At 67.5% G+C, this 45,632-nt stretch carries 37 protein-coding genes; 21 read left to right on the top strand and 16 right to left on the bottom strand.

The annotated features are described in order from the left end of the window. Positions 1 to 67: 67 nt before the first annotated feature. Both VN461_13785 and msrP read right to left on the bottom strand, forming a co-directional pair. Positions 68 to 694 carry a protein-methionine-sulfoxide reductase heme-binding subunit MsrQ gene (locus tag VN461_13785; GenBank protein ID HXB55854.1) on the bottom strand — a complete coding sequence of 209 codons (627 nt, stop codon included), beginning with the start codon at positions 692 to 694 and terminating at the stop codon, positions 68 to 70. 19 nt (positions 695 to 713) lie between these two features. After that, complete coding sequence (gene msrP / locus VN461_13790) at positions 714 to 1,643, bottom strand: protein-methionine-sulfoxide reductase catalytic subunit MsrP (GenBank protein ID HXB55855.1); 930 nt, start codon at positions 1,641 to 1,643, stop codon at positions 714 to 716. A gap of 129 nt (positions 1,644 to 1,772) precedes the next feature. On the opposite strand from msrP, the gene VN461_13795 reads away from it, so the two are divergent. Beyond that, the gene (locus VN461_13795) at positions 1,773 to 2,075 is read left to right on the top strand and encodes an antibiotic biosynthesis monooxygenase (GenBank protein ID HXB55856.1); all 303 of its coding nucleotides are present in this window, start codon (positions 1,773 to 1,775) and stop codon (positions 2,073 to 2,075) included. A gap of 148 nt (positions 2,076 to 2,223) precedes the next feature. Here the strand turns inward: VN461_13795 and VN461_13800 are convergent, their stop codons facing one another. From VN461_13800 to VN461_13810, 3 genes are read right to left on the bottom strand one after another with little or no spacing between them, the layout of a single operon-like run. After that, positions 2,224 to 2,748, bottom strand: a complete 525-nt coding sequence (locus tag VN461_13800; GenBank protein HXB55857.1) for a sigma-70 family RNA polymerase sigma factor — start codon at positions 2,746 to 2,748, stop codon at positions 2,224 to 2,226. Beyond that, positions 2,745 to 3,476, bottom strand: a complete 732-nt coding sequence (locus VN461_13805; GenBank protein ID HXB55858.1) for a zf-HC2 domain-containing protein — start codon at positions 3,474 to 3,476, stop codon at positions 2,745 to 2,747. The genes VN461_13800 and VN461_13805 overlap by 4 nt, the downstream gene beginning before the upstream one ends. After that, positions 3,473 to 3,964, bottom strand: a complete 492-nt coding sequence (locus VN461_13810) for a sigma-70 family RNA polymerase sigma factor (GenBank protein ID HXB55859.1) — start codon at positions 3,962 to 3,964, stop codon at positions 3,473 to 3,475. Before VN461_13810 ends, VN461_13805 begins: the two co-directional genes overlap by 4 nt. 843 nt (positions 3,965 to 4,807) lie before the next feature. On the opposite strand from VN461_13810, the gene VN461_13815 reads away from it, so the two are divergent. From VN461_13815 to VN461_13825, 3 genes are all read left to right on the top strand, one after another. Then, on the top strand, positions 4,808 to 6,088 hold the full coding sequence (locus VN461_13815) for a phosphatase PAP2 family protein (protein HXB55860.1): 1,281 nt from the start codon (positions 4,808 to 4,810) through the stop codon (positions 6,086 to 6,088). A 417-nt stretch (positions 6,089 to 6,505) separates the two neighbouring features. Beyond that, positions 6,506 to 6,928 (top strand): hypothetical protein, encoded by a 423-nt coding sequence (locus VN461_13820; protein ID HXB55861.1) that lies wholly within the window; start codon positions 6,506 to 6,508, stop codon positions 6,926 to 6,928. 52 nt (positions 6,929 to 6,980) lie between these two features. Beyond that, entirely contained in the window at positions 6,981 to 8,051 is a 1,071-nt protein-coding gene (locus VN461_13825) for a 3-oxoacyl-[acyl-carrier-protein] synthase III C-terminal domain-containing protein (protein HXB55862.1), read from the top strand. A gap of 142 nt (positions 8,052 to 8,193) precedes the next feature. Here VN461_13825 and VN461_13830 read toward each other — a convergent pair whose 3' ends face one another. Further along, a complete protein-coding gene (locus VN461_13830; protein HXB55863.1) occupies positions 8,194 to 9,102 on the bottom strand; it encodes a hydrogen peroxide-inducible genes activator in 909 nt (302 codons plus the stop codon). A 253-nt stretch (positions 9,103 to 9,355) separates the two neighbouring features. Here VN461_13830 and katG point away from each other — a divergent pair, with 253 nt between their 5' ends. The 3 genes from katG to VN461_13845 all read left to right on the top strand — a co-directional run bounded on the left by katG (position 9,356) and on the right by VN461_13845 (position 14,020). Next, positions 9,356 to 11,545 (top strand): catalase/peroxidase HPI, encoded by a 2,190-nt coding sequence (katG, locus tag VN461_13835; GenBank protein ID HXB55864.1) that lies wholly within the window; start codon positions 9,356 to 9,358, stop codon positions 11,543 to 11,545. Positions 11,546 to 11,751: 206 nt separating this feature from the next. Next, positions 11,752 to 12,774: an alcohol dehydrogenase gene (locus VN461_13840; GenBank protein ID HXB55865.1), complete on the top strand. Its 1,023-nt coding sequence runs from the start codon at positions 11,752 to 11,754 to the stop codon at positions 12,772 to 12,774. Positions 12,775 to 12,919: 145 nt separating this feature from the next. Then, the gene (locus VN461_13845; GenBank protein HXB55866.1) at positions 12,920 to 14,020 is read left to right on the top strand and encodes a hypothetical protein; all 1,101 of its coding nucleotides are present in this window, start codon (positions 12,920 to 12,922) and stop codon (positions 14,018 to 14,020) included. Here VN461_13845 and VN461_13850 read toward each other — a convergent pair. Then, positions 14,017 to 14,787 (bottom strand): hypothetical protein, encoded by a 771-nt coding sequence (locus VN461_13850; protein ID HXB55867.1) that lies wholly within the window; start codon positions 14,785 to 14,787, stop codon positions 14,017 to 14,019. The genes VN461_13845 and VN461_13850 overlap by 4 nt on opposite strands. Positions 14,788 to 14,917: 130 nt before the next feature. Between VN461_13850 and VN461_13855 the strand changes: the two genes are divergently transcribed. The 9 genes from VN461_13855 to VN461_13895 all read left to right on the top strand — a co-directional run bounded on the left by VN461_13855 (position 14,918) and on the right by VN461_13895 (position 24,416). Further along, positions 14,918 to 15,187 carry a hypothetical protein gene (locus tag VN461_13855; protein ID HXB55868.1) on the top strand — a complete coding sequence of 90 codons (270 nt, stop codon included), beginning with the start codon at positions 14,918 to 14,920 and terminating at the stop codon, positions 15,185 to 15,187. 92 nt (positions 15,188 to 15,279) lie between these two features. Beyond that, positions 15,280 to 16,596 (top strand): 30S ribosomal protein S12 methylthiotransferase RimO, encoded by a 1,317-nt coding sequence (rimO, locus tag VN461_13860; GenBank protein HXB55869.1) that lies wholly within the window; start codon positions 15,280 to 15,282, stop codon positions 16,594 to 16,596. A gap of 106 nt (positions 16,597 to 16,702) precedes the next feature. Beyond that, positions 16,703 to 17,176, top strand: coding sequence for a ribosome maturation factor RimP (gene rimP, locus VN461_13865; protein ID HXB55870.1), 474 nt, complete (start codon positions 16,703 to 16,705; stop codon positions 17,174 to 17,176). Between the two features lie 120 nt (positions 17,177 to 17,296). Beyond that, on the top strand, positions 17,297 to 18,832 hold the full coding sequence (gene nusA, locus VN461_13870; protein ID HXB55871.1) for a transcription termination factor NusA: 1,536 nt from the start codon (positions 17,297 to 17,299) through the stop codon (positions 18,830 to 18,832). After that, the gene (gene infB / locus VN461_13875; GenBank protein ID HXB55872.1) at positions 18,819 to 21,578 is read left to right on the top strand and encodes a translation initiation factor IF-2; all 2,760 of its coding nucleotides are present in this window, start codon (positions 18,819 to 18,821) and stop codon (positions 21,576 to 21,578) included. The genes nusA and infB overlap by 14 nt, the downstream gene beginning before the upstream one ends. Positions 21,579 to 21,649: 71 nt before the next feature. Beyond that, positions 21,650 to 21,952 carry a DUF503 domain-containing protein gene (locus VN461_13880; GenBank protein ID HXB55873.1) on the top strand — a complete coding sequence of 101 codons (303 nt, stop codon included), beginning with the start codon at positions 21,650 to 21,652 and terminating at the stop codon, positions 21,950 to 21,952. Further along, positions 21,949 to 22,311 (top strand): 30S ribosome-binding factor RbfA, encoded by a 363-nt coding sequence (gene rbfA, locus VN461_13885; GenBank protein HXB55874.1) that lies wholly within the window; start codon positions 21,949 to 21,951, stop codon positions 22,309 to 22,311. The genes VN461_13880 and rbfA overlap by 4 nt, the downstream gene beginning before the upstream one ends. Further along, positions 22,311 to 23,243: a tRNA pseudouridine(55) synthase TruB gene (gene truB / locus VN461_13890; protein HXB55875.1), complete on the top strand. Its 933-nt coding sequence runs from the start codon at positions 22,311 to 22,313 to the stop codon at positions 23,241 to 23,243. Before rbfA ends, truB begins: the two co-directional genes overlap by 1 nt. 282 nt (positions 23,244 to 23,525) lie before the next feature. Further along, a complete protein-coding gene (locus tag VN461_13895) occupies positions 23,526 to 24,416 on the top strand; it encodes a hypothetical protein (protein HXB55876.1) in 891 nt (296 codons plus the stop codon). A 33-nt stretch (positions 24,417 to 24,449) separates the two neighbouring features. Here VN461_13895 and VN461_13900 read toward each other — a convergent pair whose 3' ends face one another. Continuing rightward, positions 24,450 to 26,339 carry a hypothetical protein gene (locus tag VN461_13900; protein ID HXB55877.1) on the bottom strand — a complete coding sequence of 630 codons (1,890 nt, stop codon included), beginning with the start codon at positions 26,337 to 26,339 and terminating at the stop codon, positions 24,450 to 24,452. Between the two features lie 87 nt (positions 26,340 to 26,426). Here VN461_13900 and rpsO point away from each other — a divergent pair, with 87 nt between their 5' ends. From rpsO to VN461_13925, 5 genes are all read left to right on the top strand, one after another. Beyond that, complete coding sequence (rpsO, locus tag VN461_13905; GenBank protein HXB55878.1) at positions 26,427 to 26,696, top strand: 30S ribosomal protein S15; 270 nt, start codon at positions 26,427 to 26,429, stop codon at positions 26,694 to 26,696. A 234-nt stretch (positions 26,697 to 26,930) separates the two neighbouring features. Then, positions 26,931 to 29,210 carry a polyribonucleotide nucleotidyltransferase gene (gene pnp / locus VN461_13910; GenBank protein ID HXB55879.1) on the top strand — a complete coding sequence of 760 codons (2,280 nt, stop codon included), beginning with the start codon at positions 26,931 to 26,933 and terminating at the stop codon, positions 29,208 to 29,210. A 46-nt stretch (positions 29,211 to 29,256) separates the two neighbouring features. Then, on the top strand, positions 29,257 to 29,571 hold the full coding sequence (locus VN461_13915) for a cupredoxin domain-containing protein (GenBank protein HXB55880.1): 315 nt from the start codon (positions 29,257 to 29,259) through the stop codon (positions 29,569 to 29,571). 44 nt (positions 29,572 to 29,615) lie between these two features. Continuing rightward, complete coding sequence (locus VN461_13920) at positions 29,616 to 31,067, top strand: 4Fe-4S dicluster domain-containing protein (GenBank protein HXB55881.1); 1,452 nt, start codon at positions 29,616 to 29,618, stop codon at positions 31,065 to 31,067. Then, positions 31,064 to 33,835 carry a molybdopterin-dependent oxidoreductase gene (locus tag VN461_13925; GenBank protein HXB55882.1) on the top strand — a complete coding sequence of 924 codons (2,772 nt, stop codon included), beginning with the start codon at positions 31,064 to 31,066 and terminating at the stop codon, positions 33,833 to 33,835. Before VN461_13920 ends, VN461_13925 begins: the two co-directional genes overlap by 4 nt. Before the next feature lie 21 nt (positions 33,836 to 33,856). Here VN461_13925 and VN461_13930 read toward each other — a convergent pair whose 3' ends face one another. The 8 genes from VN461_13930 to VN461_13965 all read right to left on the bottom strand — a co-directional run. Further along, a complete protein-coding gene (locus VN461_13930; protein ID HXB55883.1) occupies positions 33,857 to 35,533 on the bottom strand; it encodes an ATP-binding protein in 1,677 nt (558 codons plus the stop codon). 1,760 nt (positions 35,534 to 37,293) lie between these two features. Further along, the gene (lon, locus tag VN461_13935) at positions 37,294 to 39,738 is read right to left on the bottom strand and encodes an endopeptidase La (protein ID HXB55884.1); all 2,445 of its coding nucleotides are present in this window, start codon (positions 39,736 to 39,738) and stop codon (positions 37,294 to 37,296) included. A 14-nt stretch (positions 39,739 to 39,752) separates the two neighbouring features. Then, on the bottom strand, positions 39,753 to 40,184 hold the full coding sequence (locus VN461_13940; protein HXB55885.1) for a TraR/DksA family transcriptional regulator: 432 nt from the start codon (positions 40,182 to 40,184) through the stop codon (positions 39,753 to 39,755). Positions 40,185 to 40,219: 35 nt separating this feature from the next. Then, positions 40,220 to 41,719, bottom strand: coding sequence for a DegQ family serine endoprotease (locus VN461_13945; protein ID HXB55886.1), 1,500 nt, complete (start codon positions 41,717 to 41,719; stop codon positions 40,220 to 40,222). A gap of 386 nt (positions 41,720 to 42,105) precedes the next feature. Further along, positions 42,106 to 43,734: a chaperonin GroEL gene (gene groL / locus VN461_13950; GenBank protein HXB55887.1), complete on the bottom strand. Its 1,629-nt coding sequence runs from the start codon at positions 43,732 to 43,734 to the stop codon at positions 42,106 to 42,108. Positions 43,735 to 43,828: 94 nt separating this feature from the next. Beyond that, complete coding sequence (locus VN461_13955; protein ID HXB55888.1) at positions 43,829 to 44,119, bottom strand: co-chaperone GroES; 291 nt, start codon at positions 44,117 to 44,119, stop codon at positions 43,829 to 43,831. 107 nt (positions 44,120 to 44,226) lie between these two features. Further along, complete coding sequence (locus VN461_13960; protein ID HXB55889.1) at positions 44,227 to 44,685, bottom strand: Hsp20/alpha crystallin family protein; 459 nt, start codon at positions 44,683 to 44,685, stop codon at positions 44,227 to 44,229. A gap of 58 nt (positions 44,686 to 44,743) precedes the next feature. Continuing rightward, the coding region (locus VN461_13965) for an Hsp70 family protein (protein ID HXB55890.1) at positions 44,744 to 45,632 on the bottom strand (889 nt) is incomplete at its 5' end.

Raw genomic sequence — 45,632 nt, forward strand, 5'->3', positions numbered from 1 at the left:
AGGAAGAGCAATATTCCGGGCCGCTCGGTGCGTGAACAGAGTGAAGGCAAGGCTTCCCGGCCGGCCGCTAGGGTCCTGCGGTCCCCTCGCTCAACGCGCCTCCCGCCGCGGCCCTTGATCGCGGTATTCGAGGCGAGAAAAGGCGCACCGCGAAGAGCCCGGCGAGCACGACGCCAAAGATCGTCGGCTGCAGAAGATCCGCCTTCACCCGCCACACGAAGTGAATCACGCCGCACACTGCCGCGAGGTATGACAATCGGTGCACACGTTTCCATCGCACGAACCCCAGGCGCCGCACCCAGCGGTCCGTGGACGTGATCGCGAGAGGCACCAGGAGGAGGAAGGCCAATAGGCCGATCGTGATGAACTTGCGCTTCACGATGTCCGCGGCGATGGCGGGCAAATCGAAGAATTGGTCGACGGCGACGTAGGTGGTCAAATGGAACGACGCGTAGAAGAACGCGAAGAGGCCGGCCATGCGCCGGAAGCGCACGGGTGAGGACCACCCGAAGAGCATCTTGAGTGGAGTAGCGGCCAGCGACAACAGGAGAAAAAACAGGGCCCAGAACCCGAGGCGATTCATGAGGTTGGCGATCGGGTTCGCGCCCAATCGACCGCCGAGGCCCTCAATCCCCATGAGGGCAAGGGGTAGACAGAAGCCCGCGAATACCGCCGAGCGCACGAGCCGGTTCATCGGCGGGCCAGGCTCGTCCTCAGTAGGACCTCCTCAAGTCCATCCCCTCGTAGAGACGCGCAACCTGGTCCGCGTAACCATTGAACGGCAGCGTCTTCCGCTTGAAGAATTCGCCGATACGGCGCTCCTTGGCCTGGCTCCAACGAGGATGATCTACCTCGGGATTGACGTTCGCGTAGAAGCCGTATTCGTTGGGGGCCATGCGGTTCCACGTCGTCGGAGGCTCTTTCTCGACGAACCGCACTTTCGTTATGGCCTTGATCCCCTTGAAGCCGTACTTCCACGGCACGACCAACCGCAGCGGGGCCCCATTCTGGTTAGGAAGGACGCGCCCGTACAACCCGACCGCCAAAAGCGTCAGCGGGTGCGTGGCCTCGTCGAGGCGCAGGCCCTCGACGTATGGCCAGTCCAGCACAGGCCGCCGCTGTCCCGGCATCATCGTGGGATCCAGCCGACTCGTGAAGGCGACGTACCTCGCACGCTGAGTCGGCTCGAGCTTGCGGATGATATCTCCGAGGGGGAGGCCTACCCAGGGGATGACCATGGACCAGGCTTCGACGCATCGCATGCGGTAGACTCGCTCCTCAAGAGGGAACCACTTCAGGAGCTCGTCGACCTCGACTGACTGGGGATTCTTGATCTCTCCCTCGAACGCGATCTTCCAAGGGCGGGTCGGGAACGCCGAGGCATTAGCCGCCGGATCGGTCTTGTCCGTGCCGAACTCGTAGTAGTTGTTGTAGTGCGTGATGTCTTCGAAGGAATTCTGACGCTCATCGGTGCTGAAGGGCCCCTTCTTAAGGTTGGGCAGCGGGGGCAGCGACGGTCCGCCGTCCGACCGCGCAGACCGCGCTAACGACAGCGACATCGCCGCTCCACCGACGACGCCCCCCGCTCCGAGGGCCAGGAACTCGCGACGCCGGAGGTACAACGGCAGAGGAGTGACTTTCATAGCTCCCACGCAAGGCAGGCTCTGAAGTGGGTCCTTTCGAGAATGGCAGGGGGTGAAGCCGCTCGACATCGCGCCCCCAACCTCCTACCATTATTTTCGACCCTATGTAGGTCGAAAGGAAGGTCCATCATGGTTCGTGTTGGCATTCTTGCGCAGCTGCAGGCCAAGCCTGGGAAAGAGGCCGAGGTGGCGAAGTTCCTCGCGGGCGCTCTTTCCCTTGCCAATGAAGAGCGCGGCACCACCGTGTGGTTCGCCATTCGCCTCGGGCCAGCCACCTTCGGCATCTTCGACGCGTTTCCGGACGAGGCCGGGCGCGAGGCCCACCTGAAGGGTCCGATCGCCGCGGCGCTCATGGCAAGAGCAGGCGAACTACTCGCCGCGCCGCCGAAGATCGAGAAGGTGGACGTCCTGGCCGCCAAAATCCCTGGCTGACGGGCTTTCGCCGCCGCGGGGAGTTCGCGGTCCATGGTCCCTGCGAAGCTGGGATTGCCTCGTGAACCCTTGTGAGGCCCCTGAAAACCGGACTTGAACCCAAGGCGATCCCAAGGCCTCGCGGCCTCGCCCCCCCTACAGCTGACGTTCATGGGAAGGACCTTAGCCTGTCGCGCAGCAAGTGCATGGCGGTGCGTATCCGCGTTTTGATTGTGCCCAAGGGCGCGCCGAGCTTCCGGGCGATCTCGGAGTGGCTCAGTCCTTCGTAATAGGCGAGCTCTAACGCTCTCCGCTGGTCCGGCGAGACCACGTCCAAGGCATTCCGCACCGCGATCTCTTCTTCGCTCCGGGGCCACTCGCCGATACCAAGAAGCGGATCCCCCAGTTCCTCGCGGCGCACCACGCGCCGTCTCAAGCGGTCGATGGCGCGGGTGCGGGCGATTGTGCACAGCCACGCCTGGGGCGATCCCCGCGAAGGATTGAAGCGCGCGGCCTGGCTCCAGACTTGGACGAACACGTCCTGGACCACGTCCTCGGCCTCGGAGCTGTCCCGGAGGATCCTCAGCGCCAGGCGCTTTACGACGCTCGCATAGCGGTCGTAGAGCTCGGCCAGGGCGTGACCGTCGCCGTCGGCCAACTGATGGAGAATCTCCTCGGCTCCGTCGGAGGTCAATGGCTGTCACCCGCAATCACCAGGGTCGCCATCCTGGTCGCGAAGAGCCGCTGGAACGTCTCCACTTGGGCCGGGTTCTCGCTGACCAGGGCCAGGGTCGAGTCATTCATGGTGAGCATGCCAACTCTGGTGCCGCGCGTCGTCGCGACAAAAGAGCCCTTGAGGCGGAGCCGGCGAGGAATCAAGAACACGGACAGCTGACCTTCCGCCGACGAGTAGTAGACGTGCGGCACAAGAGTGGCATCGGGAAACGGACAGTAGCGAGCACCGAGGAGTTGGAGTCCCCCAGCGCCCACCGGCAGTGGCGGCATCGCCGTGCCCTGTCTCTCAAACCATGCGCTCACGGTAGCGGGGTCGTTGCTCCACACCTGGGCCGGGAGCCTCTTCTGGCCGAAACAATGCGCGTGGTCGCGAGAGGCCTCCCAGGCCACCACGGTAGGGCTGCCTCGGCCGAGCAGCGCGAGGGCCGTGAGGCCCGCGGCCAAGGGCACGAGCCACAGCCCGCGTCGCCGCCGAGACGACCGAATGCGCTGCCGCACCTCGCCTTCTAAGGCTGGCCGCGGCTCTGGCGCCGGCAGGCCCTTGAGGCGCGCTCGTAACTCCCGCTCCGCTTCTGCCTGTTCACGGCACGCCGGACAGTCCGCGAGGTGCGCCTCCATGCGGGCGAGGTCAGCACCATAGAGGAACCGGTCGACGTAGGCGGTAACGCTCTCAGGGTCGCAAGTCACGCTTGTCTGCTTCCCAAGGCCTGCCGCAAGAGCGCTCGCCCGCGGTGGATCCGAGACATTACCGTGCCTATCGGCACCTCAAGGATCTGAGCAATCTCCTCATAAGAAAACTCGTCGATATCCCGCAGAAGGACCGCCACCCGAAAGGACTCGGGGAGCCGCGCCAGGGCCGGGGCGACGTCCTCACGCTCGCTGCCCAGGTCGTCCTGGGCCGGAGGAGCAGCGAGCGTGTCTTCGAGCAGTTCGACCGCCTCCGGCCTGCGGGCCAAACGGCGGACGGCATCGGTCCGCACTCGATGGAGGATCGTGTAGAGCCACGCGCGGATATTTGTGCCGGGCGTGTAGCGGTCGAATGACCGGTAGGCGCGCAGGTACGTCTCCTGCACGAGGTCCTCGGCGTCGTGAGCGTTACGCGTCATGCGGTAGGCGGTCCTGTAAAGAACCTTCAGGTGAGGGAGCGCCTCGGCCTCGAATCTCTCTTGACTCACTCGTGCGGGGCGGTCCCTGTAAGCTGAAACGCCGCCTACCGCCTCCTTATTCCCCGCCCCCCTTTGGGGACGCTGGATTTTGGCACAACTCTTTCTTGGGATTGGCGGCACGGGGACGCGCGTTAGCGGATACGGCGCCCAGCTGAAACGCGGTGGGTTGCCTTACGGGCAGGTGTCGCCAACTTGTTGATTCATCGGGAGCAGGTTGCTCCCACCCGCCTTCCAGTTGAGTGGGTACGAACGGGCCTTGTTTCATGAAATTCAGGGACGTGGAGCCCGTGGCAAGGCCGAGTTGCTGCCACCCCGAATGCGCCCGGGCGGAAAGACCTAAGAGTCATTGCAAGGGGCAAAGCCGGAAGGTCACCACAACCAGTCCAAGACTGCGCTCGTGGCGATAGCGGTCGTTGGCGAAGTCCAGCCGCCGTGCCGTCTTGTAGTTCGAGCCAGAGTGGCTGTAGCCGGCACGAATGGTTCGCTCCACCAGGAGGCGCGGACGAACTCCGAGTCGACCTGTCCTCGGTCCGGTCTGCCGCCCTTGAGAAGATCCAAGGAAGAGACCCCCGCGCGCTGGCGGCCGCAAGTCAACGCTCTGAACGATCCCCGAGCGCGACATTGTCTCGTCGCTCTCCTCACTGACACGACCGATGGCGCGGGTTGTCTATTCCCTACCGCATGGGGTGGCATTCGCCGCCCGGCCCTGCCATCAGGTTCGTGATCGCGGCGGCCCGGGAATATTCACTTCGGTTCCTCGGTCTGGATACGCAAGGGGCGCGGGTGACGAAACGGATCGTCACCAGACCAGCTCTGCAGCTGTCGCGCCATAAGGAGAGGGGATAGTCCTCGATGAGAAGGATGCTGGCCGTCCTTGGGTTCGCCGGTATCGCGGTCCTTGCCAACGAGTCCGCGGCGCAGTCGGTCAACCCCGTTCTACTTTGGAACGGAACGCTACTCATGATCGTCCGCACGCCGGGCGCACAGCCGGCAACGATTCACCCGACCCGCAGCCTTGCGATCATGCACGCCGCTATCTACGACGCGGTGAACGCCATCGACAAGGGACACCGCCCTTACGCGATTGAGCTGACGGGGGTTTCACGATTCGCTTCGCAGGATGCAGCCGTGGCTACGGCCGCGCATGAAGTCCTGGTCACCCTTTATCCGCAGCTCCAGGGGATGCTTGACCTCGAGCTTCAACAGTCGCTGGCAGCCATACCGGAAGACGAGCACAAGGCCGAGGGAATCAGCGTAGGCCAGACCGTTGCTGGCCGCATACTGAAGCTGCGGAGCCAGGACGGGTCCGGGGCTCGGCCGCGCCCGTACGTATTTGGCGACAAACCCGGCGATTACCAATCAACGCCTCCGAATTTTCCCCCGCAGCCTCAATTCACGCATTGGAGCGGCGTGACGCCGTTTGCGCTCGCGCGTGCCGATCAGTTTCGTCCCGGCCCTCCGCCCGCCCTCTCCAGCCACCAGTACAGCCGCGCGGTCAACGAGGTGCAGGTATTCGGGGTCGCCGCCAGCACCGCCGCTTCACCGGACCAGGCCCTGACGGGTCGCTTCTGGAATGGTGCCATCCAGAACTACTGGAACGAGATCGCACAGACCGCGAGCCTCGTACACGGACTCACGACTGCGCAGAACGCGCGCCTGTTTGCACAGCTAAACCTGACCTTCGCGGATGCCGTGATTGCCTTCTACGACGCGAAATACACCTACAACTTCTGGCGGCCGGTCACGGCGATCCGCGCTGGTTCGGACAACAACCCCGACACCATCGCCGATCCGAACTGGCTTCCGGAAGTCGTCAAGACGCCCCCGGATCCTTCTTACCCTGGCGCGCACGCGGTCATCAGCGCGGCCGGCGAAGTAGTACTGAATGAGTTCTTCGAGAAGGATCACTTCGACTTTGCCGTCACCTCTGAGGTTCTGCCGTCGGTCCAGCGCTCATTCGACAGCTTCGCCGCCGCCGCGAAAGAAGCCTCGTTCAGTCGTATCTTCGCGGGTGTTCATTTCCGCTTCGACCTCACCACCGGGCGACGGCTAGGCCGCGACGTCGCACACTTCGTCGTTCAGAACTTCCTGACGCCGCTGCGCCGCGACGACGACGGCGACGCTGACCGTTGAGCGTTGAGGGCAGGTCCGGCCCGATCGAAGAGGGTAAGCTCATCCGGCTCGCTCGAGGCTCCCTCTCAGAGTGGGTCGGTCGTTGCGGCGGTGGCGGCAGACCTCAACACATTCAAAAAGGCCTCCGAGCCTGGCGCACCATCGCCGTTGCCAGAGTCCGAGCGGGGGCGGCGATGGGCGCCATCACGGTGGTCGCGGGATGCGCCCTCGCCTCAACCCCCGGCCCTCGAGCCCACCCGATTGCTGACGTGGCCCAGGTGGACAGGGATTGCCGTTGCCTCGATCGGCGCGGCGGTGAACTCTGGCCGTCTGGAGGGGACGCTCGGCGGGGTCGTTGACCTCCCACATCCGTAAAGGGATGCGCAGTTCGCGGTCGCGGCAAGGCGAGCCGAACAACAAACAAGAAGGGAGACACGGATGCGTGGTTTTGTGATGGTTGGTGCGGTGGTCGCAGTCGGCCTGGGCATGTGGGGCTGCGGCGGGGGCTATTCCAGCGGAAGCAGCGGGAACCCGAACAGTCCGACGCCGTCGACCGCGGCCGGCGTCGTGACGGTCAACGTGGTCGCGGTCAACGGCGCACAGTCATTCTCACCGAATCCGGCGACGTTGCCGGCAGGTCAGATGATCGTGTGGCACAACGTCGACAACGTGACTCACCGCGTCTTGCTGAACGATGGCTCGGTGGACACGGGTGATCTCCTCCCCGGAGCCTCGAGTCGACCCATGCCAGTCGAAGGCGGTGGTGGCCCCTATCACTGCGCAATCCATCCCGTCATGGTCGGAAGCATCAATCAAAGCGCGGGTTTACAGCAGCCCTGCACGGGAGCGTATTGCCAGTGAACGTCGAGTTCGCGGCAGCCATTCGCCATATTCTCGGCCGCTCCTGAGGCTCATGACGACGCTCCTATCCATTGAACGGTTTCTACCGCCTTACCGCTACACCCAGGACGTCGTCACGCACTGGGTGCGCTCGTGGCTCGAGGAGAAGGACGACGCCAACGCCACCCGCCTGCTCTCGGTATACGCCTCGGCGGGGGTCAAGACCCGCGCCAGTGTCGTCCCCATCGAGGAGGTCTTCCGCCCCGGGGACTTCGAGACGCAGAACGACCGCTACAACGCAATCATCCGCGACACCGGGATCGAGCTCGCGCGGCGGGCCCTAGGCTCGGCGGGCCTCGGGCCGCGCGAGATCACTCTGGTCGTCACAGTCTCGTGCACCGGCTTCATGATCCCTGCCGTCGACGCCTACGTGGCCGACGCCCTGAGCATGGGGCCGCGCCTGGTGCGGTTGCCGATCACCGAGAGCGGTTGCGCTGGCGGCGTCGTCGCTTTGGCCCGCGCTGCCGACTACCTCACCGCGCATCCACGCGAAGCGGCGTTGGTCCTCGCCCTGGAGTTCTCGAGCCTCACCTTCCAGCGCTGGGACCGCTCGGCCACCAACGTCGTCTCGACGGCCATCTTCGGCGACGGGGGTGCGGCGGTGGTTCTGGTGGGTCCCGAGCACCCCCGGGCCCGCGGCGGAGCCCTGGCTCGTCTTACCGAGGCCGACAGCGTCTTCTTCCCGAAGACGACCCACTTGATGGGCTTCCACCTGCGCAACCAGGGATTCCAGATCATCCTCGACCGCGGCCTGGCGCCCTTCGTCCGCCGTGAGATCGTGCGGTCCGTCGAGGGGTTCCTCGCCCCACGGGGCCTGGGCCGTCGTGACATCGCGCGCTGGATCCTGCACCCGGGGGGGAGGCGCATCATCGAGGTCATGACCGAGCAGCTCGGCCTCGGCCCCGAGGACCTCTCGCCCACCGAGGCAGTCCTCTCGGAGCACGGGAATATGAGTTCGGTCACGGTGTTCTTCGTCCTCGAGGAGATCATGCGGCGGCACCGGCCCCGGGCGGGTGCCCGTGGCCTCCTGGGGGCCTTCGGTCCAGGATTTGGCGCGGAGCTCGCGCTGCTGGAGTTCTGCTGAACCGATGACCCCGCCGCGCGAGCTCGCGCGGGATCGCGACCTACAGCTGTGAATCGCCCACGTACAAGTCACTAACCGCTATCGCGCTGGGTACGTGAAGCCTGGGTAGTCGATCGTGGATCGGGCGGTCGGCCGTCACTCGTCACCCTCGTGGCGGCCGCCAGTGCTGAATGACGAAGTCGGCGAGGAGGTCCGCGTCCCGGCGGCGGGACGAGGTGTGCCGCGCGACCAGCGCGAGCGTGCGAGACGGCGCAGGCCGTGCGAACGGGCGCGCCACGAGCCGGGTGCCCTTGAGTATGCCCGCCTCCAGCGTGATCGCGGGGAGCAGCGTCACGCCCCATCCGCCTTCGATCATCTGGATCAGCGTGGTCAGACTTGTGGCCTCGACGCGGGGCTCCCACGTGCGGCGCGGCCCGCACGCGGCGATCGCGTGGTCGCGCAGGCAGTGCCCTTCCTCCAGCAGCAGCATGTCGCCGGTGTCGATCTCCCGCATCGCGACCTCCTTGTCGCGGGCGGCGGGCGAATCCTTGCGCGCCACGAACCAGAACTCGTCCTTGAAGACCTCGCGCACGTAGAGGTCGCCGGTGTCGAAAGGCAGCGCGATCAGCGCTACGTCGAGGCTGCCCGCGCGCAGCCGCTCGAGCAGGCGCTCCGTGAGATCTTCCCGAAGGTGCAGCTTCAGCTCCTTGTGCGCGCGCCGCAGGGCCGGAAGCACGCTCGGCAGCAGGAAGGGCGCGATGGTTGGAATCGCGCCGAGGCGAAGGAGGCCGGACAGGGGCCGCGCCGCGGAGCGGGCCGTCTCCGCCAGGTCGGTCGCGGCGGCCAGCAGGTCGCGCGCGCGCGCGGCGATTTCCCCACCCACCGCGGTCAACTGCACGTGGCGCTGGTCGCGCTCGACGAGCTGCACGCCCAGCAGCGTCTCGAGCTCCTTAAGTCCCGCCGACAGCGTGGACTGCGTGACGAACTGCGCTTCGGCAGCGACGCGGAAGTTCAGGCGGTGGGACAGCTCGACGAGGTAGGCGAGCTGGCGCAGGGTGGGCAACGCGGGCATCACGCGCTCCGCGCCCAGGAGAAAGCCCGAAGACGGAAGGCAGAAGGCATGGCCCGCTCCGCGGAACCCCTTTCAGTGGTCACATGGCACCCCTCGGGCGCGATCGACCAGCTCGATCATTGTAATCACAATTAGTCGTTGGATCGATCACGAGGCCTGCGTCACACTGGTGAGGTGGGAGACCAGTTAATCGGTCCCGATCTGTCCGCGGCGTAAGGCAAGTAGTCCCCTCAGAAAGTGGAAGGAGCTCACCATGACTAACGAGAAGAACGAAGCAAAGTGCCCGTTCAATCATGCCGCCGGCGGCGGCCCATCGAACCGTGACTGGTGGCCGAAGCAACTCCGGCTGAATATCCTGAGCCAACATTCCTCCCTCTCCAATCCAATGGGCGAGAGCTTCAACTACGTGACAGAGTTCAAGAGCCTCGATCTGAAGGCGGTGAAGAAGGACCTGCGCGCACTGATGACCGACTCGCAGGAATGGTGGCCGGCGGACTTCGGGCACTATGGGCCGTTGTTCATCCGCATGGCATGGCACAGCGCCGGCACGTATCGCACCGGTGACGGTCGCGGCGGCGCCGGAGCCGGTCAGCAGCGCTTCGCGCCCATCAACAGCTGGCCGGACAACGTCAGCCTCGACAAGGCGCGCCGGCTGCTCTGGCCGATCAAGCAGAAGTATGGCCGGAAGATCTCATGGGGCGACCTCATGATCCTTGCCGGCAACGTCGCCCTGGAATCGATGGGATTCAAGACGTTCGGCTTTGGCGGCGGGCGCGTGGACGCCTGGGAGCCGCAGGAGGACGTTTACTGGGGCTCAGAGAACAAGTGGCTGGACGACAAGCGCTACTCCGGAGACCGGGTTCTCGAGAATCCGCTGGCTGCGGTCCAGATGGGCCTGATCTATGTCAACCCGGAAGGCCCGAACGGGAAACCGGATCCGATCGCGGCGGCCAAGGACATCCGCGAGACTTTTGCTCGCATGGCGATGAACGACGAAGAGACGGTGGCGCTCATAGCTGGAGGTCACAGCTTCGGCAAGACCCACGGCGCCGGCCCTGCTTCTCATATGGGTCCCGAGCCGGAAGCGGCCCGCATCGAGGAGCAGGGCCTCGGCTGGAAGAGCAGCTATGGCACAGGCAAAGGCGGTGATGCGATCACCAGCGGCCTGGAAGTCACCTGGACCTCGACGCCGACGAAGTGGAGCAACGACTACTTCCGGAACCTGTTCGGCTATGAATGGGAGCTGACGAAGAGCCCGGCGGGTGCGCATCAGTGGAAGCCGAAAGGTGACGCGGGCGCCGGAACCGTGCCCCATGCCCACGACCCGTCGAAGCGTATCGGGCCTTCCATGCTGACCACGGACCTCTCGCTGCGCTTCGACCCGGCCTACGAAAAGATCTCGAGGCGCTTCTACGAGAATCCGGATCAGCTCGCGGACGCCTTCGCCCGTGCTTGGTTCAAGCTGACGCACCGCGACATGGGTCCTCGCGCACGTTATCTCGGCCCGGAGGTGCCTGCCGAAGAGCTAATCTGGCAGGACCCGATTCCCGCGGTCAATCACAAGTTGATCGATGAGAAGGACATTGCCTCCCTCAAGAACAAGATCCTGTCTTCAGGGTTTTCGGTCTCGCAACTAGTTTCGACCGCCTGGGCGTCGGCGTCCACCTTCCGTGGTTCCGACAAGCGCGGCGGCGCGAACGGCGCGCGCATTCGCCTCGCACCCCAGAAGGATTGGCCTGTCAACCGCCCGGCCGAACTGGCGAAAGTGCTCAAGATGCTGGAGGGTATCCAGAGCGAGTTCAACAAGGCGGCCTCTGGCGGGAAGAAGGTCTCGCTCGCCGACCTGATCGTTCTGGCTGGTTGCGTGGGGGTCGAGCAAGCGGTGAAGAAGGCTGGTCACGACGTGAAGGTTCTGTTCACGCCAGGACGCATGGACGCCTCGCAGGAGCTGACCGATGCGGACTCGTTCGCCGTGCTCGAACCTATCGCGGATGGCTTCCGCAACTTCCTCAGAAGCAAGTACACCGTGCCGGCGGAGGCTCTGCTGGTCGACCGGGCGCAGCTGCTGACGCTGACGGCGCCGGAGATGACGGTTCTCGTTGGCGGGATGCGCGTTCTGAATGCCAACTTCGGAGAGTCCCAGCACGGTGTCTTCACCAAGCGGCCGGAGGCGCTGACCAACGACTTCTTCGTCAACCTGCTCGACATGGACACGGAGTGGAAGGCGGTATCGGACGCCCAGGACGTGTTCGAAGGGCGCGATCGCAAGACGGGCGAACTGAAATGGACCGGCACGCGTGTCGATCTCATCTTCGGTTCCAACTCTCAGCTGCGGGCCCTGGCCGAGGTCTACGGAAGTTCGGACGCGCAGGCGAAGTTTGTCCAAGACTTTCTAGCCGCGTGGAACAAGGTGATGAACCTTGACCGTTTTGACGTCGCCTAGACTTGGGTGATTTGCTCGACAGCCATCGGGGCATGAACAGAGTCGCTTCGCCAATCGAATGCTGGACGCAGGCCGGGACCATGATACGGCGGTTGGCCGCCATGACCACATTACAGATAAGGAGAGAGGTGACCGCCATTTTGCTCGCCGGGGTGGACTTGTTCGGAGGCCTGCCAACTCGAGGATAATGGCCACAAGGGGGACTCATGCCGAAAATGCGCGCCGCCCGGGTCCGCGATGCGAAGGGACCGTTCGAGCTCATCGAGCGCGAGATTCCCGAGCCCGATGCCGGGCAGGTGAGGATGAAGGTCCAGGCTTCCGGCATTTGCCACAGCGATTCCTTGACCAAGGAGGGACTGTGGCCGGGCATTCAGTACCCGCGCGTGCCGGGACACGAGGTCGCCGGAGTCATCGACGCCGTCGGTCGTTCGGTCCCCGTGTGGAAGGTCGGCGACCGGGTAGGAGTGGGCTGGCACGGTGGGCACTGCGGCTACTGTGAGTCCTGCCGGCGTGGGGACTTCGTGACCTGCCGCGTGGCTCCCCAGATCCCCGGCATCACCTACGATGGAGGCCACGCGGACTACATGATCGCCCCTGCCGTCGCCCTGGCGCGGATTCCGGATGGCCTCTCGGCCGCTGACGCGGGGCCGCTGATGTGCGCGGGGATCACGACCTACAACTCGCTGCGCCATGCCGGCGCCCGCCCTGGCGATCTGGTGGGGGTCCTTGGGATCGGAGGCCTCGGCCATTTGGGCGTCCAGTTCGCGGCCAAGATGGGGTTTCGCACCGTCGCCATCGCCCGGGGGAAGGACAAGGAGGCTCTGGCGCGGAAGCTCGGGGCGCAGCACTACATCGACAGCCAGACCCAGGACCCGGCCCAGGAACTGACCCGGCTGGGCGGCGCCCGCGTCGTCCTCGCCACCGTGACCTCCGGCAAGGCCATGACCGCGGTTCTGGGAGGCCTCGGCATTGACGGCAAGCTCATCGTCCTGGGTGCCGCTCACGAGCCGCTTGAGGTCTCCGCCCTCCTGCTCCTTGGCGGGCGGCGGTCGATCGTGGGCTGGCCTTCGGGCACCGCCGCCGATTCGCAGGACACGATGGACTTCAGCGCGCTCGCCGGAGTGCGGTCCATGAACGAGGTGTTTCCGCTGGAGCGCGCGGCCGAGGCCTACGACCGGATGATGAGCGGCAAGGCCCGTTTCCGTGTCGTCCTTACGACCGGAAACTAGAGGTCGGGCTCCTCCGCGGAAGCAGTAGGCGAGGCAGTCTCGCCAACCGGAGAAAGGGTCCGGCGACCGGGTCTTGCCGGCGGTCCAAAAAAGCAGGCGGCCCCTGCTTTCTCCATCCTGTCTCCGGCCTCACAATCAAGCCGGCATGATCGTCGCTTACGTCTCGGGGCATGGCTTTGGGCATGCGACCAGGGTGGGGGAAGTGCTGCGGGAGGTGCGGCAGCACTCGCCCGGGATTCCCCTCGCCATCGTCACCTCCGGGCCGGAGGCGCTCTACCGGGAGGCGATCCCGGGCCCTTTCGAGTTCCGGGCGCGTGAATGCGACGTCGGCCTCGCTCAGCGGGGCGCCCTCGTGTTCGATACCGGGGCCACGGCGGCCCGATGGAGGCGGTTCGCCGCGAGCTATCCCGGCCGGGTGGAGGCCGAGGCGGCCTGGCTAGGTCGGGTTCGGGCCCAGTTGGTGCTGGGCGACATCCCGCCTCTGGCCTTCGACGCCGCGGCCGCGGCCGGGGTGCCTGGAGTGGGCCTCGCCAACTTCTCCTGGGATTGGGTCTACCGGCATCTCGCCCTTGATGAGCCCGAGCTAGGGGCCGCGGCGTCGGCGGCGGCGTCCGCTTACGGGCGCGCGCACTTGCTGCTCGAGCTCCCTTTCGCCGGCGATCTCTCCGCCTTTCCGCGCCGGGAGGCGATCCCGCTCGTGGCCCGGCGGCCCCGCGCGGATGGGGAGGAGACCCGCGAGCGGCTCGGTCTACCCGAGGGTCCGCTCGTGCTTCTGTCCTTCGGAGGCCTGGGCTTGCCCGGCTTCGACCCGGGAGTGCTGGGCGGGCTCAGCGGGATCCAGTTCCTCATGGAAGCAGGGCCGGGGACGTTCCCCGACAACGTAACCGCGCTGCGAGCGGAGCGCTGGCGAGGTCTCGGGCTGGGGTACCAGGACGTGGTGGCGTCGGCGGACGTGGTCGTGACCAAGCCCGGCTACGGCATCGTCACCGATGCCATCGCGGCCCGGACGCGGCTCGTGTACACGGAGAGGGGGGACTTCCCGGAATACCCCGTTCTGGTCGCGGAGATGCCACGCTACCTGCCCTGCGCGCACGTCAGCAACGCGGATCTGCTGGCCGGGCGCCTGGGGGAGCCGATCCGGTCCGTGCTGGGCCAGCCCTTCCCGGAGCCGCCCCTCTTGGACGGGGCACGGGTGGCGGCCCGCCGGCTATCTGAGTTGGCCTGCGGGCCGCGCGACGCAGGCTAGAGGCCCAGGAAAGCCAGTCCGCTCATCGCGTATTGCTTGATGTCCGCCTCGTACTTGCGGAAGAGGTCCATGTTGGCCTGGGGTACGGCAAGGCCTCCTGCATTCCCCGCGAGCTGCTTCATCACGTCGCCGGCCTGCTTCTGGTCCTCCGCGGAAGGCGCCGCGGGGAGCGAGACTCCGGCCTGCTGGGCCCTCTGCATTGCCTCCTGGGTGGCGTCGCCCGCCTGTTTCAAGGCTTGCTCCATCAGCTGCGCGGGCTGCTGGCCCGTCTCCTTCTGAATCTGAGAAGCCCAGGCCGTCTGGTACACGGCCTGCTGGAGGTAGCGGTACTCGCGGTCGCTCATGCCCGTCCCGGCCAACGCCTTGGCCTGGGCCAGCCGGATGTCGGAGGTGAGGCGGGCGAGCTTGCCGCCGAGTTCCATCACGTCCCCCAGGCCCGGCTGCTTACTGTCCTTCGGGCGGTGCTGGAGCTCGTCGATCTCAGCCTTGTGCTGCTCGTAGACGGCGTAGATCGCCTTGCGCACATCCAGGAACTTGAGCAGGCGGGGCTCGGCGATCACACCGTCCGGAGGGGGGCTGAAGGTGTTGCGGTTGGCCTCCTTCTCGTACTTAGCGATCTCCTGCGCTTTGGCCGTGATGTCGCCCGCGAACTGCTGGGCCTTGCCCTTCACCCAGTAGGCGCCGGCGCCCAGGCCAACGATAACGACCGCTCCGCCCACGAGCACGGCGATTCCACAGCCGATGGCGATCTTGGTTCCAGTGCCCACGTGTTCTCCTTCTTGAAACTGTCCGCGCGAGTATAGCGGTCCCCGCAAACGGTCGCAAAGGGGCGGGGAAAGAGCTATGATGGCCGGTCGCCCGGGAACGACACCTCGAGGACAGGGCGAGGAGGGAACCATGGAACCCACGTGGCATGACGGTCTCAGCCGGACGGCGCTCGTGGAGCTCGTTGAAGGCCTGCTCTTGGCCATGGACAAAGCCGTGCCCCGTCTGGATGCGGTGGCCCACCACCTTTCGCTCATCGCGCAGCAGGGAGAGGACTTCGAGGTCCTGGGTGGCATCAGCGACCAGGTTGCTGACATCGGGGATGAGCTGTACTCGGCCAGTGACCGTGACAAGCTGCGTGAGTGGGGGAACCAGATCGATTCCCCGGAGAAGGCCCACTGAGCCAACCCCGCGACCCCGCGAGCGGGGAGGGGAGCGAGCGCCCATCCGGGGGGGCCCCTGTTCCCGGGCTAGCGTCCGCCCGCGCCACCAAGGTGGGCCTGGTCAGCCTGGGCTGCCCCAAGAATCTGGTGGATGGGGAAGTCATGCTCGGCCGCCTGCGTGCCCGGGGCTACGAGTTGGTTCCGGACGCCCGGGAGGCGGAGGTGATCGTGGTCAACACCTGCGCCTTCATCGAGCGCGCCCGACAGGAATCGGTGGACGCAATCCTGGAAATGGCCCAGCTGAAGGAGAAGGGCAAGGCTCGGCGGCTGGTCGTCACCGGCTGCCTGGCCCAGCGCTACGACGAGGAGCTTCGCCGCGAGATTCCCGAGATCGATGCCACCCTGGGCACGGGGCAGGTGGACGACATCCTGCGCGCCGTGGAGGGCGTACCCACATCCCTAGCCGACGCCCCCGCGGGGTCGCCCGTCTGGATATACGACCACACCACTCCCCGCGTCCTCTCCACCCCCTCCTACCTGGCTTACGTGAAGATCAGCGAGGGGTGCGACTACAACTGCTCGTTCTGCATCATCCCCACCCTGCGCGGTCGGCACCGGAGCCGAACCGTGGAGGACATCGTGGCCGAGGTCCGGTCTCTGGCCGCGAGCGGGGTCAAAGAAGTCGTGCTCGTGGCCCAAGACTCCACCCGCTATGGTCTCGATCTCGGGGTGCGCGACGGTCTTGCCTACCTGCTCAGGCGCCTGGGTAGGATCGATGGCCTGCGCTGGATCCGCATCCTCTACGCTTATCCGGCGACCCTCTCCGACCCCATCCTGGACGCCATCGCTAGCGAGGAGAAGGTGGTCAAGTACGTGGACATCCCCCTGCAGCACGCGAGCGAACCGGTCCTGAAGCGAATGAAACGGCCCACCGGCCGCGGGAACCTGCTCGGCATGGTCGAGCGCATCCGCGCCCGGGTGCCCGGGGTGGCCATACGGACCTCCTTCATCGTGGGGTTCCCGGGGGAGACGGAGTCCGATTTCCAAGGGCTGCTCCGGTTTGTGGAGGAGGGGGAGTTCGAGAGCGTGGGCGTCTTCACCTTCTCCGACGAGGAGGGCACGACGTCTTTCGGCCTGCCCGACCGGGTCCCGCCGCGGGTCAAGGAGAGCCGGCGGCGCCGGCTGATGGCCCGGCAGAAGCGGATTTCGTCCCGGAGGAACCGGAGCCGGTTGGGGGAGCGACTCGAGGTGCTTGTGGAGGGCGTGCATCCCGAGACCGAGTTGCTCCTGCGGGGACGACTGGCCACCCAGGCCCCCGAGATCGACGGACAGGTGCTGATCAACGACGGCACCGCCGAGCCCGGCAACTTCGTGACCTGCGAGATCACCGCGACCCACGCCTACGACCTGGTGGGCCGCATCGTCTAGGGCTTGAATACTCTCTAGCTCTTGGTATAAAGTAAGTTCCAGCTCCGGGTGTTGCACCAGAGTGGGTTCGCCCCACTCTTTTTTTTGGGGCGTCGACGGGGGCGACCTGAGGCAGGAGGAGATGGTCGAGCGGGTCAGGGCGGTCGCCGAGCGGGTGACCGGGGGGCGTGGGTTCGAGCTCACGGAGGTCGAGGTCAAGCGCGACCGGGAGGGGCAGATCGTACGTCTCTACGTGGACAAGGAGGGCGGTATCGGCATCGCGGAACTGCAGTCCGTCTCCGAAGAGGTCTCCGCCATCCTGGATGCGGAGGACCCCATCGCTTCCTCCTACACCCTCGAGGTGTCTTCCCCCGGCCTGGATCGGCCCTTGAAGACGGAGGCCGACTACCGGCGGTTCGCGGGCCGGCTGGCTAGGCTCTCGAGCTACGAGCCGGTGGAGGGCCGGCGTCACTGGACGGGCCGTCTGCTGGCCATAGAGGAGGGCGTGGTGAGCTTGAGCCTGGAGAAGGAGGGCGCCATAGCCCGGATCCCCTTGGCCAAGATCTCCCATGCCCGACTGGAAGTGGAATTTCCGAGATGAGCCATGGCCACCGAGAGCGGCCGGCCACGGGCTGTGGGAGACGCGGGCTTCGTCCCCGGCGCGGACTCGGGGGGTCCGGGGGGTACGCCACCGCGTCCCCGGGCGTGAATTGAAGGTCCCATGGCAAATCAGCTGCGACAACAAATCGAGCAGATCAGCCGGGAGAAGAACATCAACCCGGACGTGATCATCGCCGCCATCGAAGACGCCATCCTCACCGCCTCCAAGAAGTACTACAAGAGCGCGGAGGACCTGCGCAGCCGCTTCAACAACGAGAGCGGCGTGATCGAGGTGTTCGCGGTCAAGCAGATCGTGGAAACGGTGGAGGAGCCCGATCTTCAGATCGGCCTGGAGGAAGCGCGGAAGCTGATCCCCGAGGCCGAGGTGGGGCAGGAGATCGAGTTTCCCAAGCCCACCGACATCCTGGGCCGCATCGCCGCCCAGACCGCCAAGCAGGTGATCTTCCAGAAGGTGCGGGAGGCGGAACGGGACAACGTGTTCGCCGAGTACTCGGGCCGTGTCGGCGAGGTCATCAACGGGATCATCAAGCGCCAGGAGATGGGTGACTTCATCGTGGACATGGGCCGGGCGGAGGCGGTGCTCCCCCGCAAGGAGCAGAGCCGGGCCGAGACCTACCAGACGGGGGACCGGGTGCGGGTGGCCATCGTCAAGGTCCTGAAGTCCGCCAAGGGTCCGCAGGTGGTGGTGAGCCGGACGGACCCCGCCCTCCTCATGAAGCTCTTCGAGATGGAGGTGCCGGAGATCTACGACGGCACCGTCCAGATCAAGGGCTGCGTCCGGGAAGCGGGGGAGCGGGCTAAGGTGGCGGTGATCTCCCGCGAGCGGGATGTTGACCCGGTGGGGGCCTGCGTGGGCATGAAGGGAACCCGCGTCCAGTCCATCATCCGGGAGCTGCGGGGCGAGAAGATCGACATCGTGGAGTGGAATGAGGATCCCACCACGTTCGTGATCAACGCCCTCTCGCCCGCCAAGGTGAGCCGGGTCTCCATCCTGGACGAAGAGCAGAAGATCATGGAGGTGGTGGTAGAGGACAAGCAGCTCTCCCTCGCCATCGGCAAGAAGGGTCAAAACGTTCGGCTGGCGGCCAAGATCGTGGGCTGGCGAATCGACATCAAGAGCGAGGAGGAAAAGCGCCAGGAAGTCGAGGCGGAGATGGCGCGCATGGCGCGCATCGTGGACGAGCTACGCAGCTTGGACGGGGTCGGAGAGAAGACCATTCAGAAGCTGATCGATTCGGGGGTGGCCGGCCTCAACCACCTCCTAGAGATGCCGGACGAGGAGCTCACCTCCATCGAAGGCATCGGGCCCAAGACGGCGGAGAAGATCCGCGAGTCCGCGGCGGCGGCCAAGGTCGTGTGGGACGAGCGCGACGCAGCCGCGGAGGCGGAGCGACAGGCGGCCCAGCAGGCGGCGGAGGAAGAGAGCCGTCGGCTGGCGGAAGAACAAGCGGCCCAGGAACAAGCCGCCCAGGAACTGGCGGCCAAGGAACAAGCGGCAGAGGAGCAGGCGGCCCAGGAGGCGGCGGCCGAAGAGCCGCCGGGCTCCGAGGCGGCGGCAACAGCCGCGCCGGAGCCGGAGGTCGCGCCCGCGGGTGAGAGGACGGGTCAGGGAGGGGAGTCGGATGGTCAACGTTAGGGTCTTCCATCTGGCGAGGGATCTGAACCTCTCCAGCCAGGAAGTCATCGAGCGCCTCAAACGCCTCGGGGTCGAGGTGAAGACCGCGTCTAGCTCCGTGGACGAAGACACCGCGGACAAGCTTAAGCGGGCCCTGAAGATCGACGCCCTGACCGCCCGCAAGAAGCGCATTTACGGCAGCGAGGAGGACGAGGCGGAGCGGGAGCTTGAGGAGCGCGAGCGGGCGGCTCGGATCGCCGCCGAACGCGCGGCCCGGGAGCAGGCAGCGGCGGAGGCCAGAGCGGCCGCGGAGGCGCGCAAGGCGGCCAAGGCGCGCGGCCACAAGGCCGAGAAGGAGACGGAGGCGGAGAAGAAGGCCAAAGGGGTGGTCGTGGAGGAGCCCCCGCCCGCCCTGCTCCACGCTCCTGGCGCGCCGCGCCTAGCCCCGAAAACCGCGGCGCCCCCTCTGCTGGAAGAGGAGGCCGAGCTCCCGGAAGCGGAGGAGGAAGCGCCGGTGAGCCCGGCCGCGCCGCCGCCGGCTCCCTCGGCGGCTGTTGCCCCCCCGCCTCCGCCCGTGCGTCCTCCGGTGGTGGCGCCGCGGGTGACCGGCCCCGTCCGCCCCATAGCACCCCCGGGGGCGCCCGCCCCACCCGCCGCCGCTCCCTTGGCGATGGGGGGGGCGGTGGCCACGCGTCCGTCGCCCGTCGGGCCCTTGACTCCCCGCCCGGTTCGCCCCATCGCGCCCCCGCGGCCCATCGGGCCCCATCCCACGAGCCCGCACAGTATCGCCGGCGCGTCGCCCCTCCCCCGCTCGCCCCACCCGGTCGCACCAGGGCGCCCGGGCGTCACCGTGCCCCTGCGGCCCATGTCGCCGATCCCGAGCCGTCCGGCCCCCGCTCCCGCCCCGCGTCCGGTGGGACGACCCGCGCCGAAGCGGCAGGATCGTGACCGCGCCAAGAGCCAGATCGCCCCTCCCGTCCGGGAGGAGCGTCCGGTCTACACGGGGCCGCCCCGGAAGATCACCCTGACCGAAGGGGTGACCGTCAAGGAACTGGGCGAGAAGATGGAGGACGTGAAGTCGCGGGACATCATCAAGACCCTGATCTCGCGCGGCATCATGGCCACCCTCAACCAGACCATCGAGCCCGCCCTGGCCATAGAGATCTGCAAGGAGTTCGGTTACGAGGCCTCCATCCAGTCCTTCGAGGACGAGGTCGTGCAGGTGCAGACGGTGGAGTCGAAGCCGGAGGACCTGGTCCCCCGCGCCCCCGTGATCACGGTCATGGGCCATGTCGACCACGGCAAGACGTCGCTCCTGGACGCCATCCGGGAGACCCGGGTGGCGGCGGGCGAGGCGGGGGGCATCACCCAGCACATCGGGGCCTACCACGTGGACGTGGGCACGCGAAAAGTGGTCTTCCTCGACACCCCCGGCCACGAGGCCTTCACCCTGATGCGGGCCCGCGGGGCCAAGGTCACCGACATAGTGGTGCTGGTGGTGGCCGCGGACGACGGGGTGATGCCGCAGACTGTGGAGGCTCTCGACCACGCCAAGGCGGCGGGTGTCCCCATCGTGGTGGCCGTCAACAAGATCGACAAACCCGAGGCCCAGCCCGACCGGGTGAAGCAGCAACTCTCCGACCGCGGCCTCATGCCCGAGGAGTGGGGGGGCACCACCGTCTTCGTGAACGTGTCCGCCAAGAAGCGACAAAACCTGGACCAGCTCCTGGAGATGCTGCTGCTGGTGGCCGATTTGCAGGAGCTGAAGGCCAACCCCAAGAAGCCGGCGGTGGGGACGGTGCTGGAAGCGCGCCTCGACAAGGGGCGCGGCCCCGTGGCCACCATCCTCGTTCAAGACGGGCACCTCGAGGTGGGGGACACGGTGGTGGCCGGGGCGGTGGCGGGCAAGGTGCGCGCCCTCGTGGACGACCACGGGGACCGGCTCAAGTCCGCGGGCCCGGCTACCCCCGTCGAGGTCCTGGGCCTGGCCGCGCTGCCCGAGCCGGGTGACCAATTCCTGGTGGTGACAGACAACCTGAAGGCGCAGTCCATCGTGGCCTTCCGGCAGCTCAAGCTCCGGGAGAAGGCCATGTCCGCCTCCTCCAAGATCAAGCTGGAGGACCTGGGCCGGGCCATCGCAGAGGGTCAGCTCAAGGAGCTGCCCCTGGTGGTCAAGGCCGACGTCCAGGGTTCGGTGGAGGCGGTCACCGACCAGCTCATGAAGATCCCGCAGGAGAAGATCAAGCTGCGGATCATCCGCTCCGGAGCGGGCGCGATCACGGAGGGCGACGTGCTTCTGGCCGCCGCCTCCAACGCGGTGGTCATTGGTTTCAGCGTGCGTCCGGAGCGCAAGGCCGCCGAAGCCGCGGAGCGGGACAAGGTCGAGGTGCGGCTGTACACCGTGATCTACGACGCGGTGGAGGACATGCGCAAGGCCTTGGAGGGCCTGTTGGAACCCACCCTCCGCGAGGTGCGCCTGGGCTCAGCCGAGGTCCGGGAGGCCTTCCGCATCTCCAAGGTCGGGACGGTGGCGGGCTGCTTCGTGGTGGACGGAAGGGTGAACCGCAACGCGCAGGTCCGCCTGCTGCGCGACAACGTCGTCATCCACACCGGCAAGGTCTCCTCCCTGAAGCGATTCAAGGACGACGCGGCCGAGGTGAAGGCCGGCCTCGAGTGCGGCATCGGGATCGCCAACTACAACGACATCAAACCCGGGGACGTGATCGAGTTCTTCACCACCGAGAAGGTGAAGGAGACCCTGGAGTAGTCCCGGGAAGGGAAGCGAGCGCAGAGGCCCGGAATGCCGCTTTTCGCTCTGCCCGTTCTTGCTGCTCCCCTTTGCCCTCCCTTGCCATGGCCATGGTCATCGGGCTGCTGACGCTGGAGCTGCACTTCCCGGGAGCGAGGTCCCTCAAGGACAAGCGCCAGGCCCTGCGCAGCCTGGAGACCCGCATCCGAAACCGGTTCAACGTCTCCGTGGCCGAGGTCGAGCATCAGGATCTCTGGCAGCGGGCCCGGCTGGCGGTGGTCTCCGTCAACACCGACCACAGCCATCTGGAGTCGACCCTCTCCAGCATCGCGGGGGAAGCGGGCAGGGCCCGCGACATCCTGCTCGTAGACTCCCAGACGGAGATTCTATGATCGGGCGCCGGAAGGAGCGGCTGGACGAGGAGATCCGGGAGGAGGTGGCGGTGATCATCGGCCGCGAGCTCAAGGACCCTAGGATCGGCTTCGTGACCGTGACCCGGGTCGATCTCACGGGCGACCTGCGGACGGCACGCATCCACGTGGGAATCCTCGGGGACGCGACCCAGCGGGAGAAGACGCTGGGGGGGCTGCGGCAGGCCTCGGGGTTCCTGCGCCGGGAGCTGGGGCGGCGGATCCGATTGCGCCACACCCCGGAACTGCAATTCCAATACGACGAGGGCCTGGACGCTACCGAGCGGGTGGCGGAGCTGCTCGATGAGAACCGCTCGCGGCCCGAGGAGCCGAAAGAGTAGTGGCCCTGGACGTCGACGCGCCCCACGGCGTCCTGGTGGTGGACAAGCCCGCGGGGCCGACCTCCCATGACATCGTCAACCGGGTGCGGGTGGCGCTTGGAACCCGGCGTGCGGGTCACACGGGGACCCTGGATCCCTTCGCCACCGGTGTCCTGGCCGTTTGCCTGGGCAAGGCCACCCGGCTGGTGCGCTTCCTCACCCAGGGGGACAAGGTCTACCGCGCCACGGTCCGCCTGGGCTTCGCAACCACGACCGACGATCTCATGGGAGAGCCCTTGGGCGCTCCCCGACTGGTCTCCTACCCGCCCGACGCGCTGGCCGACGCCGTGCGCGGCCTGACCGGCACCTTCGACCAAGTTGCCCCGTCCTTCTCGGCCAAGCGAGTCGAGGGACGGCGCCTCTACGAGCGAGCCCGGGAGGGGGAAGCGGTGCCGAGGACGGTGGCCCGAGTGACCGTTCACGCTCTCGAAGTTCTGTCCGCGGAGGAGGACTGCCTCGAGGTGGAGGTCGTTTGCTCGCCCGGGACCTACGTCCGGGCCCTGGCCCGGGATCTGGGCGAGGCCCTGGGCAGCGGAGCCCACCTCACCGCCCTCCGGCGCCTCCGCTCGGGGGCCTTCGGCCTGGAGCAGGCCGTGCCCGGGGACGGCCTGAGCGGCTCCGCGCGGGGGCGGGTGTTGCCCCTCTCCGCCCTCCTCACCGACTTCCCGGAGGTGCGGGTGGGCTCGGAGGGCCGGAACGCTCTCCGACATGGGCGCGACCTCAACCGTCGTCTGATCCTCTCGGGCTTTCCCGAGTCCCCCCCCGCCCGGCTCCGGGTGCTGGACGAGGAGGGAGGGCTCTTGGCTCTGGCCGTTCCGCGGGGGTTCGGTGTCGAGGTGGGTGGCCTGCCCGTCGAGCCCATCCTGCATCCGGATGTGGTGCTCTTCGGCTAGCGAAGGGCTACCACCGGCGGGGGATGCCTGTTTGAGCACCCCAAGGAAATGGTGGACAGCCGGCGCGCTTCACGCTAAAATGCCGCCGGTTTTGACAGCGGGATGTTCCCCCGGTCTCTTTCCGCCCCTGGGCGTTCACGGGACCTTGGCGCCGCGTGGGTGGTTGGCTTTGCTCGTCGCGTAGGTCAGAGGGAGGGGAAACGGAAGACGGCTCTTCCTGGGGGCGGGGCCGAGATGACTCGATGTGGACTCCCCGCAGGGCCGGGGGTCGGGAGGTAGACAGTGGGAAAAACCAGATCGCCCCAGGTTTCCAGAATTGCCGTGGCCGGGCTGGCCGCCTTCCTCGGGTCCTGCGGCGGCAACTCGCCCTCTAGGCCGGCTCCCGCCCCCACCCCCACGCCGCTGCCCGCGCCCACGCCGACGCCTGTGCCGACCACTCCGGCGTCCCTCAACAAGACTTGCGACCGCCTCGGGCCGGGAGCGCAGGCCTTCCGGTGTCCCTACGAGGTCCCCAGCTTCCTGAACGACATCGAGACCGCCATCGGTCAGGTGCGGCAGCAGAAGCCGGAGCTCTTCGACGGCGATCAGATCAAGAACATCGGCCCGTTCTACGTGCAGCTCCTGAAGAACCTCGACGCCGCGGGGCTCTGCGGGTACTACGACGGCTCGGAATTAGGGATCAAGAACGCGAACGACTTCAACGATCAGTACGCGGTCACCACCAGCCAGGCGAAACTCCGCCACGGTCTCCCGTCCTACCAGTCCACCTGCCACCCCGCCGCCATCCCCGTGGCCCCGCCTCCGCCTATCATCACTGCCGGTTGTCCGCTCGGCCCCAGCGACTGCATCGCCTGCGACGACCGCGCACAGTCCTACTTCAACGCCCAGGTCGACGCCGCCATCCAGAAGCTGCTCGACGAGCAAAAGCAGCTCTTCGACTTCACCGACGTGAAGCAGGACGGCTGGCCCCGGGTCGTGAACAAGGACGCCTATACCCAGGGCATTGTCCAGTACCTGAGCTCCCAGGGACTGTGCGCACGCTTCGACGGCAAGGAAATGGCGGTCAAGAACACCAACGACTTCAACGAGCAATGGGCTGTCTTCTACAGCGAGAACTGGGTGCGCCGGGGCACGGGCAGTTTCCGGGGGAGCTGCTATCCGTCGTGCTTCTGACCCTCGGGGGAGCGAGCGGTCAAGCCCGGGTCTTCAGGGCGCCTCTGGGTTGATGCGGTAGAGGCGGACCCCGGGTTCCTCGTAGAGCGGCTCGAGCATCGCCAGGGCCTCGAAGCGGATGCGGTCCCCCCCGTAGAGGCAGAGAAAGCGCGCGCCCAGACCACGGGCGATCTCCCGGGCCTCCGCACCGTCGGGCGTGCGGAAAAAACGGAAGACGGTCTCGTGGCGCGCCTCCAAGGCCTCGCGGCTCGCGAACTGCGTCAGATAGGGCGTGAAACGCTCGTAGGGAACCCGTCGCCCGATCAGGATCACGGGAGCGGGCGGATAGCGGGCCCCGGGGCGCTGGAGGACGACCTCGCCCGGCCGGCTCGAGCGCGCGAGCACGTTCATGGCTCGCACGGTGGCGGCGGGAAGCCGGTCGGGAGGCAGCCCCGCCTTCTTGACCACGAATTGGACGGTGGCGGGCAGGGCCAGGGCCGTGACCACGACGCCGACGAAGACCGCGCGGAGGCGGGACGCTCCGAGCCCGGCCAGGGTCAGAGAGGTGAAGATCCAGAGCAGCGGCCCGCCCTGCTCGATGAGATACGCGGCGTCGTTCACGACCTTCTGGCCCTCCAAAACCTCGGGGGCGGACACGCGGAAGAGCAAGCCCAGCGGCCAGGCGGCGAGGGCCATCGCCGAGAGAGCCACCGCGGGGGCCTGGTCCGACCGGAGGGCCCGGAACGCCGCGGGCAGACCCAAGAGGCGGAGGCCCAAGGAGCAGGCCACCCAGAACAGGCTGAAGAGGAGGAGGGAAGGGCCGGGGAGGGGGGCCAGCTCCAGGCTCTCGCGCGTGACGCGCACGAGGTCGAGGGGTTCGAGCACTACCGCCACCGTCTGTGCGCCCTGCCCCAGCACGAGGGCGGCGGTCCCCAGCGCGCAGGCCAGAGCGGTAGTGAGCAGCGGCCCCCGGCGGTGGCGGCGGTGGAGGACGGCGGCGGCTCCGAGGCCCAAGAGCAGGTGCGCGCCCAGGAAGACCTTGAAGAAAGGCACGGCCAAGGCCTGTACCGCGGCCAGGGCCAGCCACCCGCGGCCCTCGCCGGCTTGGTGCCGCCCGAGAGCGATCAGGGCGCCGAGGGCCAGGGCGAGGGCCGGCACCACGGGGTTGGCCAGGAAGAGCGAGATCAGCAGGTTCGCCCGCAGCAGGTCCGTCCACCAGTGGGCGGAGGGGTTCGCGGCAAAGACGAACGAGAAATCGGTGAGGAGCAGCGTCCAGGGGACGAGGGACACCGCCGCCGGGCTTCCGCGCAGGCAGAAGACGACGCCGCGGAGGGCCAGGACGAGGGCGAGGGCGCCGAGGGTGACGTCGAGCCGGGTGATGGAGTCATAGGGGTCGATCCCCGCCCAGCGCAGGGCCGCCGCCCGCACCAGGTCGATCCCGAGGTGGTAGCGGACGGGGAAGCCGGAGACGCCGGGAAGCTGGGGGGGGTAGCCGAGGGTGAGCTCGCGCGCCAAGCCCGCGTGGAAGCCGGTGTCGTAGGTGACGAGCGGGTCCATGAGGAACTCGCCCGTCGGTCCGATCCGGTTCCAAGGGTATTGGGTGAGGGCGAGTAAGGCGACGAGGACCAAGAAGGGGGCGACCGCCCCCCGGGCGGACGGCCCTTCGGCCAGGCGCCAGGGGCCACGGGGGAGGAGCATCAGGAGGTCGAGCGCGCCTACGCCGAGAGGGAAGATCCAAGGCTGCCCCAGGACCAGGCTCAGCCAGTAGAGGCCGGCGGCCAGCGCCGTGCCCAGGGGGAGGACCAGGGCGGGGTCCATCTTCAGCCGGAGGAGCCGGTGGAGGGCGATTCCGGGCCCGGCGATCGCCACGGCCGCGAAGGCCAGATAAGAGAACGCGGGTCCGGGCGTGCCGAGCTCGGTGAGGGCGAAGGGGCTCAAAGTCAAACCGGCCTTAGAGTTTACACGGTATGAGCGGGTGTGCTAGAGTAGCCGCTTGGATAAAGAGAAAGAGGAGATAGAGGAGGTCAGTCGGTGAGTTTCAGCAAGGCGCAGAAGGCGTCGGTCATCTCAGGCCATCAAACCCACCCTGCGGACACGGGATCACCCGAGGTGCAGGTGGCCATCCTGAGCGAGCGCATCAACTACCTGACGGTACATTTCAAGACCCACGCCAAGGACCATCATTCGAGGCGGGGCCTGATGATGCTCGTCGGACAGCGTCGGCGCCTGCTAGACTATCTGAAGAGCAAAGACCTCGCGCGGTACCGCGGCCTCATCGACAAGCTTGGCATCCGGAAGTAAATCGGACGACCCGCACCCTAATCCGAGGCCCCAACTCGGAAGGGCAGGGGCGGTTCTGCGTGTCCCAAGACCAGAGAGCGTGCTCCGCTGGGCCTTCCCCAGCCCCCGGCGTTTGCACCCAGCCCTCATCCGCCCTCATTTTTCTGCGGCGAGCGCCGCGGGCGGGATGGACGTACAGCGGCGCGCTCTCTCATTTGGGTCCCCGAGAGGGGCCCTTGGAGAGAAGCGGAGACCATGATGCAACGGCAACGAGTCGAGATGCCCCTCGGCCGCCACACCCTTTCCATCGAGACCGGGCACCTGGCCAAACAGGCGGACGGAGCGGTTCTGGTGCGCCTTGGTGACACGGTGGTCCTGGCCACGGCCTGTGCCCAGAGGGAGCCGCGGGCGGGGGTGGACTTCCTGCCCCTGACCGTGGACTACCGCGAGAACACCTACGCGGGGGGCAAGATCCCCGGCGGGTTCTTCAAACGGGAGGGACGACCGAACGAGAAGGAGATCCTCACCTCCCGCATGATCGACCGGCCCCTGCGCCCGCTCTTCCCCGAGGGGTACTCCTGCGAGACGCAGGTGATCGGCCTCCTTCTCTCCGCGGACATGGAGAACGACTCCGACACCCTGTCCATCATCGGCGCCTCCACCGCCCTCTGCATCTCCGACATCCCCTTTACCACCCCGATCGGGGCGGTGCGGGTGGGCTTCTGGGACGGAGAATGCGTGGTGAACCCCACCTCCAACGATCTGCGGACGAAGAGCCGGCTGAACCTGCTGGTGGCGGGAACGGAAGACGCCATCGTGATGGTGGAATCGGGGGCGGCGGAGATCTCCGAGGCCGAGATGGTGCGCGCCCTCAGCGAGGGGCACGCGGTCATCAAGCAGATCGTGGGGCTGCAGAAGCAGCTCCAGGGCAGCGTGGGCAAGCCGAAGAGGGTGGTGGTCAAGAAGGAAGTGGCTCCCGCCCTGGCCGCGGAGATCGAAGCCGCCCTCACCGCGCCCCTCCTTTCCGCCATGCGCACGCCGGGCAAGCTCGAGTCCTACGCGCGGATGAAGCAGGTGCGGGACGAGTACCTGGCCGGCATCCCCGAGGACCAGGCGGAGAGGCGGGCCGCGGTCGGCCCCGCGTACGACGGTCTCCGCGAGAAGCTGCTGCGGGGGGAGGTCCTGGGCCACAGCAAGCGGCTGGACGGACGACGCTTCGACGAGATCCGCGCGATCTCCAGCGAGGTGGGGGTGCTCCCCCGCACCCACGGCTCCGCCGTCTTCACGCGGGGCGAGACCCAGGCCCTGGTCACGGTCACCCTCGGGACCTCCGAGGACATGCAGATCATCGACACCGTGCAGGAGCCCGACCACAAGAAGCGCTTCATGCTCCACTACAACTTCCCCCCCTTCTCGGTGGGGGAGGTGAAGTTCCTGCGCGGTCCCGGACGACGCGAGATCGGGCACGGAGCGCTAGCGGAGCGGGCCCTGCGGGGGATGCTTCCCGACGAGGAGGGCTTCCCCTATACCATCCGCATCGTCTCCGACATCCTCGAGTCCAACGGCTCCTCTTCCATGGCTACCATCTGCGGGGGCACCCTCGCCCTCATGGACGCGGGCGTGCCCATCAAGAGCCCGGTGGCGGGGGTGGCCATGGGCCTTGTCAAGGAGGGGGAGCGGTGGGCGGTCCTCTCCGACATCGCGGGCGAGGAAGACCACTACGGCGACATGGACTTCAAGGTGGCGGGCACCCGCGAGGGCATCACCGCCCTCCAGATGGACATCAAGATCGGGGGCGTCACCCCCGAGATCATGACCGCGGCCCTGGAACAGGCCCGCCGGGGCCGCCTCCACATCCTGGACTGCATGGCGGCGGCCATCGGGCAGCCACGGCCCAGCATCAGCGCCTATGCCCCGCGGATCCTCACCATCAAGGTCCCGGTGGACAAGATCCGCGACATCATCGGGCCGGGGGGCAAGATGATCCGGTCCATCGTGGAGCGGACCGGCTGCAAGATCGACGTGGAGGATGACGGCCGGGTGTCCATCGCTTCCGTGGACGAGGCGGCGGCCCGCAAGGCCATCGCCATCATCGAGGAGCTGACCGCCACCGCCGAATTGAACAAGACGTACCTGGGCAAGGTGGTGCGGGTGGTCGATTTCGGGGCCTTCGTGGAGATCCTGCCCGGCACCGACGGCCTCTTGCACGTCTCGGAGATGGCCCACCACCGGGTGCAGGACGTGCGGAGCGAGGTCAAGGAGGGGGACCAGATCCTGGTCAAGGTGGTGAGCATCGACCCCTCGGGCAAGATCCGGCTCTCCCGCAAGGCCCTGCTCGAAGAAGCCCAGGGGGGGGCCCCGGGTCCGGACGGCGGGGGCTCCCACTCGGGCGGCCCGCCGCGGCACGACGAGCACCGTCCCCGCGGCGAGAACCGGGGGGGGCAGCGCGGAGAGTACCGGGGCGGGGAGCACCGCGGCGGGGAGCACCGCGGCGGGGCCGACCGGGGGCGCCGGGATCACGGTCGGCAGCGCTAGAGGAGGGAGCATCCGCGGTCTGCTTTGTCTGGCCGTCGGCGCGGGCGTGCTCACCGCGGGGGCGGAACCCGCGACGAGGGCCGCGGCCGGCAGTGATCAGGTGGAGCTGGTGGCCTCGCGGGAGGGGTTCCGACCCAAGACCCTGAACGCCCGCAAGGGAGAGACCCTGCGCCTCGTCCTGCGCACCGCGGACGTGGAGCACTGCTTCGCCCTCGACGCTCTCCGCATCGAGAAGCGTATCCTCCCTGGCCGGACCACCAGCGTCGACCTCACCCCCGACCGGGTGGGCAGCTTCCCCTTCCACTGCTGCCTGGAACCCGGGAACGAGGCGTTGCGCGGGCGGTTGGTCGTCTCCGAGTAGAAGCTCCACCGCGCGTCCCGCGGATCGGCTAGAATCCGCGATGTTTGAACTACGCCTTTCTCATCGATAACCGCCGCTGCATCGGCTGCCACGCCTGCTCCGTGGCCTGCAAGGCCGAGCACGAGGTCCCCCTGGGCGTGGCCCGCACCTGGGTCAAGTACGTCGAGAAGGGGGTGTTCCCGGAGACCCGGCGGACCTTCACCGTCACCCGCTGCAACCACTGCGAGGACGCGCCCTGCGTCGAGATCTGCCCGACGACCGCGCTCTTCACGCGGCGGGACGGAATTGTGGACTTCGACCCCCGCCGCTGCATCGGCTGCAAGGCCTGCATGCAGGGCTGTCCCTACGACGCGCTCTACATCGACCCCCGCACGGAGACCGCGGCCAAGTGCAACTTCTGCGCGCATAAGGTGGAGGTCGGCCTCGAGCCCCCCTGCGTCGTGGTCTGCCCCACCCAAGCCATCGTGGCTGGAGACCTCGACGCCCCCGATTCCACGATCGTGCGCCTGGTCGGCCGCGTTCCCACCCAGGTCCGCAAGCCCGAGAAAGGCACGCGGCCCAAGGTCTACTACATCGACGCCGATGCCTCGGCTCTGGTACCGGCCGCGGCCCCGCCCCTCTCCGATTACATGTGGTCGCAGGCCCCCCCCGCCCTCGCCCTGCCCCCCATGCCTCTGACCGAGGAGGCGGGCGCGCCTCGCAGGACCTACGGCGTGAAGGAGCAGCACCGGAACTCCTGGGGGGCGAAGGTCTCCGCGTACCTCTGGACGAAGTCGCTGGCCGCGGGCGCCTTTCTGGTTCCGGCCCTGCTCTCCTGGCTCGATCCTGCGGGGTTCCCCCTGCGCTCGCGGGCGGCCCTTCTCGCCCTCCTCTTCCTGGCCGTGACGGGCCTCCTGCTGATCTCCGACCTGCGCCAGCCGAAGCGCTTCCTCTGGACGCTGACCCGGCCGCAATGGCGTTCCTGGCTGACCCGGGGCTCCTACATCATCACCGCGTATGGAGGCCTGCTCGGCCTTCAGGTCCTCCTCGGCCTCGGCGTCCTCCGCCTGCCCCTGCCCGGGGCCCTGGTCGCGCTGACCGTCCTCCTGGCCGCAGCCACCGCCGTCTACACCGCCTTCCTCTTCGGCCAGTCGAAGGGGCGGGACCTCTGGCAGTCGGCCCTCCTCGCCCCCCACCTGATCGTGCAGGCCCTGGTGGCGGGCGCGGCCGTCTTCGCCCCCGCCTGGCTCATCGGGTTGTTGCCAGTGAGCGGCCTCCTGGTGGCGGGAGAGGTGTGGGGACACCACTCCACGGAGGACGCCCGGCGGGCGGCCCGCCTCATCCAAGAGGACCCCCGCTTCACCACCGTTGTCCTGGCCGGGGGCCATCTCCTGCCGCTCGCCCTCCTCTGGGCCTCCATAGCTAACCCCTTCCTGGTGGGGGGCCTCGCCCTCCTCGGCCTCCTCACCTGGGAACACCTCTACGTCCAGGCCCCCCAGCGGATACCCAACGCGTGACCATCGAGCGCCTTTCCCCCGGCTCCGGCCTGCAGGCCTACCCCCCGCCCGAGAAATGGGACGACTGGCGGGAGTACGACCCTAGGCAATGGCCGCGCCGCGTCGAGAGGCGCTACCAGCTGGTGCCGACTATCTGCTTCAACTGCGAGGCCGCGTGCGGTCTTCTGGCTTACGTGGACCAGGAAACGATGACGGTCCGCAAGTTCGAGGGCAACCCGCTGCACCCGGCGTCCCGGGGCCGCAACTGTGCCAAAGGCCCCGCCACCATCAACCAGATCCAGGACCCGGAGCGGATCCTCTACCCGCTGCGCAGGACGGGGAAGCGGGGGGAGGGGAAGTGGGCCCGGGTCACCTGGGAGGAGGCCCTGGACGAGATCGGGGGTCGGATCCAGAAGGCGTTCCGGGAGGGGCGACGGAACGAGGTGATGTACCACGTGGGTCGGGCCGGCTACGAGCGAACCATGGACCGCATCCTGCGGGCCTGGGGGATCGACGGCCACAACTCGCACACCAACGTGTGCTCCGCCTCCGCCCGCTTGGGCTACGCCCTTTGGTCCGGCTACGACCGGCCCAGCCCCGACCACGCAAACGCGCGGGTGATCCTGCTCCTCTCCTCGCACCTCGAGTCCGGCCACTACTTCAACCCCCACGCCCAGCGCATCATCGAGGGCAAGCTCAAGGGCGCCCGCCTCGTGGTCATGGACCCACGCCTTTCCAACACCGCCTCCATGGCCGACCATTGGCTGCCCACCCACCCCGGAAGCGAAGCGGCCGTGCTCCTGGCCATGGCCCGACTGATCCTGGAGGAGGGCGCGGCCGACCTCGCCTACCTGGAGCGCTGGACGAACTGGCGGGAGTACATGGCCGATCGGCTTCCCGGGGAGGAGCCGAGCTTCTCCTCTTTCCTGGCCGCCCTGAAGCACCTCTACCGGGAGTACACCCCCGAATTTGCGGAAGGAGAGAGCGGCGTCCCCCGCGAGAAGATCGTGGCCGTGGCGCGCCTCATCGGGGGGGCGAAGGGGGGTCTGGCCTCCCACGTCTGGCGTGGCTCCGCCAGCGGCAACCTCGGGGGCTGGCAGGTCGCGCGCGCCCTGCAGCTCTTGACCGTGCTCACGGGCAGCGTGGGCACCCCCGGCGGCACCTCCCCCCACGGATGGAACAAGTACAAGCCGGTCTTCTGGGAGGAGCCGCCGCCGGCGAAGGAGTGGAACGAGCTTCTCTTCCCGCGCGAGTGGCCGCTCAGCCACTACGAGATGTCGTTCCTGCTCCCGCATTTCCTGAAGGAGGGCCGGGGCCGGCTGGACGTCTACTTCACCCGCGTCTACAACCCGGTGTGGACCAACCCCGACGGCATGGCCTGGATGGAGGTCCTCCAGGACGAATCGCTCGTGGGCCTCCACGTTGCCCTGACCCCGATCTGGAACGAGACCGCGGGCTTCGCGGACTTCGTGCTCCCCATGGGCCACGCCGGGGAGCGCCACGACATCCAGAGCCAGGAGACGCAGTCGGGCCGCTGGGTGAGCTTTCGGCAACCGGTGCTGCGGGCGGCGCGCGAACGGCGGGGGGAGGTGTTCCGGGCCACCCACGAAGCGAACCCGGGCGAGGTCTGGGAGGAGGACGAGTTCTGGATCGACCTCTCCTGGCGGATCGACCCCGACGGGTCCATGGGCATCCGCCACTTCTTCGAGTCGCCCTACCGGGGGGGGGAGAAGCTCACCGTCCACGAGTACTACCGCTGGATCTTCGAGAACGCCGTGCCGGGACTGCCGGAGAGGGCGGCTAAGGAAGGGCTCGCCCCCCTCGACTACATGCGGCGCTACGGCGCCTTCCTCATTGAAGAGAACGTTCACGGCCTGGAAGAGAAGCCCCTCACCGTGCCCGCGGGCACGGGGCCCCTCCGTAAGGATGGGAAGGCGCTGGGGGTGGAGGTGGGGGGGAAGCGCCTCGCGGGGTTCCCGACCCCGTCCGGCAAGCTGGAAATCTATTCCCGCACCCTCGTGGAGTGGGGCTGGCCCGAAGAAGCGCTCCCCGGCTACATCCGCAGCCACGTCCACCGCCAGGCCCTGGACCCCGAAAAGGGGGAGATGGTCCTGCTTCCCACCTTCCGCCTCCCCACCCTCATCCACACCCGCAGCGGGAACGCCAAATACCTGAACGAGATCTCCCATCGGAATCCCCTCTGGGTGCACACCCGCGACGCGAAGAGGCTCGCCCTGGAGACGGGAGACCTGGTGCGCGTCACCACCGAGATCGGTCATTTCGTCAACCACGTCTGGGTCACGGAAGGCATCGCGCCCGGGGTGGTGGCCTGCTCGCACCACTTGGGTCGCTGGCGGCTCCACGAGGGGGAGGGGAGCCGCTGGTCGGCCGCCCGGGTGGCTCTGGAGCGGCGGGGCACGACCGTGCTCATGCGGCAGATCGAGGGCGTGGGCCCCTTCCCGAGCCCGGATCCCGACTCCAGCCGCATCTGGTGGAGCGACGGGGGCGTTCACCAGAACCTCGCCTTCCCCGTCCACCCCGACCCCGTTTCCGGGATGCACTGCTGGCACCAGAAAGTCGTGGTCTCGCGGGCCCGCGCGGAGGATCGCTACGGGGACGTGCTCGTGGACACCGCGCGCTCGGGGGCGGTCTACCGCGAGTGGCTGGCCAAGGCCCGTCCGGGGCCGGGCCCGGGCGGGCTGCGGCGGCCCCTATGGCTGGACCGGCCCCTCCGCCCGGCGGAGGAGATGTTCGTCATCCCCGCAGAGTCCCCCCCTAAAAACGAGTGACGGGCCCCCGGGTCGCGGGGGCTAGCCCGCGGAGGGCACGGGTAGGGTGATGCGGAAGGTCGTGCCCACATCGGGGGCGGTCGTGAAGTCGATGCGCCCCTTGTGGCGCTCGACGACCATGAGGACGTTGGAGAGGCCCAGACCCGTCCCCTTCCCCTCGGGCTTGGTGGTGACGAAGGGCTCGAACACGGTCTGGCGGATCGACTCCGGGATGCCCGGGCCCTCGTCCGAGATCGCGATCTCGACCCCGTCACCCTGCCGGGCCGACCGGACGGTGAGGCGGCCGCCCGTCCCCGCCATGGCGTGGAGGGCGTTGACGGTGAGGTTGATGAGGGCCATCTCGAGCTGGCTGGAAACCCCCATGACGGGGGGCAAGGAGGGGGCGAGGTCCTTCTCCAGCTGGACCCCGCTCTTGACGATCTGGTAGCGGCACATCTCCAGGCTGCGCTCGATTAGCTCGTTGGGGGAGAGGGGGGTCATCTCCTCCTGGGACGGCCGGCTGAAGGCGAGCAGGCTGTGGGCCAGGGTCTTGAGCCGGTCCGCTCCCCGTGCCACCGACGCGAGCATCTCGCTCTGGGGGGCGCTCAGGTTCTGGGCCTCCAGGAGCTCCACGTTGCCCATGATGTAGGTCAGAGGCGTGTTCAGCTCGTGGGCAATGCCCGCCGCCATTTGGCCGATGGTAGCCAGCTTCTCGGACTGCAGAAGCTGCTTCTGGGCCTCCTTCAGCTCCTCGATCGTGTGCTGCTCGCGCTCGAAGAGCTGGGCGTTCTCGATGGCGAGGGCGGCGTGACGGGCCAGGGCCTCCGCGGCTTTGAGACCGTCCGGGCTGAAGGGGACGGATGTCTCCTGGTTGTCGACGTAGAGGGCCCCCAGGGCCCGGGGATAGCCGCCGTTGCTGTCCGCCTCCGTCCGCGGGGAGCGCAAAGGGATGCAGACGATCGTGCGCAGGTCCATGGCGATCACGCTGGGGGCCGACCCCAGGTTGGGGTCGGCAAGCGCGTTTCCGGTGGCCACGATCTCGCCCGTGGCCAGGGCCTTCTTAACCACCGAGTTCGAGATGCCCCTGACCTCCGTGAGGGGGGCCTCGTCACCCTTGCCGCGCGCCACCCGCAGGCGAAGGCCGGCCACGGGTGGATAGCGCTCGGCGTCGGCGGAGTTGTCGGCCAGGAGCAGGAAGCCCCGCTCCGCGCGCGTGATGCGCATGACCGCGTCCAAGACCTGCTCCAGCACCTGGCTCAGGACGAGGGTGGAGTTGAGGGTCTGGACCAGGGAAAGCAAGAGCTGCTGCTGCTCGATCCAGGGGAATTCCGCGATCTGGGCGGTGGAGTGATCGGAGCCCAGGGAGGAGAACTTCAAGGTCAGGTTGCCGAGCTGCACCTGCGCTCCCGGCGTCAGCTCCGTCTTCTGCACCTTGGCCGCGTTCACGTAGACGCCGTGCAGGCTCCCCTGGTCCTCGACGAAGAACCGCTCTTTCTCGTACAGAATTCGCGCATGCACCTTGGAGATCGACGGCTCGTTCAGGCAGAGGTCATTTTGCCGGGCCCGCCCCAGGGTGTAGGAGCGACTGCGCAGGAAGTGGATCTTCTCGGCCACGTTGCCCCGAATCACCTCCAGAAGGGCCACGGCCAGGCTGCTGCCGCAATGCAGGCAGCGGACGGCGTCGGGGTGGTTCTCCTTCGAGCACTTCGGGCACCGCATGGGATCCCTGGGATCATGCCCGATCGTGCTTCCGGGCGTCAATCCGGGAGAGGAAGGCGGGCCCGAGGTAGGATTCCCGGGTGAGCGCGAAGCCGACCCCGGCCTGGGCCGCTCCCGCCGCCGCGTTGGCCTGGGGAGTCGGCCTCATCGCGCTCGCCCGCGTTCCCCCGATCGTGGAACGGCTGCCCTGCCTGGGCGTGCTCAACGGGCCTCTGGGCCCCGTGCTCATCGTCTTGGCCCTGGCCGTCGCCCTCGCGCCCAAGGTGGGGGGATGGGGACGCGGGTTGCGCCCCAGCCCCCCTTGGCTCTTCGCCGTCTCCGCGGGTCTACTCATTCTCGCCGGCCTCTCCTACACGACCCGCCTCAGCGCGTCCGGGGACGAGCCGCACTACCTGCTCATGGCCCAGAGCCTGTGGCGGGATCACGACCTCGACCTGGAGAAGGGCCTGGCCCGTGGGGACTGGCGGGAATACTCGGCGGGGCCCCTCACCCCGCACTACGGCAGCCCGCGACGCGACGGCCGGCCCTACCCCGCGCACAGCGTGGGTCTCCCCGTGCTGCTGGCCCCGCTCTACGCGGCGGGGGGGCGCTCGGCCTGCGTGGTGGTGATGGCCCTGCTCGGGGCCGCCCTGGCCCTCCAGGTGCGGCGCCTCGCGCTCGGCTTAACGGGGGACGAGGGGGCGGCGCTCTGGGCTTGGGCGGCCACGGTCGGGCCTCCGGTGGCTTTCTACTCCTTCCACCTCTACACGGAGGTGCCCTCCGCTCTTGCTCTCGCCTTGAGCCTCGGCCTGCTCCTGAGCGCCCCGGGCCCCGGGGGGGCGGCGGCGGCGGCGCTCCTGGCCGCCGCCTTGCCTTGGTTGCACGTGAAGATGATCCCGGCCGCGGGTGTCCTCGGCCTTTTGGGTCTTCTCCGTCTGCGGGGTCGTTCCCTCGTTGTCTTCCTGGGGATCGCGGGGGCCATGGCCGCGGTCTACCTGGCCTACTTTCAGCACATCTACGGCCATCCCAACCCCCTGGCCATCTATGGGGGGGCCGCCCCCGCGGAGCCGGGCGGATCGCCGCTGCGCGCGGCTCTCGGCCTCCTGCTGGACCGCTCCTTCGGCCTCCTGCCCTGCGCGCCCGTGTTCCTGCTCGCCCTGGCCGGGATCGGCCTGTTCGCGCGACGGCCCTGGGCAGAGACTCTCCCCGCGGCTCTCCTCGCGGTTTCGGTGTTGGCTCCGGTCCTTGGATGGCGGATGTGGTGGGGAGGGCAATGCCCTCCGGGTCGTCTGCTCGTGCCCCTCATGCCGTTCCTGGGCCTCGCGCTCGCCTTCCGCGCGGCGGGTCCTGCCCGCGGCCTCATGCGCTGGCGATGGCCCCTTATCTCGTCGGGGCTCGCGCTGGCCGCATTCATGATCGCGGAGCCGACACGGCTCCTCCTCCTCAACCGGGGGAATCGCCCCACGCGGGTGTGGGCCGCGCTCTCCGGGGCGTGGCCGGTCGGCCGCTACCTCCCTTCCCTCACCGCCCCCGATCCGGCGGAGACGCGGGTCGCTCTCCTCTGGGTGGTGGCGGTAGGAGGTGTCATCATCCTCGATCAGCTGGCCCGGCGGAGTGATGCCATCGACCGCCTCTTCCGCGGCCTGGGGCTGCCCCTGCTGCTGGCCCTGACGGCGGGAGGGCTGGTGGATGGGTGGGCGCGTGCGGGATCGGCGCCGGTCAAAGACGGGGCCTCCCTCCTCCCCGAAGGAAGGGAAGGCGTGGAGGGAGACCCCGCGGGGTCAGTTCGAGAGGCGCAGCTGCCAGCGGTCCTTGTCGCGGTTGGACTCGAAGGAGCCGGGCGTGAGGGCCCGCTCCAGGACCTCCTCGATCGACGAGACGAGCGTCACTTTGAGATCGGTGCGGACGTTCTCGGGGATGTCCTCCTTCACCGCCTTCTCGTTGCGCTTGGGGAGGAGGACTTCTTTGACTCCCAGGCGGTGCGCGGCCAGGACCTTCTCCTTGATTCCTCCCACCGGGAGCACGCGCCCGGAGAGCGTCATCTCTCCGGTCATGGCCACCCGGGGCCTCACGGGGCGGCCGGTGAGCAGGGAGACGATGGCAGTGACGAGGGTGATGCCGGCGGACGGGCCGTCCTTGGGAATCGCCCCCTCCGGCACGTGGAGGTGCAGGTCGACCCGCTCGAAGAAGGAGTCCTCGATCCCGAGTTGGCGGGCGTGGGCCCGCACCCAGGAAAGGGCGGCCTGGGCGCTCTCCTTCATGACGTCGCCCAGCTGCCCGGTCAGGGTGAGGCCTTTCTTCCCGAACATCTGGCTGGCTTCGATGTAGAGCACCTCGCCCCCGGCCGCGGTCCAGGAGAGGCCTAGGGCCACCCCCGGAATGAGCGTGCGCTCATCCATCTCCTCGCGCATGAAGTAGGGCGCGCCTAAGAACTCTTCCACTCTCTCGGGGGTGACGGCCACTGTCTCCGGAGATCCTTCCGCCTTCTTGCGCGCCACCTTGCGGATGATGCTCGCGATCTCCCGCTCCAGGTTCCGGAGGCCGGCCTCCCGGGTGTACTCCCGGATGAGTTTGGTCAGGGCCTCGTCACCGAAGGCCACCGTCTCCGCGGTCATCCCGTGGTTCTCGAGCTGACGGGGGATGATGTGGCGTCGGGCGATGTGCAGCTTCTCCTCCTCGATGTAGCCGGCGAGGCGGATTACCTCCATGCGGTCTTTCAGGGCAGGGGGCACGGTGTCGAGGATGTTGGCGGTGGTGATGAACAGCACCTCCGAGAGGTCGAAGGGCAAATCGATGTAGTGGTCCTTGAAGGTGTTGTTCTGCTCGGGGTCCAAGACCTCGAGGAGGGCGGCCGAGGGATCACCCCGGAAGTCCAGCCCGATCTTGTCCACCTCGTCCAGGATGAAGACGGGGTTCTTGCTGTCCGCCCGGCGTAGGCCCTGGATGATCTGCCCAGGCAGGGCTCCGATGTATGTCCGCCGATGGCCGCGGATCTCCGCCTCGTCCCGCATGCCGCCCAGGCTGATGCGCACGAACTTGCGACCGAGCGCGCTGGCGATGGACTTGCCGAGGCTGGTCTTGCCCACCCCCGGGGGTCCCACGAAGCAGAGGATGGGCCCCTTGAGGTCCGGCTTCATCTTGCGCACGGCCAGGTACTCGAGGATCCGATCCTTGACCTTCTCCAGGTCGTAGTGGTCGTTGTCCAGGACCTCCTTGGCCTTGGCGAGGTCGATTTCGACCTCCGTGCGCCGGCTCCAGGGCAGGGCCACCAGCCAGTCCAGGTAGGTGCGGGCCACCGTGTACTCGGCGGCGGCGGGGGACATCTTGGTAAGGCGGTCCAGCTCGCGCACGGCTTCCTTCTTGATCTCCTCCGGCATCCCCGCCTTCTCGACCTTCTCCCGTAGCTCGTTGTACTCGCGCTGCTGGTCGTCCCCGTCCCCCAGCTCCTTCTGGATGGCCTTCATCTGCTCGCGCAGGTAGTACTCGCGCTGGTTCTTCTGGAGTTCGCTCTTGACCTGGCTCTGGATCTTGCTGCCGACCTCCAGCACCTCCAGATCCTTGACCAGCACCTTGTTGATACGGTCCAGCCGCGCCCGCACGTCGAGGATCTCCAGGAACTCCTGCTTCTGAGCGGTGTTCAGGGAGGGGATGCTGCCGGCGATGAAATCGGCCAGGCGCGCCGGATCCTGGATGTTGGCGGCCAAGGTCTGCAGCTCGTCGGACAGGGTGGGGGAGAGCTCCACCACCCGCTGGAAGAGTCCTTGCACGCTCTGGGCCAGGGCCCGTACCTCGACCTCCTGGGCGGCGGGCACCACGTCCTTAAGCAGCTCCAGGCCGGCCTTGATGAACGGCCGGTACTGGTTCACCCCCAGGAGGGAGAAGCGCTGGATGCCCTGCACGACCAGGCGCAGGGATCCATCCGGGAACTTGAACATCTTGTGGATATGGGTGAGGGTGCCCACGCGGTAGAGGTCGCTCTCTACGGGGTCATCGATGGTGGGGTCCCGCTGGGTCACCACCCCGATGACCTTGCGGTCGCGGACCGCCTCATGCACGAGGGCCACCGAGCTCTCCCGCGCCACGGCCAGGGGCAGGATGGCGTGGGGAAACAGGATGGTGTCGCGCAGGGGCAGGATGGCCAGCTCCCGCGGCACGTCCGATAGGTTCACTTCGTGGACGCCTCCGGACTCGAAGTCCGGCGTACGGTCGTCCTTGGTCTCGCTCATTCGGTCTCTCCCGGTTAGCGGACGGCCACCGAGAACTCCTTCTGGAAGCGCGCGAAGGCGCGGGCCTCGCGCTCGGCCTCGGTCTTCATCTCCTCCTGCTCCTGGCAGCTCCGGCAAAGAGCGGCGAAGGGCAGGGCCTTGAGGCGGGCTTCCGCGATCTCGGAGCTGCACTCCGCGCACGATCCGTAGGTGCCGGTCTCCAGGCGCTGGATGGCTTCGTCGATCTTGCTCAGGGTCTCCGACTTCATCTGCATGAGAGCAAAGTCCACTTCCTGCACGAAGTCATCGACGCTCTGCTCCTCGGCGTCCTTGACCTCGGTGACCTCGGCGGGCAGGGTCTCCCGGAGAGAGCGGAGCTTCTGCTGAATCTCGTTCCGCCGCTCTTCGAGCATGCCCTTCAGCACCTCGTAACGCTCGCGATCCACGACGCCTTTCTTCCTTGCCATCGGATGCCTCCCTTCTTGGTGAGGTTCCTTCTCCTTCACGATACCTTCAGGACCACGAACCGGAACCCGTTGGAATCACGCACGCGCAGGCGCGCGACTCCTTCCTTGCGGGCCGCTTCGATCGCCTGCTCGAATTCGTCGACGCCACCCACCGGGCTGCCGTTGACGCTGACGATCACGTCCCCTCTCTTGAGGCCGGCCTGTTCCGCGGTCTCGCCCGCTTCGACATCCCGGACCACCACCCCCTTGGTCGCCCGCGGCAGCTCCAGCCGCTCGGCCAGGGTGGGGTTCAGGTCCTGGAGGGTCATGCCCAGCTTGCCCTTGCGGGCCTCTCCGCCCTCCGCTTCCGCGGGCTCGTCCGGGAAGGTTCCGAGGGTCACGGAGAGCGCTTTCTCCTCCCCGCTCCGCAACAGGTTGAGGTGCACGGTGGTCCCCGGTGGCTTGGATGCGATGTAGCGGGAGAGGTCGCCGTTGTCCTGGATCTTCCGGGCGTCTGCGGTGAGGATCACGTCCTCGGCCTTGAGCCCGGCCTTCTCCGCCGGACCTCCCGGCGTGAGCTGGTTGATGATGGCTCCCTTGGCCTCCTTCATCTTCAGGCTCTTGGCCATGTCCTCGTCCACGGACTGGATCTGGATCCCGAGCCAGCCGCGCGTGACCTTACCCTTGTCGCGAAGCTGGGGAAGGATGTCCCGGGCCACGTTTATGGGCACGGAAAAGCCCACCCCCGACGACTGGTGCTCGCCCCCGGTGATGATCAGGGTGTTGATGCCCACCACCTGCCCGCGCGTGTTCAGAAGCGGGCCCCCGGAGTTGCCGGGGTTGATGGCGGCGTCGGTCTGGATCATGTCCACGGTGGTGCCTTGCACGCCCAGCGCGAGGGCCCGCCCCTTGAAGGAGATCACGCCCACCGTCACGCTGTTGCCCCCGAGGCCGAACGGGTTCCCGACCGCCATCACCCACTCGCCGACATCGATCTGGTCCGAGTCGCCGAGCTCCAGGGTGGTCAGCGCCTCCTTGGGCTCGATCTTGAGCAGGGCCACGTCTGTCCGGGCATCCTTCCCCACCAGCTTCGCCTCGTAGGTCTTCCCGCTACTGAGGGTGACCGAGATCTGGTCGGCGCCCTCCACGACGTGGCGGTTGGTGAGGATGCGCCCCTCCTTGTCGATGATGAAGCCCGAGCCCAGGCTGGTCTGGGTCTGGCGCTCGGTCCCGCTGCCCCCCCGGGGGAGGAAGCGGTCCATCATGTCGTCCCCGAAGAAGTCCCGGAAGGGATCCTGGAAGCGCTGCCGTTTAACGACTTTCCGGGTGTTGATGTTCACGACCCCCGGCGTCTCCCGGCGCGCGATGTCCCGGAAGGTGTCGAGGGTGAGCGCACCGGAGGCCCGGGCGGGGAGGTCGGAGGACACCGCGGCCTCGGGGGGCTTGGCCATGGCCGTCTCCGGCCTCTGGATCTGGGTCGTGACCAGGGCGCCGAGCAGCATGGCGGCCATGGCCACGGAGAAAAATGAAGCGATCGCCTTGCCGCGCGTATTCATCGAAGCTCTTGTCTCCCTCCCCTCTGCGGGGAGCTACGAAGGGTCCGGCCCGCGGCGCCCCTACCGACCTCTATCGGCTTTCGATCGGGAAAATTCCCGAGCCCGCGGATGAAACCCTTCAAAATGCAAGCAAAAACCGTACCGAGCCTGAGAACTGGGAAGATGTCCCGAACGACCCTTAACCGGTCGACCCGGGCCCAGGCCGCCCGGGATGTACGCCCCTTCCACCTAAGTTACGTTGGGAGCGAGTAAAAAGTTGTACCCAACGCCCGGCTCGGGACCCCCGGACTGTCCGTTCTGGCGTCCGGGGCGTCCTCTGCCAATGTCACTCCCCTGGCCGGCAGGGGGCCCTGGAGAGGCAATTTTCCGGGCCCCCGGCCGGGTCATCAGTAGTCGTCCATGCCTCCGGCCGGCATCGGCGGCTCCTTCTTCTTCTCCGGGATCTCCGCCACCACGACCTCGGTGGTCAGCATCAGGGCGGCAATCGAGGAGGCGTTCTGGATGGCGCAGCGCACCACCTTCGTGGGGTCGATGACGCCGGCGTCAATCAGGTTCTCGAACTTGTTGTTCTGGGCGTTGAACCCCATCTCCGAGTCCATGCCCCGCACCTTGCCCACCACGATGTTGCCCTCGTGGCCCGCGTTGTTGGCGATCCAGCGCAACGGCTCTTCCAGCGCCCGCCGCACCGTCTCCATGCCCACCCGCACGTCGTGGCCGAGGCTTTGGTCCTGAAGCGCCTTGTCCAGAGCGGGCACGGAGCGGAGCAGGGCCACGCCGCCGCCGGGCACGATGCCTTCCTCGACGGCGGCTTTGGTGGCGTGCATGGCGTCCTCCACCCGGGCTTTCTTCTCCTTCATCTCCGTCTCCGTGGCCGCTCCCACCTTGATCACAGCCACCCCGCCCACCAGCTTGGCCAGACGCTCCTGCAGCTTCTCGCGGTCGTAGTCGGAGGTGGTCTCCTCGATTTGGGTCCGGAGCTGCTTCACCCGGCCCTCGATGTCCCGGGGCTTGCCCGCACCCTCGATGATGGTGGTGTTCTCCTTGTCGATGACCACCTTCTTGGCCCGGCCCAGATCCTCGATTTTCATGCTTTCGAGCTTGATCCCGAGGTCTTCGGTGATGGCCTTGCCCCCGGTGAGGGTAGCGATGTCCTCCAGCATGGCCTTGCGGCGGTCCCCATAGCCGGGGGCCTTCACGGCCGCGGCCTTGAGGGTGCCCCGGAGCTTGTTGACCACCAGGGTGGCCAGGGCTTCGCCCTCCACCTCCTCGGCCACGATCAGGAGGGGCTTGCCCTGCTGGGCGATCTTCTCCAGCACGGGCAGCAGGTCCTTCATGCTCGAGATCTTCTTCTCGTAGATGAGCAGATAGGGCTCCTCGAGCACGACTTCCATCCGCTCGGCATCGGTCACGAAGTAGGGGGAGAGATAGCCGCGGTCGAAACGCATCCCCTCCACCACCTCCAGGACCGTTTCCATGGTCTTGGACTCCTCGACCGTGATCACGCCGTCCTTGCCCACCTTCTCCATGGCCTCGGCAATGATGCCGCCGATGGTCTCGTCGCTGTTGGCGGAGATGGTGCCCACCTGCGCGATCATCTTGCCCTTGACGGGCTTGCTCAGCTTCTTGAGCTCTTCCACGACCAGGGCTACCGCCTTCTCGATCCCTTTCTTCAACTCCATGGGGTTGACGCCGGCGGTCACGTTTTTGATTCCCTCGCGGAAGAGGCACTGGGCGAGCACGGTGGCGGTGGTGGTCCCATCCCCGGCCACGTCGCTCGTCTTGCTGGCCACCTCACGGACCATGCGGGCCCCCAGGTTCTCCATGGGGTCCTTGAGGTCCACCTCCTTGGCCACGGTGACTCCGTCCTTGGTGATGGTGGGGGAGCCGAACTTCCTGTCCAGGATGACATTCCGCCCCTTGGGCCCGAGCGTCACCTTAACGGCATCGGCCAGGGCATTGACGCCCTTCAGGACCGCGCCCCGCGCGGCCTCGCGGTAAACGATGTCTTTCGCCATTCCCAGTTCCTCCGAGAGAGTGTCTGAGCCTAGGAGCCGCTGCCCGCTTCACCCGGACGGGCCGCGTCACGGGCGTGCGCCGGGCACCGCTTGCTCACTGAAGAATCCCGAGGACCTCGTCCTCCTTGAGAATCAGGTACTCCTCACCGCCGATCTTGACGTCCGTCCCCGACCATTTGCCGACCAGCACCTTGTCTCCTGGCTTGAGGGTGAGGGGGACGCGGCTGCCGTCCTGCAGGATCCTCCCCGAGCCCACCCCCATCACCTCGGCCTTCTGGGGCTTCTCCTTGGCGCTGTCGGGGATGATGATCCCGCCGACCTTCTGTTCCGCTTCCTCCAGCCGGCGCAGCAAGACCCGGTCCCGCAGGGGTCTCACGTTTGGCATCGCTTTGCCTCCCGAGTGATGAGCACGCGCGGGAGCCGGCCGGGCGGGGGCGGCGGACCGCCCCTTCGCCTTCGGCCGGGTCCCGCTTTTCTTCGGTTTTGGCCGCTTCACTTGGCCACGTTGATGGAGATCTGCTTCGGCTTGGCCTCGTCCTTCTTGGGGAGGGTCATCCTCAGCAGGCCATCCTTGTACTCGGCCTTGATCTTCTCGGTGTCCACGACGTTGGGCAACGTGAAGGACCGGGTGAAGCTCCCGTAGGCCCGCTCCACGCGGTGGTAGTTCTCGCGCTTCACCTCGTTCTCGAGCTTGCGCTCCCCGCGCAGGGTCAGGATGTTGTTCTCCACCCGCACGTCCACGTCCTTGGGATCGATTCCAGGCAGCTCGGCCTTGAGGACGATGTTGCCGTTCTGTTCGTAGATGTCCACGGCGGGGGCCCAGGAGCCTCCCACCCAGTCTTCCTCACCGCCCGTACGGTTGATCCCCCGGAACGACTCGTCAAACAGCCGATTCATCCGCTCCTGCAAGCCGATCAGGTCGCGGAACGGCTCCCAGCGAACAATAGCCATACTCACTTCCTCCTTCCTCAGGCCCGTCCCTCGGCGGGACGGGCCTCTTGATCTTTTCTCAGTTCTTCACCGTGTACTCTGCGTCCACGACGTCGCCTTGGGGCTTGTCGTGCCCCGCCGCCGGTGACGGCCCCTCGCCTCCGGGACCGCCCGGGGTCTTCTTGTAAAGCGTCTCCGCCACCTTGTGGCTGAGACCGGTGAGGCGCTCCAGCGCGGCCCGCATGGCGCCGACGTCCTCGCCCTCCGCGGCCTTGCGCGCCTCCGCCACCGCTTCCTCGATCTTTCCCGCCTCGGGCTCCCCGATCTGGCTACGGTTGTCCTTCAGTAGCTTCTCCAGGTTGTAGGCCATGCCGTCAAGCTGGTTCCGGACATCGATCGACTCCCGGCGGTGCTTGTCATCCTCCGCGTGGGCCTGGGCGTCCTTCACCATCCGCTCCACCTCCTCCTTGGCCAGACCCGAGGAGGCGGTGATGGTGATGGCCTGGGTCTTGCCCGTGGCCAGGTCCTTGGCGGAGACGTTCAGGATGCCGTTGGCGTCTATGTCGAACGTCACCTCCACCTGGGGCACGCCCCGTGGGGCGGAGGGGATCCCCACCAGCTGGAACTTGCCGAGCGTCCGGTTGTCCCGCGCCATCTCGCGCTCTCCCTGGAGGACGTGGATCTCCACCGAGGGCTGGTTGTCGGCGGCGGTGGAGAAGACCTCCGTCTTCTTGGTGGGAATCGTGGTGTTGCGCTCGATGAGCCGGGTCATCACGCCCCCCAGGGTCTCGACGCCCAGGGAGAGGGGAGTGACATCCAGGAGGAGGACGTCCTTCACGTCCCCGGCCAGGATCCCGGCCTGGATGGCGGCCCCCACCGCGACCACCTCGTCGGGGTTCACGCCCTTGTGGGGCTCCTTGCCGAAGGTGTCCCGGACTAGCTTCTGGATCCGCGGCATGCGGGTCATG

This window comes from Vicinamibacteria bacterium, assembly GCA_035570235.1.
Classification (GTDB): domain Bacteria; phylum Acidobacteriota; class Vicinamibacteria; order Fen-336; family Fen-336; genus DATMML01.

What these genes read in the sequence shown, in the direction of transcription:
- nusA (HXB55871.1), top strand. Translation starts at nt 17,297, where the DNA reads ATGGCAAATCAGCTGCGACAACAAATCGAGCAGATCAGCCGGGAGAAG.
- VN461_13830 (HXB55863.1), bottom strand. Translation starts at nt 9,102, where the DNA reads ATGCCCGCGTTGCCCACCCTGCGCCAGCTCGCCTACCTCGTCGAGCTG.
- VN461_13930 (HXB55883.1), bottom strand. Translation starts at nt 35,533, where the DNA reads ATGCGGTGCCCGAAGTGCTCGAAGGAGAACCACCCCGACGCCGTCCGC.
- VN461_13855 (HXB55868.1), top strand. Translation starts at nt 14,918, where the DNA reads ATGGAACCCACGTGGCATGACGGTCTCAGCCGGACGGCGCTCGTGGAG.
- VN461_13825 (HXB55862.1), top strand. Translation starts at nt 6,981, where the DNA reads ATGACGACGCTCCTATCCATTGAACGGTTTCTACCGCCTTACCGCTAC.
- VN461_13845 (HXB55866.1), top strand. Translation starts at nt 12,920, where the DNA reads ATGATCGTCGCTTACGTCTCGGGGCATGGCTTTGGGCATGCGACCAGG.
- VN461_13820 (HXB55861.1), top strand. Translation starts at nt 6,506, where the DNA reads ATGCGTGGTTTTGTGATGGTTGGTGCGGTGGTCGCAGTCGGCCTGGGC.
- VN461_13940 (HXB55885.1), bottom strand. Translation starts at nt 40,184, where the DNA reads ATGGCAAGGAAGAAAGGCGTCGTGGATCGCGAGCGTTACGAGGTGCTG.
- VN461_13945 (HXB55886.1), bottom strand. Translation starts at nt 41,719, where the DNA reads ATGAATACGCGCGGCAAGGCGATCGCTTCATTTTTCTCCGTGGCCATG.
- rbfA (HXB55874.1), top strand. Translation starts at nt 21,949, where the DNA reads ATGATCGGGCGCCGGAAGGAGCGGCTGGACGAGGAGATCCGGGAGGAG.
- infB (HXB55872.1), top strand. Translation starts at nt 18,819, where the DNA reads ATGGTCAACGTTAGGGTCTTCCATCTGGCGAGGGATCTGAACCTCTCC.
- katG (HXB55864.1), top strand. Translation starts at nt 9,356, where the DNA reads ATGACTAACGAGAAGAACGAAGCAAAGTGCCCGTTCAATCATGCCGCC.
- VN461_13955 (HXB55888.1), bottom strand. Translation starts at nt 44,119, where the DNA reads ATGCCAAACGTGAGACCCCTGCGGGACCGGGTCTTGCTGCGCCGGCTG.
- VN461_13785 (HXB55854.1), bottom strand. Translation starts at nt 694, where the DNA reads ATGAACCGGCTCGTGCGCTCGGCGGTATTCGCGGGCTTCTGTCTACCC.
- msrP (HXB55855.1), bottom strand. Translation starts at nt 1,643, where the DNA reads ATGAAAGTCACTCCTCTGCCGTTGTACCTCCGGCGTCGCGAGTTCCTG.
- pnp (HXB55879.1), top strand. Translation starts at nt 26,931, where the DNA reads ATGATGCAACGGCAACGAGTCGAGATGCCCCTCGGCCGCCACACCCTT.
- groL (HXB55887.1), bottom strand. Translation starts at nt 43,734, where the DNA reads ATGGCGAAAGACATCGTTTACCGCGAGGCCGCGCGGGGCGCGGTCCTG.
- VN461_13960 (HXB55889.1), bottom strand. Translation starts at nt 44,685, where the DNA reads ATGGCTATTGTTCGCTGGGAGCCGTTCCGCGACCTGATCGGCTTGCAG.
- VN461_13840 (HXB55865.1), top strand. Translation starts at nt 11,752, where the DNA reads ATGCCGAAAATGCGCGCCGCCCGGGTCCGCGATGCGAAGGGACCGTTC.
- lon (HXB55884.1), bottom strand. Translation starts at nt 39,738, where the DNA reads ATGAGCGAGACCAAGGACGACCGTACGCCGGACTTCGAGTCCGGAGGC.
- VN461_13815 (HXB55860.1), top strand. Translation starts at nt 4,808, where the DNA reads ATGAGAAGGATGCTGGCCGTCCTTGGGTTCGCCGGTATCGCGGTCCTT.
- VN461_13795 (HXB55856.1), top strand. Translation starts at nt 1,773, where the DNA reads ATGGTTCGTGTTGGCATTCTTGCGCAGCTGCAGGCCAAGCCTGGGAAA.